Consider the following 51,684-nt stretch of genomic DNA (forward strand, 5'->3'; position numbering starts at 1 on the left):
GCAGAATGAGTTCGGCGAAAAAACCAAGGAAGAGCTGGAAGAGCTGGGCAAGAGCGCCTGTGTGGCCGGACGTATTCTCGCCAAGCGCGGGCCCTTTATGGTGATCCAGGACGTATCCGGGCGCATCCAGTTATATGCGGACAAGACTGCGCAGAAGGATATCAAGGAGCGCTTCGGCGCCTGGGATATCGGCGATATCGTCGGTGTACAGGGCGCACTCCACAAGTCCGGCAAAGGCGATCTCTACGTGACCTGCGAGGAGTTCACCCTGCTCACCAAGGCACTGCGCCCGCTGCCGGAGAAATTCCACGGCATCGCCGACCAGGAGCTTCGCTACCGCCAGCGCTATGTGGACCTGATCGCGACACCGGAGTCCCGCGAGGTTTTCCGCATCCGCTCGCGGGTGATCGAATATATCCGCCGCTTCCTGAACGGCCACGATTTTATGGAAGTGGAGACGCCGATGCTGCAGGTGATCCCCGGCGGCGCCACCGCGCGTCCGTTTATCACCCACCACAATGCGCTGGATATCGACATGTACCTGCGCGTGGCGCCGGAGCTATACCTGAAGCGTCTGGTGGTGGGCGGCTTCGAGCGGGTCTACGAGATCAACCGCAATTTCCGCAATGAGGGCCTGTCCACCCGACACAACCCCGAGTTCACCATGCTCGAGTTCTACCAGGCCTACGCGGACTACAACGACCTGATGGACCTGACCGAGGAGATGCTGCGCGGCATCTGTTCCGAAGTGTTGGGCTCGACGACGATCGAGTACCAGGGCAGCAGCTACGACTTTGCCAAGCCGTTTACGCGCCTGTCGGTGTTCGATTCCATCCTCCGCTACAACCCCGGCCTCAGCCACTCCGATATCGACAATCTGGAAAACGCCCGCGCGGTGGCGGAAAAACTGGAAATCCCGCTGAAAAACAGCTGGGGCCTGGGCAAGGTGCAGATAGAGATTTTCGAGAAGACCGTCGAGCACCGCCTGGACCAGCCGACCTTTATCACCGAGTATCCCACCGAGGTGTCGCCGTTGGCGCGGCGTAACGATGAAAACCCCTTCGTTACCGACCGCTTCGAGTTCTTCGTCGGAGGCCGCGAGATCGCCAACGGCTTCTCAGAGTTGAACGATGCCGAGGACCAGGCCGAACGCTTCCGCGCCCAGGTGGCGGAGAAGGACGCGGGCGACGACGAGGCTATGCACTACGACGCCGACTATATCCGCGCCCTGGAATACGGTATGCCGCCCACCGCCGGAGAGGGCATCGGTATCGACCGCTTGGTGATGCTGCTGACCAACTCGCCGTCCATCCGCGATGTGTTGCTGTTTCCGCATATGCGCCCGGAAACCACTGCGGAATAATTGTATCGTCTATTACCAGGCCCCAGTAATTGGGGCCGACCCGAATGGCACTAAGTGCTGTCGATTACACTCCGCAACAGCGTCGAAGCGGAATAAGCATCTCTTATTCTGGGTATCAGAATTTCACTCTGACCCGAATTTATTTTTTTCGTATGGGTGGGCGATTTAGGTATTATTGGACGCAAATCATTGGGGTTGTTATCGGCATTTGTGGGAGCTTTTATTTTCCGCCTGCTATATCCGATCAGTTTCCAAAACCAATATTCCGCTGCCGGAAAAATTTTTGTAACAATGAGAAGAGGGATGTTCCATGTTTGTCAACAGCGAGGAATTCAATGAGCCGACCAGCCGCCAGTGGGCCATGGGGGCGGATACGCGCCCTAAAAACGCACTGGTGGACGGGCGCGGCAGAGTTTTGGCCTATTCCCAGACCGGTGGCATGATTTCCCCCGCCCGGCACGAGCTGCACAGGGGCACAATTCTGTACCGTTTTGCCAGTGGCAGTGCCGAGCTTTCCAAGGCGGTGACCGGGGGCTGGTGGGTGGCCAAAGCTGAATTCGAGCAGCTCACCCGCTTTGCCCAGGCTCACGGCGTACACGTGGCCATGGCTGCGCGACACCTGTGCTGTGTGCCGCCGGAGTGGAGCGATATGGGCTTGCTGATGCGCGTCCAGGTACAGGATCCCCTGCTTGCATATCGTGGCCTGGGCAACCGGGTCGTAGTGCCGAAAGATGATGGCTATGGCGCTGTGCGCATGGAGCCGCACAACAATCTCGCTTCGCGGCGGCTGCACCAATTGTTTATTCCCGGTTTGCAGGAGCGCGCCGATAGGACGCCGGAGCGGGTATTGCCGGGGGCGCTACTGGTGGAGCGCACCTGGAAACTGGATTCGGCGGATACCAATCGCGGTTGGATCTACGTACCGGGGCTCTTTGACAAACAGGACTAGTGGAGCTGGCGGCCGGTGGAGTTTATCGTATCGCCAGCGGCCTCCTACCCCTGAATCCCCAGCGGCCCGCTGGGCACATAGATGGTTTCAGTACTACTGCTTCCCTCGCGCTGTATTTCCACCGGTACCGTTTTTCCGGGGTCCACACGGTATATCTGTGAACGCAGATCACCGGAGTGGAAGACGCGCTCGCCGTTGTAGGAAACTATCTTGTCCCCCGGCTTCAGGCCGATATCCGCGGCCGGCGTGCCCGGTACGATATTGTCTACCTGTAGCTCCTGACGCCCGCCGTTGACCTCCAGGTAGAGCTCGAACTCCTGCGGGCTCAGCTCGTGTTCGAACATTTTGCGCGGGTTGCTGTAGGTCTCCAGCTTGTCGCGCAGGGCGTTTGCCTCCGCGGTGGACTTGTCGTCCAGGTGGCGGTATTTGTAGGTCAACTGCATGTGTTCGTACTGGAACCGCTCCTGCTTGTCGAGAATGAATTCAGCCCTGTCGGGGTTGAGGCCCGCGTCGATCAGGCGCTGGCGCTGCATCTCGCGATACTTGCGGTAGCGCTCCTGACGGGAATCCTGGGGAGTGTGGGGTGGTTCCTCATGTCCCACTGTGGCGGCGGTACGGGTCTCCATGCCTTCCGGTTCTCCCTGTTCCATCTGCCTTCTCAGGTCCTCCACCAGGTCGAACAGGCGGGACTGGATCTGAATGGAGTCCCGCAGGGAATCCTCCAGTTTTTTCACCCGGTCTTCCAGGTTGTTGTCGGAGCTGAACAGCTGTGACAGGCGACCGTTGCCGCCGTTGCTCTCTCCCCGATTCCAGCCAATGGAGTAGGCGCCGAAGGCCAGTAGGGTACCGAGGATGAACAACGTAACAGGTTTTCCCAGTTTCATAGCGCTAGTCCAGGATAATCAGGTGATTGGGCAGTTCGTTTTTGATCTCGCTGACCGGAGTGGTCTCCTGCAACAGCTCTCCGCACTTTTCCACGCAGTGCACAAAAGCCTCTCCGGTTTTGCCGCGCTTGATCTCGCGAATGAAGTTTTCCACGATTTCACTCCAGCTTTCATTGGTGATCCGCTCGGCCAGCCCGCGGTCGGCGAGAATCTCCACATAGTGCTCCGCCTCGGCGACGAAGATCAACAGCCCCAGGCGCCCGCGGGTGCTGTGCAGTTCCTGCTCCAGGAACTGGCGCCGCGCCAGGTTGGCGGCCCGCCAGTATTTCACTTTTTTCGGCACCAGGCGCATGGTCAGCGGGCGCCAGCGGAACAGCACCGCCAGGGCGATAAACAGTAGCCACTGCAGGGTGAAGGCCTCGCGGTAATCCAGCCACCAGGGCAGGAATTGCGCCAGCGGCGCCAGCAACAGTGAGAGGAAGGCGGCCCAGAGGGTGGAGATATACAGGTAGCTGTCCGCCTCCCGCGCGAGTACCGTGACCACTTCCGCGTCGGTGCGCGACTCCACTTCTTTGATCGCTTCAGCGACTTTGCGCCGCTGTTGGCCTTCCAGCATCACCATCCTCCCGAGGCCCCTCCGCCGCCGAAACCACCTCCACCGCCGCTGAAGCCGCCGCCTCCGCCAATGCCACCACCGCCAAATCCGCCGCCGCCATAGTAGCCGCCGTAGCGGCCCCGGCGATATCCCCGGCTGGCAGCGGATGCTCCCAGTACCGAGGTGGCGAACAGCTGCAGCATCACCAGCAGCAGGAAGAGACCCACCAACACCGCCAGGCGCCGGTGGCCGTCGGTCTCGGTGGGTTCGGGCACGTACTCATTCTGGATCGCAGAGATAATGGACTCCACGCCCGCGGTGACACCGCCGTCGAAATCGCCGCTTTTGAATTTCGGCAATATCTTGGTGTGAATGATATTCGCGGAGAGAGCGTCCGTCAGCGCCCCTTCCAACCCGTAGCCCACCTCTATACGCACTGCGCGCTCGTCGGGTGCGACGATCAGCAGAACCCCGTTGTCCCGGCCCTTCTCGCCGATCTTCCAGTGGCGCCCCAACTGGTAGCCGTACTCCTCGATAGTGAGCCCCTGGAGGTCGGGCACTGTGACCACCACCAGCTGGTTGCCGGTCTTCTTTTCGTGCAGCTGCATCAATTCGGTGAGCTGGAAGACGGTGTCCCGGCTGAGGATACCAGCCTTGTCTACCACCCGACCGGAGAGCAGTGGGAATTGGGTCTCCGCCAATGCCCCGACTGCACAGAGCAGCGCGAGCAGGATGAGGGCGACCTGGGTGCGGCGCTCGATCATCGCGCTACCGGAAGTCCACTTCCGGGACTTTTTCAGCGTCTTCGCTGGTGGTTCGGAAGGTCTCGCGCAGGGGCATGTCCCGGTAGAGGATCGCGTGCCAGATACGCCCGGGGAAGGTACGTATCTCCCGGTTGTAGCGCTCCACGGCGGCGATATAATCCCGCCGGGCCACACTGATGCGGTTTTCCGTGCCTTCGAGCTGGGATTGCAGGGCCAGGAAATTCTGGTCCGCCTTGAGGTTGGGGTAGCGTTCCACCACCACCATCAGCCGGGCCAGGGCGCTGGACAGCTGCGCCTGGGCTGCCTCGAACTGTTGCAGTTTGGCCGGGTCGTCGAGCATATTCGGGTCCAGCTGTATGGAACTGACCTTGGCCCGGGCCTCGGTCACCGCCTGCAGCGTCTCGCGCTCGTGGGCGGCGTAGGCCTTGACGGTTTTCACCAGGTTGGGAATCAGGTCGGCGCGGCGCTGGTACTGGTTCTCCACCTGGGCCCAGGTGGCTTTGACCTGCTCGTCGTAGGTGGGGATATTGTTGATGCCACAGCCGCTAAGCCCCAGGGCCAGGAGGCCGAACAGGGCGCCCAGCAAGGCCCGGCGGCCGGCGGTGAACACTGAACGCATACCGGATACCCGTATTTTGTCCCGAGACCCCAAGAATAGCTGGCTCCTGGATACAGCGGCGCCAGCCTATAGGAAGCTGTAATGGCATTAAAAGCGACTATCTTCAAAGCCCGGCTGCAGGTTGCCGATATGGATCGGGACTACTACGGCGAACATCAGCTGACCCTGGCACGCCACCCCTCGGAGACCGACGAGCGGATGATGGTGCGCCTGCTGGCCTTCGCCCACAACGCCGCGGACGGCCTGGAATTCACCCGCGGCTTGTCCTCCGACGACGAGGCGGACCTGTGGCTGAAGAACCTCAGCGGTGAAATCGACCTGTGGATCGAGGTGGGTCTGCCGGCGGAAGAGCGCCTGCGCAAGGCCAGTGGCCGCGCCGCGGAGGTGTTGGTGTACAGTTACGGGCGACGCACCGCACCGATTTGGTGGCAAAAACAGCGGGATGCGCTGGCGCGTTTCGACAATTTGCGTGTCTACCACCTGCCTGCGGATGCCTGCGAGCAGATGGCGGCGATGGCGGCGCGCAATATGGAACTGAATGTGACTATCCAGGATGGCCAGCTCTGGCTCAGCTCTGATACACAGAGCGTGGAAGTTACCCCGGAAATTTGGAAATAGGAAACGGAGAAACATATGCCTTCCTTCGACATAGTGTCCGAAGTGGACAAGCACCAGCTCACCAACGCCGTGGATCAGGTGAACCGCACCGTGACCAACCGCTTCGACTTCAAGGGGGTGGACGCCGAGGTGGAGATGAACGATTTTTCCCTGGTGGTGCGCGCCGAGGCGGATATCCAGGTGGACCAGATGGTGGACATGCTGCGCGGAGCACTGATCAAGTGTGATATCGATCCACTGGCCATGGAGGTGGGCGAGAAGGAGCAATCCGGCAAACAGGTGAAGGTGCCGGTCACCTTGAAAAACGGTCTGGACAAGGAACTGTCAAAAAAGATCATTAAAATGATTAAGGACGAAAAACTCAAGGTGCAGGCGGCGATCCAGGGCGACCAGGTGCGTGTCACCGGCAAGAAGCGCGACGATCTGCAGCAGGTGATCGCCATGCTGCGGGGCAAGGAACTGGATCAGCCCCTGCAATTCGATAACTTCCGCGACTGATCACTGGAATCCTTTTGCTTAGAAATCTTCTGCTGGGCGGCCTGCTGACATTGCTGCCGCCCTTCGTATCGGCGACCCCCGTACACCCTGCGCAATTACTGGCAAGCTATTGGCTGAATGACAGCGCCGGCCTGGATATTTCCGGGCTGAGCTTCTGCAGCGGCGAACTGCTGGCGGTATCCGACAAGAACTCCGCGGAAATCTATGCCCTGGACCTGGCAGGGCAGGGCGCTGTGCTGGCTTCCCGCATCGGCCTGCAAGGCCTGAATGTGCCGGACGGAGAATCGGCAGGCCCGATGGCGGCGCTACTGGATCTGGTCCGCGACGGCCAGGCGATGGATTTCGAGGGTATCAGCTGCGACGGCGATACCGCCTACCTGCTGAGCGAGCGTTACAACCGCCTGGCCAGGCTGGAGGCTAATGGGTCGGTTGCCTGGCTGCCGTACCGCTGGGCCGCGGATGCGCGCGAGCGCGGTTACCTGCGGAAGGTCAACGCCGCCAGCGAGGGAGTGGTAAAGGCTGGCGATGATTTCTGGATCGCCATGGAGCGGGAACCCCGGGGCTTGTTGCGGCTGCGCGCCGACACCGAGCCGGAAATATTTTCCATTCCCCCGGTGGCCGGCCTGGATTTCCGGAGTCGCTCTGAAGACGTCACCGGCCTCGCCTACCACGACGGTGCGCTCTTCACCCTGGAGCGTAACGCCTTCGCCGTATGCCGGCGCTCCCCGGAAACCCTGCGCGCGCAGTGGTGCATCGACTACCGGGCGATCGAAGAGGCCCCGCAATTCGTCTACCGGGAAACCCGCTATGGCAAGGGCGAGGGACTGGCGGTGGACGCCAGCGGCATCCACGTGGTATTGGATAACAACAACGTTGCCCGCGCCGCCGATCCGGACGACCGCCGCGCGCTCCTGCTGCACTTGGCATTCCCTCCCGGGACCGCGGAGCTGTTTTGGGTGCGCTGAAGGCTCCAGCTCCGCAAGCGGGCCGAAGGCCCGCCTTTATGAGGTAAAACTTTGGCTAGCCGACGACTGATCACCCTCCTCGAAGAAGTCCGCAACTGCCGCCTCTGCGAAGACCAGCTCCCCCTCGGCCCAAACCCGGTAGTGCGCGCCGCAAAATCCGCGCGCCTGCTGATCATCGGCCAGGCCCCGGGCACCCGCGTGCACGCCACCGGCACCCCCTGGAACGACCCCTCCGGCGATCGCCTGCGGAAATGGCTGGCGATGGACCGGGACACCTTCTACGACGAATCCCACATAGCCATTATTCCCATGGGCTTCTGCTACCCCGGCCGCGGCAAGGGCGGCGACCTGCCGCCGCGCCCGGAATGCGCGCCCGCCTGGCACCGGAAACTGCTGGAACAGCTGCCGAATTTGCAACTCACTTTGCTGATAGGGCAGTATGCACAGCGTTACTATCTGCCCCACTGGTATGGGAGCATTACGGAAAACGTGCGCCACTTCCGCGACGCCCTGCCCGAGAGTTATTTTCCGCTGCCGCACCCCAGCCCCAGAAATACCCTATGGCTGCGCCAGCGCCCCTGGTTCGAGGAGGAAGTGGTGCCCGAATTGCGCAGGAAGGTAAAAAAGGTACTGGGTTAACTCCCCTCTCCCGCTTGCGGGAGAGGGGTTGGGGGAGAGGGCCCTGCGAGCTCCCCCTCTCCCTAACCCTCTCCCCAAAGGGGAGAGGGGACAGATCGAGCATTAAGGAATCCCCATGCAAGTCCCCAACAATATAAAAATCCATCCCTCCTGGTACGCCGTCCTGCAAGACGAATTCGAAAAGCCCTATATGGAGCAGCTGCGCCAGTTCCTGCGAAAGGAAAAGGCCGCGGGCAAGGTCATCTATCCGCCGGGCCCACAGGTTTTCAACGCCTTCAACTCCACCCCATTCGAAGAGGTCAAAGTGGTGATACTGGGCCAGGACCCCTACCACGGCCCAGGCCAGGCCCACGGCCTCTGTTTCTCGGTAAAACCCGGCGTACCCGTACCGCCCTCGCTGCAAAATATCTTCAAGGAATTGCAATCCGACCTGGGGATTGATCCCCCAAACCACGGCTGCCTGCAACCCTGGGCGGAGCAGGGCGTGCTGCTGCTGAACGCAACACTCACGGTGGAGCGGGGCAGGGCGGGTTCACACCAGGGGCGCGGCTGGGAGCAATTCACCGATGCAGCCATTCACAAACTGGCTGAGAAACGAGAGGACCTGGTGTTTATCCTCTGGGGCAGTTACGCGCAGAAGAAGGGCGCTTTTATCGATAGCAACAAACACCGGGTGATGCGCGCTCCTCACCCGTCGCCGCTGTCCGCCCACCGCGGTTTCTTCGGCACCCGACCTTTCTCTCAGGCCAATGACTATCTGCTGAGCAATAGCAGGGAGCCCATCGACTGGGCGCTGCCGGTGGCGGCGGAGTTGGATCATGTGGCGGTGGAGGTATAGGGGAAGGGGGAAAAGGCCGTCCGAAGACACTGTGCCATTGTAGGAGCCGTCCGGCCGGGAGCGGCCCATGGCAATGGCCGCGATTGAAAGTTGGAGGCGGCTGGTGGTTTGATCGCGGCCAACGGCCGCTCCCGGCCGGACCGCTCCTACAAGGTTTTGATCGAATCAGGTAGGAGCGGCCGTTGGCCGCGATCAGACTACCGATAACCTTCAGCCGTCCAGCAAGCTGCGCACGTAGTCTTGCAACGCCTGATCCTGCGCGTACTCAAAAAAACAGGCCTGGAAGCGCTCGCCGGTAACGGCGGTTTTGACCAGCTCCTGATCCAGCGCCTTGAGGCCTTCCATGTAGTCCTTGCACATGGCGGCCTTGACGCCGTTCAGGATGCCGGCGTTCTGCACCTGGCTCTCTTTGCGCTCCGGCGGGTAGCCCTGGCCCTTCTCGCCGGTGAAGGCTTTTTCGAAGATGTAGCGGCAGTTCAGTTCAGCGCCCCAGCCGAAACCCTTGGCGAAGGCCAGTGACAGGGCATTGCCGTTGTTGATCTGGGCGAACAGGTAGGCGTCGGAGGGGTCGATGCAGTAGCCGCAGACGACTCCCGGGTGGGCGTTCAGGGACATGAGCGCGCCCTGGCCGGTGCCGCAGCCGCTGATGACAAAATCCACGGCCTTGGAGTTGAGTAGCAGGCCCGCCATGATGCCCAGGTGGATGTAAGTGAGGCGGTGGTCGTTGTCGCCGTCCATACCCACATTGAAAACCTGGTGGCCCTGTTCCGCGGCCACATCGTTCAGTTGTTCCAGCACAATCGGGTTCTTCGCCGCCTGGCTGAACTCGTTCATCAGTGCGATTTTCATAATTCTCCTCATTCCCCAAAAAAAGAAATTGGCTTGGCTCAAGTGTGAGGACGAGAAGGTATCAGGAGTGAGGTGGTCAGTCCAATAGTGATGGCATAGGAGTCAGCCGTCGTTCTACGCCAACGGGTCTGCCTCGGCATCATAAGGCAATTCCAGGATCTCCAGCGCGCGCCCATCCGCGAGTCGCAATTTCTCGCCGGTGGCGACCTTGCCGATGGTGAGTACCGCCAGCAGCTCGGTGCCGTGTTCGCCGCGGCAGGCCACTACCAGGTTGCCGATGCTCTGTTCGCCTTCGCCGTAGATTTCCAGTCCCGGGGCGGGGATTTCCCCGGAGGTGCAGCGGGCGCGATAGAGGCGTCGCTTGGCGGCGCCGCGGTATTGCATTCGCGCTACCACTTCCTGGCCGGTGTAGCAGCCCTTCTTGAAGCTTACGCCGCCGAGCAGGTGCAGGTTGGTCATCTGCGGGATAAACATTTCGCTGGTTTCGGCGTGCAGTTGGGGAATACCCGTGGCTATCTGCTGTTGCAGCCAGTGGCAGTAGCCCGCCGGATCGGCCGACGCCGTCAGGCGTTGCCAGAGATTTTTGGATTCCTGTGCCGGTACCAGCAGGGCGACCTGTTGATCGCTTACCACCTGGGCGACGGCGCGCTCACCGCCGCAGTCGAATACCCGCAGTTCGCCCTCCGCCAGGTCGTCCAGGCCCAGCAGCTCCGACGCGCGGGCGGGCGCATTCCGCCCCTGCAGTCCCAGCCAGCGGACCCGGTCGCCGATATCCTGCAGTTCGGTTTTGAAGAAGACGGCGTATTTGCCCAGGGTGTCGCGGGCGATAGGCGCCAGATCCCGGGGCAGGCGGAGGAAAAATTCGCTGTGGGACAGTTTCAGTGCGCTGAAGGCGCTGATCATGCGGCCCTTGGGGTTGCAGTGGGCGCCGAGAGTGCTGTGGTTGTCCGGCAGGGTGACCAGATCGCAGGTGAGCTGGCCCTGGAGAAATTTCTGGCTGTCCGGGCCTTCGACGGAGACGGTGCCGAGGGGGCTCAGATCCACCAGGTGGAGGTCGGCCTCGGTGGCCGGGAAGTGGGCAGCGGGGCTGGGGGTATCTACGTCCTCCCAGATGGCGCCTTCCGAGCTGAGAAAATCCTGCCACTGACGTTGATCCATAGTTGCCACCTGCCATCGGGGGTTGTCTGAGGGTGGATTAATTTTGGGGTGGTGGGCGCTTTTTCAAGCCGCTTTTTCAGGTTCTTGGGGCCAGCAGGTATACTGCGCGGCATTCACTGTTGGTTGGAAGAGAAGTATGGATCGCAACCGCCTGTTTTGGGCTAGCCGTCGCGGTATGCTGGAGTTGGATCTGGTGCTGCTGCCGTTTCTGGAAAATGTCTACGATACCCTGGACGAGACCGACCAGCGGCGCTATCAGCAGTTGCTGGAGTGCGAGGACCAGGACCTGTTCTCCTGGTTCCTGCGCCGCGAGGACCCGGATGATCCGGAGCTGCAGCGCATCGTACAGGTGATCCGTGACAACACCGGATTACAGCAGTAGTTATCCCGCTTATTTCGAAAGAAGCGCCCGGCTCACCTGCGCCGTGGCGCCCTCCCGCTTCCTTTTTGCCCTCCTGCTGCTGATTGCCGCACAGGCGTTGCTGCTGTTGTGGTGGTGTCGCTTGCCCTGGTTTCTGCTGCTGCCGGCGACTCTGCTGGTGCTGGTCTATTCCGCGTATGAGTGGCGGCGACTGCGGCGTGTGCGAGGGCTGCTGAGCACACGCGAGCGGCGCTGGTTCTGGCGGCAGGAAGACGATGTCGAGCGGGAATTCGAATTTTCCGGCGAGCTGGTGCTCTGGTCCTGGCTGATCGTGATCAACGGATGCGACCCGCGCGGGCGGCGGCTGCGGCTGGTGCTGGCGTGGGACTCTCTGGATACCGACGACTGGAGGCGGTTGCTGGTGGCGCTGCGCTATTCGCGGTGAGAGGAGACTAACTATATGGGATATGGGCAAAGCCCGTGCAGCGGGCGTGCCCATCAATCTCAGCCCCCGGTCAGACAAACTGCCGCTGGTCGGCAAAATTCTCCGGCACAAGGATGGTGTCCATCGCCAGCTCGCGCAGCTGCGGGTAGTCGAGGGAGTAGTGCAGTCCGCGGCTTTCGCGGCGCTCCAGCGCCGAGCGGATGATCAGCTCGGAGACCAGGGCCAGGTTGCGCAGTTCGATCAGGTCGCTGGTGATCCGGTAGTTGGCATAGAACTCGCGGATCTCCTGCTGCAGCAGCCTCACCCGGTGCTCGGCGCGCAGCAGGCGCTTGCGGGTGCGCACAATACCCACGTAGTCCCACATAAAGCGGCGCAGTTCGTCCCAGTTGTGGGAGATCACCACATCCTCATCCGAGTCGGTGACCCGCGAGGCGTCCCAGGCCGGCGCCGAGCGGGGCGGCTGTACAGAGTCGAGTACGCCGTCGATATGCAGCGCCGCGGAGCGGGCGTACACCAGGCATTCCAGCAGTGAGTTGCTGGCCAGGCGGTTGGCGCCGTGCAGGCCGGTGAATGTGGTCTCGCCGATGGCGTAGAGCTGGTCCAGGTCGGTGCGCCCGAACTGGTCGACCATCACCCCGCCGCAGGTGTAGTGGGCGGCGGGTACCACCGGAATCGGCTCCCGGGTGATGTCGATGCCATACTGCAGACAGTTGTTGTACACCGTGGGGAAGTGTTCGCGCACGAAGCTCCCGTCCTTGTGCGAGATATCCAGGTAGAGGCAGTCGGCCCCCAGGCGCTTCATCTCATGGTCGATGGCGCGCGCGACGATATCCCGCGGCGCCAGCTCGCCGCGGGGATCGAAGTGGTGCATAAAGCGGTTGCCATCGGGCAGCTTGAGCTGTGCACCCTCGCCGCGGAGGGCTTCGGTCACCAGCATCGCCTTGGCTTTGGGGTGGTAGAGGCAGGTGGGGTGGAACTGGTTGAACTCCATGTTCGACACCCGGCAGCCGGCGCGCCAGGCCATGGCGATGCCGTCGCCGCTGGCGCCGTCCGGATTGCTGGTATAGAGGTAGGCCTTGCTGGCACCGCCGGTGGCCAGCACCACGGCTCGGCCCTGTAACAGTTCCACCTCTTCGCTCTGCTTGTTGTACACGTAGCAACCGGCGCAGCGGAAGCGGCCCTTCTGCGGGTCCGGCTGGCGGATCAGGTCGAGGGCGATATGGTGTTCGAAGCAGTCGATATTCTCCGCTGCGCGCACTCTTTCGATCAGGGTGCTGTGTACCGCGCGGCCGGTGGCGTCGGCGCTGTGGATGATGCGCCGGTGGCTGTGCCCGCCCTCCTTGGTGAGGTGGTAGTCGCCGCGCTCGCGGGTGAAGTCGACTCCCTGGTCGATCAGCCACTGGATCGCCGCCGCGCTGTTTTCCACCGTGAGACGCACTGCGTCCGGGTGGCAGAGTCCGGCGCCTGCGTCTAAGGTGTCAGCGATATGTGATTCCACCGAGTCCATCTCGTCCAGTACTGCGGCGATGCCACCCTGGGCGAACCAGGTGGAGCCGTCCCGCAGACGCTGTTTGGACAGCAGGGCCACGCGGTGGCGCGCCGCCAGGTGCAGAGCCAGGGTGAGACCCGCGGCGCCGCTGCCAATCACCAGTACGTCGTAGTTTGCTTGTGCGCTCATAGAGTTTTATTAGTACTTGAGGGTCGCGTAGTATAGCGCCAATGTTACATTCGTCGATTTGGCCCGGAACTTATGCCCTATCACCAGTGTCTTGAACTGCACAGAATAAATGCTTGCGCCGTGGCGGCCGGTGGGTGCCGCAGCGTTTTGGCCGGGAGTAGGGGATGACAGCGCAACAGGCGTCGCCGAGTGACCGCCAGTTGGTGGAGCGGGTACAGAAAGGGGATAAGCGCGCCTTCGACCTGCTGGTGCTGAAATATCAGCACAAGATACTCGCGGTAGTGAGCCGCTTTATCAAGGATCACAGCGAAGTGCAGGACGTAACCCAGGAGGCCTTTATCAAGGCCTACCGCGCCCTGGCCAATTTCCGTGGCGAGAGTGCCTTCTACACCTGGATGTACCGCATCGCCATCAATACCGCGAAGAACCACCTGGTGTCCCGCAGCCGCCGTCCCCCGTCCTCCGATGTGGACCTGGAAGACGCCGAATACTACTCCGGCGCCGACCTGCTGCGGGACAACGACACCCCGGAGAGCCAGCTGTTTCGCGACGAGCTGGAAGCCGCGGTGCACGGGGCCATCCGCGCGCTGCCGGAGGACCTGCGCTCGGCGGTGACCCTGCGCGAGATGGAGGGGCTCAGTTACGAGGAGATCGCGGAGGTGATGAACTGCCCGGTGGGCACCGTGCGCTCGCGTATTTTCCGCGCCCGGGAGGCCATAGACCGCACGGTACAGGCGGTGCTGGCGGGGGAGCCGGAGACCCTGGGCGACCGCGGATGAACACCTTGTTGGGGGTTTGTAAGAGGGTGGGATCTGTCGGCGGATTTTCCAGCCTCACGGAACGAAATATTTTCCGGATATAGAGAAACAATCGGCCGGGTATCCGGTCATAACTAACAACGGGTCCCGGCGCTCCCTGCACCGGATTGTAAAAAGAGGCTCAACCCCTATGTCCCACGGGAATCATCAGGATCGTCTGAACGAATCGCTATCGGCACTGATGGATGGCGAGGCCGGTGAACTGGAGCTGCAGCGTCTGCTGAAAGCCAGTGCGGCATCCAAAGAGGTGGGCGAACGCTGGTCCCGCTACCAGTTGGCCGCCAATGTGCTGCGCGGCGAGCGGGTGGCGTCGGTCGACCGCAGTTTGGCGGCGAATATCTCCGCGGCCATCGCACAGGAGGAGCCCCTCTCCCAATCGCACGGTGAGGGGAGCGCGGCGAATGCCCACGCGGCGCGGGGCCGCTGGCGGCGCTCCCTGTCCCGCGGCGCAGTAGCCGCAACCGTGGCCTTTGCCGCTATCCTCGGCGTGCAACAGCTTTCCCAACCCCAGCCCGGCGGTGACCTGGTTGCCAGCGGGGCCGAACGCCCCGAACAGCAGCCGGTGCAGTCCCTGCCGCAGCCCAGTGGCTTCTATGTTCCGACACCCAATACCCGTACGGTGAGCACCGCGGCTCCGCGCCTGGTGCCCGACAACCCGGTCGCCGGCCAGGCCCAGTTCCACCAGGCACCCCCTCCCGAGCTGATGCGCCACCTGAACCGGGTAATGATCCAACACTCCGAGCAGGCCGCGCACATCGGCAGCCAGGGCATGGTGCCTTTTGCCCGTGCCACCTACGGCGAACAGAGCGGACAGTAGCGGCGATGCATTCTGTGGGATACATGCGAAAAGCCAACAGCGTGCTGTTGGCTTTGTTGTTACTGGTACCGGTCGCCCGCGCCAGCGAGGAACAGAGGCAACCGGAGGAATCGGAGCAACTGGAGCACTGGCTGGGCAAACTCTCGCGAGCAGTGACCGAATTGGAGTACCGCGGCCTGGTGACTTTCGAACACGCGGGAATGCTGGAGACCCTGCAGGTTGTGCACGCGGTGCGTAACGGCGAACAGATTGAGCGGGTGCGCTACCTGAGCGGCGAACCGCGCGAACTGGTCAGCCGCGGCTTCAGTGCAAACTGCCGGCGCGGGGACAATCCGATGGCGCGGGCCGCACTCTGGAGCAAAGCCGGGCAGGCAGATGTTCAAAACGCCTATCAATTCTTTTTGCACGGTGAAGAGCGTATTGCCGACCGCGACGCAGTAGTGATTGAAGCGCGGCCCCGCGACAAACACCGCCTTGGTATGGTGGTCAGTCTGGACCGGGAGACGGGCCTGCCGCTGAAGTCCATGCTGGTAGGCGAGCGGGGCCGGGTGCTGGAGCGCTACCAGTTTGTACGGCTGGATCTCTCCCCCCTTCCTGACAGCGCGCTGAAACCTCAGTCCGCCAGCGCTCGCCGGATCGACAACAGCGGCGCTTGCGCCACGGCGCAGAGCCGCTGGCAACTGCGATGGATACCCGATGGCTTCAAGTCCGTGGCCATCCACACGCTGCCGGACGGCGACATGCTGGTGTTCAGCGATGGTCTCAGCGTCTTTAGCGTCTTCGTGCAGCAGTTGGGCCGGGAGCTGGAGTTCAAGGGGCGCGCTATCCGCGGTGCTACCGTAGCCTATATGGATCGCTTCGAAGTGGACGACACCCAGTATACCGTGACCGTGGTGGGCGAGATTCCCGACGACACCGCGCGATTGCTGGCGCGCGCGGTGTCGTCCAAATGATCGAAGAGCGCGGTCGCATCGTGGCCGTTGAGGCTGACGCTGTGTGGGTGGAAACCATTCAGCGCAGCGGCTGCCACGGCTGTGCCGCGAAGCCTGGGTGTGGCACCGGCCTGCTGGAGGACTACTGGGCCAGGGCGTCGCGTATTCGCGTGGCGCTCGACGGCCGCGATCCCGGGCGCATCTCCCTCGATGATTCCGCCGTGATCGGCATTGCCGAAAAGACGCTGGCTGGCGGTGCGTTGCTGGTGTATCTCCTGCCTTTGATTTCGTTATTGCTGGCTGCACTGGCCGGAGAGAGGCTGGCCGGAGAAACCGGTGCCATTGCCGGTGCCGTGCTGGGTTTGATCGCCAGCGCTGTGCTGGTGCGCCTGTACAGTCGCCGCCACGCCGCCAATCCCGCCTTTGCCCCGCAGCTGCTGCATATCGAACCCGCCTCTCGCCACTGACTTCTCTCCTGTTCACCGCATGGTGGATGCCGTTGTCGCTCCATGTGTGGACGCTCTGCTGATTCCTGCTATTTGAGGAACTCAGCGCCAAAATAACTGACACCATGCTTTTTTCGGGGCAACTTGCTTGACGGGCGTAACATATCGGTTCAATTTAAATGATAGCGCTACCAACTCGTTGCGTCAGATTTATCCCCTGTTGTTTTCCACGCTATTCCTATGCTTTTTGTACACAAAGTTCGGAGAATCGGTTGGTGGTAGCGTTACCATATTAACTGACTAATAATATAAATAGGCAAGGTGGCCCAATGAAAATCCTATTCAGATTCATACTGCTGCTGTCCGGTATTCTATCGGCTGCGCAGGCGTTTGCTTCGTTTAGTTGTAGCGTGGTCCCGAATGTCTGGGGCAGTGGTTACCAGTTGGATGTGACGGTGACCAACGACGGCCCGGATACCATCGACGGCTGGACCGTGCAGCTCGACTTCGGCGAGCCGGCCAATGTCACCAGCAGTTGGAACGTCATCAAAAACGGGGGCGACACGGCGACGCCGTCGTTCAGCAACTGCTGTGCCTGGAACGGCAACCTGGCGGCGGGGGAGAGTACCACTTTCGGTTTCCAGGGCATCCACGACGGCAGCTTCGAACTGCCCAGCTGTGCCGGCGATGGCGATCCAGGCGGCAGTTCGTCTTCCAGCTCTTCGAGCAGTTCCAGCAGCTCTTCAAGTTCGAGCAGTTCGTCCGGTTCCGGCGGCAATATGATTGTGGTGCGGGCGCGCGGAACCACTGGCACGGAGTCCATCACCCTGGCGGTGGGCGGCAGTCCGGTGCAAACCTGGACGCTTTCCACTGCTATGGAGGACTATTCGGCGGCCACGGCTCTGGACGGTGACATCACAGTGGAATTCACCAACGACGACGGCGCCGATCGGGATGTGCAGCTGGATTTCATCCAGGTCAACGGCGATATCCGCCAAGCCGAGAACCAGAGTGTAAATACCGGTGTCTGGGGCAACAACCAGTGCGGCGGCGGTTCGAACAGCGAGTGGCTGCACTGCAACGGCCTCATCAATTTTGGTCTGGTTTCCGGATCGGGTTCATCGTCATCATCGAGCAGCAGCTCAGGTGGTGGCTTGCCCGACTTCTTCGTGGGCAACATCACCACCTTTGGGCAGGTCCGGTCCGACTTTGTCCAGTTCTGGGACCAGATTACGCCTGAAAATGAAGGCAAGTGGGGTTCAGTGGAGGGAACCAGAGATGTCTACAACTGGAGCGGCCTGGACGCGGTATATAACTATGCCCAGGAACACAACATACCGTTCAAGCAACACACGATGGTGTGGGGAAGCCAAGCCCCGGGCTGGATCAATAATCTGAGCCCCGCGGAGCAGCGGCAGGAAATCGAGGAGTGGATTCGCGATTTCTGTGCGCGCTACCCGGATACGGCCATGATTGACGTGGTGAACGAGTCCACGCCGGGGCATGCGCCGGCCGCGTATGCGCAAAGTGCCTTCGGCAACGACTGGATTATCGAGTCGTTCCGGTTGGCCCGGCGGTACTGCCCGAACGCCACGCTGATCCTTAACGATTACAATGTTCTGAGCTGGAACACCACAGAGTTTATCGAGATGGCGAGGCCCGCTGTCAACGCCGGCGTGGTGGACGCTATCGGTGTGCAGGCGCACGGTCTCGAGGGCTGGTCCTTATCGGATCTGGAGAACAACCTGAACCGGGTGGCGGCGCTGGGATTGCCGATTTACGTCTCCGAGTACGACGTCGCGGAAACCAACGATCAAACACAGCTCCAGATCATGCAGACACAGTTCCCTATGTTCTACAACCATCCGTCGGTGGCGGGGATCACTCTGTGGGGTTACGTGGTCAACGGAACCTGGGTCACCGGCAGTGGCCTTATTCATGAAAATGGGACTCCGCGTCCGGCCATGACCTGGCTGATGGATTTCCTGAATAGATAAGTTTTTATCGGAACGCAGGTGGTACTCTACCGATAGATAAAATCGCCTCTCAAAAAAGAAGCAGCGCCCTTATTACAAAGGGCGCTGCTTTTGCCGCGCAGTGGATTCTCAATAAGAAGGGGGGCTGCGCCGCCCACCACGAACTCCGTGCCAGACTACGGATTTCCTCCCGCCACTGACTCCCTCTCCTAAACTGTTATTTCCAGGGAATTTGGAGGTGAGTCTATGCGCGCCCGCTGCTACGCGGAGAGTTGGCCCCTGCGCACGGCATTCGTGATTTCCCGCGGCGCGCGCACCGAGGCCCGGGTGGTCGTGGTGGAAGTGACCGGGGAAGGAGTGACCGGCGTCGGCGAGTGCACCCCTTACGCGCGCTACGGTGAGAGCGCCGACTCGGTGATTGCCCAATTAGAGAAAGTGCTGCCGGAAGTATCCCGCGGGCTGGGCCGCCGTCAATTGCAACCTCGCATGCCTGCCGGAGCCGCACGCAATGCGCTGGACTGTGCGCTGGCGGACTGGGAGGCGAAGCGCAACGGTGCCGCACACCCAGGGCCCGATTCCCTACCCACGGTGCAGACCCTGACGATCGACACCCCCGCGGCCATGGCCGCGGCGGCGGGGATTGCCGTGGGGCAGGGCGCCGGTGCTTTGAAACTGAAACTGGACGACCGCCAAGTGCTGGAGCGGGTCGCAGCGGTGCGCGGCGCCGCGCCGCGCGCGCAATTAGTGATCGACGCCAATGAGGCCTGGCGTACGGAAACCCTGGAGGAGCGCTGCCAGCAGCTACTGGGTTTGGGAGTGACCATGCTGGAACAGCCCCTGCCCGCGGACGACGACGCCTTTCTTGCCAGTTTCTCCCACCCGCTGCCGATCTGTGCCGACGAGAGCTGTCACACCCGCGCCGACCTGCCGCGCCTGCGCGGCCGCTACGAAATGGTCAACATCAAATTGGACAAGACCGGCGGTATCACCGAGGCGCTGGCCCTGGCGGAAGAGGCCGGGCATCAGGGCTTCCAACTGATGCTCGGATGCATGCTGTGCACCTCGCGGGCTATCCGCGCGGCCTGGCCGCTGGGGGAGAAAGTGCGCTTTCTCGACCTGGACGGTCCCACCTGGCTGGCAAAGGATGTACAACCGTCATTGCGCTTTGCCGGTGGCCGGGTTTACTGGGTTTGACTCTCCGTCGACATCCGTTGAGGAGCGGATGTCATGCTCGTGGATGACACTGGTGATCAATCAGTTCTCCTGAAAAATTCCCCATTTCCGAAAAGATGGCGCGCTAATAAACCTGTGTAAGGTGGGTTTGATTGCGAGTTTAATCAAATGATTATATGTTCGCTTAATCATTTGATTAAGAGATTGAACGATGAGTGACTGCAGAGCGCGTTACAGCCACTTCCCACCTGCATGGCCGGGGGTTTTTGCACTGGCGAGTATCATATTTCTGTTGGTGGCCTGCTCCCGCTCCGCCGAGGAAACCGCGGTCGCGCCGCCGCTGCGGGTGGTGGACACGGCGCTGGTACAGAATGTCGGCGCGGAGCGGGTGGTGACCCTGTCCGGACGCGTGCGGGCGGCCGAACAATCGGCGCTGAGCTTCGAGGTAAATGGCGAGATCGAGAACCTGTCGGTGGATGTGGGGGATCCGGTCGAGGTCGGCCAAGTTCTGGCGCAGTTGGACGACACGCGTTATCAGCTGGCCCATGCGCTGACGGTTTCCAATGAGGCCGAGGCCCTCGCTACTTTCCACGAGCGCAAGCTGGATTATGAGCGCCAGCGCAAGCTGATCGATCGTGGAGTGGTGAGCCAGGCGAGGCTGGACAGCGCCAAGGCCGCGATGGACACGGCCCGCTCCCGGTACGAATCGGCCAGGGTGTCCCGCAGGATGGCGGAGCGCGATCTCCGGCTGACCAAATTGAAGTCCCCGTTTGCCGGCTCGATCAGCCGGCGGTATGTGGAGCCCTCTGAGCGGGTCAATTCCAACCAGGTCATCCTGGAGGTGATCTCCGATCGCCAGGGATTTGAGATAGAGACCAGTGTGCCGGAGAACCTGATTGGCGAGCTGGATGTGCAAGTGCTCCAGTCCATTGCTCTCCCGGCAGTCGGGGTCGCCAATATCCCCGCCCGTGTCCGGCATATCGGCACCCAACCGGAGTCCTCCAACAATTACCCGGTGGTGCTGCTGGTGGAACAGTCGGTGGGGGGGATCAGGTCCGGTATGACTGCGGAAGTCCGCCTCACGTTTGCCGACCGATCCGCTGCGAACGCCGTCAGGGCAGGGCAGCTGGCGGTTCCATTGACGGCCCTGGTTTACGGTGCCGGCGAGAGTGCCCACGTGTTGCGGGTATCAAAGGAGGGGCAGTTGGAGCGCATAGAGGTGCGGGTCGTTTCACTGGGGGAACAGAGTGCAACAGTTAGCGGAGAGCTTTCCGCCGGCGACCGTGTGGTTGCCCGGGGAGTGGAGTTTGTCTCCGCCGGAGATCTGGTGGCGGTGCTGGGGCAGGGCCCCGAGCGGTTTAATTGAGGGCGACCCATGAATCTGTCCCAGTTGGCTTTTCGCTACCGCCCGGTTGTTCTTCTGGCCACGGTATTGATGGTGGTCTACGGCGCATTCAATTACTTTTCCCTGCCTGCGCGGGAAGATCCAAAGATCACTATTCGGGAGGCGGTGATCAGCACCATGCACCCGGGGCTTCCGGCGGAGCAGGTGGAAGAATATATAACCAAACCACTGGAAGAGCGGGTGCGGGCCCTGGGAGAGGTGAAAAGAGTCCGTTCCACCTCCATGCATGGCCGTTCACTGATTCATGTCGAGATTCACTACAACTATTTCGATCTCGACCAGATCTGGGAGAAGGTGCGCAAGCAGATAGGCTTCGCCGAAGCGGAGTTGCCGGAGGGGACCCAAACCCCGGTGCTGAACGATGAGTTTGGTGATGTGGCGGTGGTGACTGCTGCTCTGACCGCTGAGGATTTTTCCCAGGCAGAGCAGTTGGAGATGGCCGAGCATATCCGTACCCGGCTATACGCCATCGAAGGCACCAAACGGGTGGAGCTATTGGGAGTCCAACCTCAACGAATTTATATCGATCTGCCGAAGGCCCGATTCGCGGAATTGGGCCTGTCGCCCACCGAACTCGCTTCCCAATTGCAGGCACGCAACGTACTGCCGCCGGCCGGTACTATCGAGACTGGTGAACAGCGCTTTGTTTTGCAGGTATCCGGCGAATACCGCAGCCTGAGTGAGCTGGAGCGGGCCGAGATCGAACTCTCCGGTGGCCGTGGAACCGTTCGCCTGGGAGATATAGGGGCTGTGAAACGGGGTTACATGGAGCCGGTGGAGCAATCGGCTTATTTCAATGGGCGACGGGCTATCGTATTTGCGGTCTCGATGCTCGACGATTACAGCGTACTGGATTATGGGCAGCTAGTAGCGGAGACACTGGAAGGTATCCGCACCACCCTGCCTGCGGGCTACAGGCTGGAGATCATGACTTTCCAGGCCGATCAGGTGGCAAGTGCCGTTTACGGCGTCAGTGCCAGTGTCATCCAGACTCTGGTGATTGTACTTGGGGTCGTGGTGTTATTCCTCGGTGTGCGCACTGGGCTCATTGTCGGCTCCATTATTCCTGTAGTTATGTTGATCACCCTGGCGGTCATGGGCTTTATGGACCTGACCCTGGAACGTATGAGTCTGGCTACCTTGGTTATTTCCCTCGGTTTGCTGGTGGACAATGCCATAGTAATCGCTGAGGATTTCAAAACCCGCGTTGCGGGTGGCTGTTCCAGAGATGAGGCTCTCCGGCAGACCGGTGGAGAATTAGCGGTTCCCCTGCTTTCATCTTCCCTCACCACTATTCTGGTGTTTCTTCCGTTGATGCTGGCGAAGCACGAAGCCGGTGAATATGCGCGTTCGATTTCCATCGTCATCGCAATCACTCTGCTGGCCTCCTGGTTGTTGTCACTGACGGTGACACCGGTGCTTTGTCACCGTTTTCTGAAAATATCCGATAACAAGATAGATGGGCAAAAATCAGCGGAAAGTATTTCCGATCGCCTGTTCCGCGCGATGTCGAGCCGCTACGAACGAAGACTCAGATGGGTGATGCGCCACCGTCCAGCGTTTCTGCTATTCATGCTGTTGATGCTGATCTGCGGTGTCAGCCTGATGATGCTGGTTCCCAAGAAATTCTTCCCCGATTCCGACCGGAGTCAAGTTCTGGTCTATATAGATTTCCCATCGGCGATCTCGGCAACAGAAGCGGATCGCAAGGTCCAGGCTATCAGCGCCAGATTGCGCGACGATCCCGAGCTGGTTCCGAAAATCACCGGAATTGCGGCCTACGCCGGCTTTGGTGGCCCGAGGTTTGTGCTGTCCCTGACACCGATAGATCCTGCAACTAACAAAGGTTTTATGGTACTCAATGTGCGGGAACGTCAGCAGGTGGACGAAGTTATCTGGTCTGTACGCAGTATTTTGCAGCAGGAATTTCCGGGAATTGCATCGCAAGTCACCAAGATGTTTCTCGGTCCTTCGGACAGCACTGTATTGGAAGTGCAGGTCAAGGGACCCGATCGGGAAGTACTTTTCTCCACTGCAAAGAGTGTCGAGACTATTTTTAATGCTGTACCCGGAGCATTGGACGTAAAGCAGAGCTGGGAAGCGCGTATTCCTTCACTGAAGGTGGAGGTGGATCAGGCGCAGGCCCGAAATGCCGGCCTGACTTCCAGCGATATAGCACGTTCCCTGCGCGGTGCCATTAACGGTTATCAGCTCAGTCAATACCGTGAAGGCGAACGCATTATTCCCATTGTGTTGCGATACGAGGATGAGGAGCGTGCAAGCCTGCAGCGGCTCAGATCTCTTATCGTCTATCCTCTGGAGCGGCCGGGGGAAGGCGTCCCTCTTAATCAGGTGGCCAATGTAAAACTAGGAAACAGTTACTCTCGTATCGACAGGGATAATCTTGTACGCAGTATCACTATTCAAGGGCGAAATGGCCGCATGACGGCGGAAGACGTGGTGCCGGAAGTCCAACCAAAACTGGACGCGCTGCAGGCAGAGCTACCGCCGGGACACTGGATTGAATTCGAAGGTGTTGTGGCTGAGTCTGCCGAGGGAAAAGCCGCTATGTCCGCAAACATGCCTGTCTGCTTGGGTTTGATCTTTATTCTGTTGGTGGCCCAGTTCAACTCCTTTAGGCGGCCGTTGTTGATCCTGTCCACCATTCCATTGATTGTCATCGGGGTAGCTCTGGGCCTGCTTTGCATGCGTGCGAATTTCGGCTTTATGGTGCTGTTGGGAATTTACAGTTTGGCCGGAATAATCATCAACAACGCTATAGTGCTGATTGATCGTATCGATATCGATCGGCAGGATACGGCACTCACAATGTTCGAAGCAGTGATTCGAGCATCGGTACGCCGCTTGCGTCCCATCGTAATGTCAACAGTCACTACCATCTTGGGTTTTCTTCCCCTGATCATAGGTCGGGATCCTTTATTTTACGGTATGGCCAGTGCCATGGCATTCGGATTGGCTATCGGAACACTGATGAGCTTGGCGGTTGTACCAGTGTTATACAGTTATTTCGTCGGGGTGGAAAATGCTGGACAAAGAAACCCGGGTGATTCCTTTGACAACCAAATAGAAGAATATGGGTGATAGTCTTATGATTCAAAAAAGACAGTTCGAAGATGAGACCGCAGGAAAATTGATTGCAGCCGGCATGCAACTGTTTGGTGAATTTGGGTTTAAGGGAACCACTACACGTATGATCGCCAGTGAGGCACACTCAAATATTGGGTCGATTGCCTATTACTTCGGGAACAAGCGAAATCTATATCTGGCGATTATAAGGCATATAGCAGATCGTATGAGGGAGCAGTTTGACTTGGATATGATGAAAAAAGGACAGCTGCCTGAGGGGTTAACACAAGAGGAGGCTCGCCTGGCGTTAAGAAGGATTGTAAAGGATATGATACGGACTTTTATAGCAGATGATGAGGCAAGTTGCTGGTTGTTGTTGGTAATGCGGGAGCAGGCCCATCCGACAGAGGCGTTCGATATCCTCTACGAGGAGGTTTTCGATATGGTGTATAAGTTTTTAGGAAGCCTGATAGCCATCCTGATAGATATAGATGAAAGAGATACCCGGGTCACGTTGGAGGCCCATACCCTGGTAGGTCAAATAGTTTTCTTTTTGGTGGGTCGTATTCCTCTGCTCAGACGGCTGGAAAACAAGAATGGATACGATGCGGAGCTTATAGATCTGGTGGAAAAAACGATACTTTCTCATATTGATTTCTATGTCAATAACAGTTTTCAGAGTGATACGAAAGTTGAGTAGTGGTGATGATGGATTCCTAAAGAATAGGAATTTTTTATGAAAAAGGAGTGCATAATGTAAACATGAAGCAAGGGGCTGTTAATTTAAAGGAGTCATATTGGTATATTTTGGAAATTCATGACTGCCAGCAGAGTGATGAGATGTGTATTGTACCTCTGTCGCCAAATTAATAATATAAGGAAAATTGGTTGCTTAGGTATTAATAAATTAGGGATTTCTAGTTGTTGTTACTTTGGAGAAAAAAATGGACGTAGGCTACATTCAGGATTGCAAACAACATAGAAAACATTTGCCGGGAAAGATACTATCTCCTTATGTCAATTGTTACCAGATAATATCTGGTACCTTTGAACGGACAAAACTTATTGATCTTTATCCGGATGGTGGGGTTGGTGTCATAATAAATCTCGGGGGGGCGATTACACTTAATGACAAGATATTTGGAAAGGGGGTTTATTTTGATGGGGCAAACTCTAGAAATGTGCTTCTGAGAGTTAGTGGGGACGTTAATCTTATAAGGGTGCGTTTTAATCCAGGTATGTTTTGTCTTTTCTTCAATGCTGACTTGGAGAACTACCATAATGCTTTTAATAATCTCTACTCTATAAATTGTATATTGCCAAAAAATTTCTTTAGATTCCTGGAATTATGCTCGTTTGATGAACAGAAGGTAACCTCGATTGAAGCATGGCTTACTTATAATCTATCAGACCCGGATGGTAATATGTCTTTGGTTCTGTCAACTCTTGAGTATATTTCATCCAGTCACTACGATGTAAGACTGCAGGCTCTGGCAGAAGAAATGGGTATAGAGATAAGAAAACTTCAACGTCTTTTTAAGAAAAGAGTGGGGATGAGTCCGAAAAAATTGATCAAACTGCTGCGTGCAGATTTTGCCAGGAAAATGTTGGACACATGTGGATCGTTGAGTTGTCTGGATATTACTTACCGCTGCGGTTACTACGATCAAGCGCACTTTAATCGCGAGTTTAAGGATATTTATGAAATCACACCAAATGAATACAGAAAACGCTTGTTTTCTGAGAAGAGTGAGTGTATAGCATAGATGGTATGAATAGTTAGCTATCAGGGTGGTTAACTTAAAACAAGGGTATCCCCTCTTTCAGTGTGTTAATAGCAGCGGCCTCTGCTTTGCAGTGGCCGCTGTTTTTCTATTTGGTTACAAGGACCAATATTTGCAATATCGTAAGGCTGGCAGTAGTTGCCAGGCCAATATGGTGCAGTGCCGCAAGTTCTCCCAGGCCAATGCGTATTTTATGGATATCGTCTGTATCTGAGCGTGTATCTGCAACAGCACGGATACGCTTCTCAAGGTGTGAAATTATATAGACTATACATAAGATAAAGACTGCGAGAACCAGATTCGATGGCCAATCAAATCCACGCTGCCATCCCTGGATAGTTAGGAATATGGCGCCTCCACCCATGGTTGCTTTCATAGTGGGAGGGAGCAGATGGATAAGTCGATTGAGTTGAGCATGGACCAAACGAACAATATTATCATCTGCATTTTTGCTGGATGGATTATGTATCAACGACCATACAGGCTTCTCAATCAGAGATAGAACGGTAAATATGCCAGTTGCAAAGGCAAAGCAGATGGTGGCAAGTGTGGTTGAAATTTCTGTCATGCTTTAGTCTCCTTATAAAAATATAACAAACAGATTTACTCTTGGATAAATTTCTGACTGATCTCCAGGTTATTTTCTCTTGCTTATGGGTGGAACGTAGAAAGTTCTTCCATTTTTCTCTAGTTGTGTACTTCTGTCCTAAATTGTTGCGCTGATAGGTGCACCAATATTGGGATAAAGTAACAAGATTTTATGGTGAATAAGCGTAAATTGTACCTAACATGTGCATCTTCATAAATCTGAAATAATACTCATAAATTGTTGCACAGTCTTTGTGCGTTCTCATTAAATCTTAACAATTTGTGCTCTATATGGGCTCAAAAATTTGACTCTATTAAAGCGTAATAATGTAGTAAAAATAAATAGGCAACTTTCAATATTTGCTGCTTGAGTTGTCGTAATTTTACTATTCTGATCCGTTGTACTTCTCCTAATCTTAAATCTCAAACAGGAAATCCAGTTGAAAGGTAAGTTTTAAGTTCCAGTAAATAACCAGCATTGAATGAGGCTCAGAAATGTCAGTTTCACTGAAGGCTAGAAATGGTGCTAATGTGTTCCGAGAAGACAGAATAGTCAGTCCTGCACAGCTCCGAGCCATATACCCGGCAGGTCGAGAGGCCGGGGAATTTCTTGCAAGGTCACGGGATACTGTCAGGCGTATCATTCAGAGAAAGGATCCCAGGCTTCTGGTTATATCTGGGCCTTGTTCTATTCATGACATGAAATCTGCGCAGGAGTACGCCTGCAGACTTAAAGAATTGCATGAAAAACACAAGGACAGTCTATTTATCTTGATGCGTACCTATTTTGAAAAACCTAGAACGACGGTTGGTTGGAAAGGGTTCATTAACGATCCAGGACTTGATAACTCATTTGAAATTGAAAAAGGATTGTGTAGGGCCCGGGAGCTGCTGTTATTTTTCGCAGAACTGGAGCTTCCTTGTGCGACCGAGGCTCTGGACCCGATAGTTTCACAGTACCTGGGTGATTTAATCAGTTGGGTTGCAGTTGGTGCACGAACTACTGAGTCGCAGATTCATCGGGAAATGGCCAGTGGCCTCTCTGTACCGGTGGGCTTCAAAAACGGAACGGATGGCAATATCCAAATAGCCGCCAATGCAATGAAGTCTGCTTCAAGTCCTCATAAATTCCTGAGAGCTGATGAAAATGGACACATATCCGTTACCAGCAGCCGGGGTAATGTCGATGCCCATCTGATACTGCGAGGTGGGAGACAACCTAATTATACAGATCACTATATTCGAGAGGCTGAGAGAATACTTGCAGTTTCCGGGGTGAATCGAAGTATCGTCGTAGATTGTAGCCACGGCAATGCCGGGGGCAATTACAAATGTCAGTTGGATGTTGCTGAAAATATTGGGAAACAGGTTAGGGAAGGGGGCAGGTCCTTGGCAGGAATTATGCTTGAAAGTCACTTGTCCGAGGGTCGACAGTCAATAGATGGATTAAAAAATGGAGGACTAAGGTACGGCGTATCCATCACGGATGCCTGTATAAGTTGGGAGGATACCCAGTTGGCTATCCACAGTTTCAGCGAGGACGTATCAGCCGTTCTTGAGTCCCAATACGCACCTGCGGAACTGGCCGAAGTGGTCTGACATATAGAAGTACTAAATATACTTTTTAACTATGTTTCATATAGGAAGGAGACGGTTTTGGGAAAGTTATTTCACAAAGGGGTGTCAAAGGTATTGTGTTGCACCATGGTTATTGTAATAGGATGCTTCACAAAAAGTTTTGCATCAGAAAGCGAGACCAGTTATGACTTTAAAAATGGTAATGCGGTAATAGAAGTTGCGGTTCCGGCATTACTGCCGGTGATTCTGAGCGATGTTTCATCGACTGCGGGTGATGCAACCCTGATCCTCAGGATGTCGACATTGATGTCAAATGCCTGGTTCGATGCCAGTGCACCGTATCATCCGACGGCGGTTGGTGTTTATAGCCGTTTGGGCAGGCGCCCCCTATCAGAATCTGAAACCAATACCAATATCAATATTGCGATTTTGTATGCCTCCTATCGGGTATTGAGTAGCCTGTTGCCTCAGCGGACTCCGGTCTGGCGCAAAATGCTTACCGATATAGGTTTGGATCCGGATGATGACAGCGTTGACCTGGCGACCCCGGTGGGGATTGGCAATGCCGCGGGCTTAGGTGTTGTCCGGGGGCGTGCACGCGATGGTATGAACCAGCTGGGAGACGAGAGTGAGCGGGCATTCAATCCGATGCCATACATGGATTATACCAACTATAGGCCGATCAATAGCGCCTACAGGCTGTTCGACCCCTCGCGCTGGCAACCTGATCTGCAGCGCAAGGGAATGGGGTTGTACAAAATACAGCAGTTTGTGACACCACAGTATGCCCTTACTGAGCCCTATTCTTACCAGGCCCCCCAGCGATTCAATATGCCACCGCCGTATGCGAGCAATCACTGGAATTATCCAGCCTATAAGCAGCAGGCTGATGAAGTATTGGCTGCATCTGCTGACCTAAACGACGAGAGAAAGCTAAAAGCGGAGCTTTTTGACAATAAAATTGAATCTTTAGGGTTCTCGGCACTATCCACTGCCATATCACGGGGTTTATCCCTCCAGGAAACGATAGAGCTGGATTTTCTCATCAGTATGGCGGCCCACGACGCAGGTATCGTTATATGGCAGGAAAAGCGGCGCTATGACGCTGTGCGTCCATTCAGTGCAATTCGTTACCTCTATGGCGATGAATGGGTTAGCGCATGGGGCGGACCGGGAAGAGGCACTATTCGGTTGCCGGCAAACCAGTGGAAGTCCTATTTGGAGGAAGCGGATCATCCGGAGTATCCATCGGCATCCACTTGCTTCTGTGCTGCACATGCCCAGGCGGCTCGCCGTTACTTGGGAACAGATGTACTTAATTGGGAATTTTCAAAAGCAGCGGGATCTTCTCATGTTGAGCCGGGTATCACTCCTGCCGAAGACACTATCTTACGTTTTGACACCTGGACGGATTTTGTGTCCGATTGCGGTCAGAGCCGGGTTTGGGCTGGTGTGCATTTTCAGGCAGCTGTAGACGTGAGCACACAAATGTGTGACGTTTTTGGTGATATGGCTCACGAATACCTTTCATCCCTGATTGATGGGTCTGCGCCTGTCCGACGTCCTGCCAAGGGTAAAAGGTACAAATAATAATACGATAGGAATGAGTGATTATATACGGTTGTGATTTTTATGGTCTGACATTTGATTCTTCAGGTAGGCTGGTCCTGTCGTAATTGTACAATCATCGTGTCTGCAAGTTGCATTAGTATTTTGGTGTATGAATTTTTAGTGAACAGGTTTATATCGAGATCACCAAGTTTGCTAGGCAGTAGTATATTTAATGTGATCGCTTTCTGTTCAAAGGATATTTAATTTTAGGAGATATGCCATGAAAAAGCATGTGGCTGTTATAGGTGCAGGGCTGTCTGGGATTGCAGCCATTAAGCAGCTGACGGATGAAGGACATAAAGTGATTTGCTTTGAGCGCCTGGATAACCTCGGAGGAGTATTTTCAAGGAATGAGATCTATGATGATCTGCACCTTACCATATCAAATTATTTTATGGCTTATTCAGATGATGTTCCGAGTAACGAACGCCTGAAATTCTGGTCAAAGGCGGAGTATCGAAAATACCTGATGTCCTATGTGGAGAAGTTCAATCTTGAGGAGAAAATAAAATATAGTACAGAGGTAGTTTCGGTTAATAAATCGCCAGATGCTAATTCCTGGGAGGTTGAGGTATCTTGTGGCGGAGATATGGAAAGACTCAAGTTCGATGCTGTAGTCGTATGTTCCGGGCATTTTCAAAGTCCAAAAATACCGGAAATTGAAGGTCTGGATGATTTCAAGGGCACTGTTGTCCATTCCAAGTACTATCGCGATAAGAACCTTTATGAAGGGAAGCGGGTTCTTTGCGTGGGAATGGGCGAAAGTTCTGCAGATATCACTTCGGAAATATCCAGTGTTGCAAAAAAATGTATTCTTTCTTTGCGACGGTATCACGCTGTGGCACCACGATATATGGCCTTTCAGGAAGACACCTATTTCACGATAGATACTTCCTGGCTGACTTCAAGGATTGTGAACCGGCTTCCGCACAGGTTTCATGCTGGCATCACCAAAGGAATTTTCAAGCGTTATGTTAACAGTCGAAACCCGGATCTAAGGATTCGTGGCCAGTGGTTGATGAAGTCAGGCCCTTCTTTTCATCAAGCCGTGACTAAAAACGAAAGGCTTTTCAAGCCTATTGCCGATGGCAAGGTGATTCCCAATATCGGTGGAATCAAGAGGTTCGACGAAGGTGGTGTAATCTTCAAGGATGGAACCAGAGAGGAAATCGATGCGGTGGTATTTTGCTCTGGATATAAACTTGAATTTCCTTTTCTGAACAAACAGATCTCGGACATGCGAGATCTTTTCAAGCAGATGTTTATCCCTGAAATTGGGGAATCCCTGGCATTTATTGGCTTTGTCCGTCCCCAGCAAGGTGGAATTCCAGCGATTGCGGAAATGCAATCCCGCTATCTGGCTCAGTTGTATAGTAATAGAACTAATCTGCCATCTTTACAGGAGCAGAGACAGGTTATTCGACAAGATGCCGAACATTGGCGCTCCGAGTACAGTATTACTCCAAAAGTCGCCTCATTGGTCAACTATTGTCACTATATGGATTCGATAGCTGAGCTAGTTGGCTGTATGCCAGAGATACCTTCTCTAATGGAAGATCCAAAGCTGAGAATCAAGCTTCTCCATGGCCCACAGTTTGCTGCCCAATACCGGCTTACCGGAGCCCATAGCATGCCAGAGAAGGCCAGGGAATTTCTTTTGGATTTCCCAAATATAAGTTCTTGGAGACGTATAGCCTATCTGGAGACCAGTGCACTCCTCTGCAGGATATTGCCTCGCATTCCGAGCTTTAAGGTCAGAGTTATGTCGAGCAGTAGCGTGGAGCCGGCAATATAGCTATAAGTCGGGAGTTTCCTTTTTGTATTATTTATCCGCCGTAGTGAGGTCGCCATGATCATACTGTCTGACAATGCTTTCCGTGGGAGAAGCGATCGCGCCGGTAACGAGAGCAGTCTGAGTGCTTTTCAACGTATTCTGCTTGGCTCCGACGGCACTATGACAAATCTCCTCGAAGGAATTCTTGGCGAGGATTTATGTGTAAACAAAATTTTCGAGGAAGTCAACAGGGCATCTTTCGATATTCCGGAACTGGAGCTTTGCTCAGGTCAGCGTCTTTGGCGGCGCACGGTAACCTTGCAAGGAAAAGCCTCCGGTATCAATTGTCTCTATGCGGATTCTCTCATCGCCTTAGATAACTTAGACGAGAAGTTTTCTGAAACTCTTCTAAATACCGAGGCTCCGATAGGAAAAATTTGGGATTTATTTCGAGTTGAAACCTATAAGAGTCTAATGGAGTGGGGTGAAGATATAGCCGGAGATTCAGCAAGGTACTTTGATATTAGTGAGGACGAAACGCTTTTGTACCGTACTTACAGGGTTTTTTCCCAGGGGAATCCGGTTATGAGAATAACGGAAAAGTTTCCCAGTAATTGGTTTGTAGACAGCGAGTTTTCACCGAGAATGATTTCTGGTGACGGGCTATCCATGGTCAACTAGACTGAAATCCCATAGGGAGCACTGTAAATGTACAATAAACTCAGAGAAGAGATCGCATTCGATGGGGTTTTGGGTGGCGGAACAGCTGGTTCCATAAAGGCTCCTCCTCCGGGGCCGCCTAGAATATCCTGGAAGAATTTGTCACCCTTCATGAATGAGAGCATGCATCTTGAGCTCAGTGAATTGGCGGATAGATATGGTGACGTTTTTCGACTGAGGATCAAGGGCGGGGATCTGGTTGTACTTAGTGGTCTGAAAACCGTCTGGGGGGCTCTGGTTGCCCAAGAAGGGGTTTTTGATGATCGAGCGGATTTTGAGATCCTAAAGCAAGCTCCTCAGTGTCATTTTGTGGAGTTGAAAAGCGGAAGTTTCTGGAAAAAGCACAGAGAGATCTTTGTAGAGGTTATGCATACCTACTTTTCCGGACGATGGAGTGAGGTGGAGGGCTGGTTGCAGGACGAGGCGGCTAGCCTTGTTCAGTCGATAACCCAAAAGAATGGAAATCCATTCGATCCCAACCGTTGCCTTGCTCTAGCCAACTTGAGCTTTATCCAGAGAACAATTTTTGGTCGTAGATGTAGCGAGGAAGATAAACAGGCATTCCATGAAAATGGTGTGACTCTGATCCCCAGTGGATTCATGAACGCAACCAGCCTGGGGCGTTTATCCAGGATGTGGAGGTTGATATTTTACTTTTTTCGCAAGAGCTCTCTGGAAGGCTTCAAGAATGGAATCAATGGCCTTAGTGGCTATATTGCCAAGAACGTCGATGAGCATCGCGAATCTTATACTCCCAATGTTATGCGGGATATGTGCGATCATTTGTTGCACGCGGGATCTGAGCTTTCCGCTGAGGAACGTGCGACTTTCCAGTTGTATGATCAGGATATCGTCAATGGATCCCTGACGCAGGTTGCAGGGGCGGGAACAGGAGTGCCCACTTTTGCTTTGCGCTGGGTACTGCTCTACTTGGTCAAGCATCCCGATATACAGGCCGAATTGCATCGGGAGGTGGACGCGGTGCTCTGTACTGCACCGATGATGTCTGATCGGAGCAAGATGCCCTATATGCAGGCTTTTCTGAACGAAGTGCTGCGACATGCTCCGATCACCCCATTGCCAGCGGTTTACTACCGAACCACGAGAGATACCAATGTCAATGGTTACTTTATCGAAAAAAATACTCCGGTGATGGTTAATTACTACAGTATTGCCAGAGATCCCTCAGTATGGGAAAACCCTCATGCCTTCGACCCCGGAAGATTTCTTGATGCCGAAGGCAAGTTGCGGAAAGACCTGCAAAACAAGTTTTTTCCTTTTGGCCTGGGTGCGCGACGTTGTATCGGTGAGCATCTGGGGCGTATGCAAATGTTCCTGCTGTGCGCTCACTTGGTATACCACTTCAAATTTTCCTCCCCTCCAGAGGGAAGTGGCCATACAAAGGCGATACACGGTGTATTTATGGTTCCGGAAAGTTATCGGGTTGTGGCGACACCGCGAAACTGAATATGGATAGTAAATGATGAAAGCTACGGATTTTCATGTAAATTTTTCGCGTCCGCCTGGTGACGATCGAACTCCCCTGCGCAGGTCCTCTCGAGTCCCGACAAGGGGAATCCTGCTATGGATGGTCTGGCTGGCAGCCTTCTACGCAGTCTGGGCATTCCTGGTATTTGGCCTCGACAACTGGCAGATGACAAAGGAGCACTGGCCGATGGCGCTGGCCATGGCGCTGGGCAGTTACGCCGCGGGGTCTACGCCTATGGGTGGCGGCACGGTGGGCTTCCCGGTGCTGGTGCTCCTGTTCGACACCCCGGCGAGCCTGGGGCGGGATTTCAGCTTTGCGGTGCAGGCGATCGGTATGGTGAGCGCGAGTTTTTTCCTGCTTGCCAGGCGCCAGCCATTGGCCGGCAATATGCTCAAAGGCGCCATGCTCGGATCCCTGCTGGGCACTCCCCTGGGGATTCAGTTGATCGCCCCGCTAGTACCGGAGCTGTGGATCAAGCTGGTCTTTGCGGTGGTCTGGGGTAGCTTTGGTATTTTGCACCTGTATCGCCTTCGCGAGATCACCGCCCACTCCGGCAGCGGTGGTTTGCAGCCGCGACGGGACTTCCGGATCGGCTTTGCCCTGGGGGCTGTGGCGGGAGCCACGGCGGTGTCGGTGACCGGGGTGGGGATCGATATGGTGATTTACGCCGCGCTGGTTCTGCTATGCCGAGTGGACCTGAAGATCGCTATTCCCACCTCGGTGGTGATTATGGCCTTTAACTCCGTTGTCGGCGTGGTAGTAAAGAGTGTTGGCGGTGGTTGGCACCCGGAGGTCTACGGTAACTGGCTGGCCGCCGCCCCGGTGGTGATACTGGGGGCGCCGCTGGGAGTGTTTATTGTGGCGTTGATCGACCGCAAGCTGACCCTGCTGATCGTGGCGCTGCTCTGTGTGGGCCAGTTGGTATGGACCTTTCACGCCGAGAGGGCGGCGTTGGGGTCACTGGGATTGCTGGCCTCCCTGAGCGCAGTGGCGCTTTGCCTGCTGGTTTTCGAGTGGTTGCGCAAGCTGGGAAGCCGGCTCGCGGGCGCCAGTGCGTCCCGGACCGCCGAACAGCATCAATCTCCCGACGAGGTGCTGGACGGCGGGCTACCGCTGGCCAGTTGAATGACACAGGCGAGCCTTTTACCGCCCTCACGGCGGCTTCCCCTCCTGGGGCCGCCGCGCCGAAGCTGCTCCGGCGTGACCGGCCTCGCCCTTCCCCGGAATCTGATCTACTCCTTCCTACTCAGCAGTTGAACGAGGACGTCGAGATAGTCCTCGCTGGCCGCATCGGCGGAAACCGGGGGGAATTCCAGGGTGATGCAGGGCAGTTTGCGTTCGTCGCACCAGTTGCTGAAGGAGCCGGGAGTCGGGTAGCCCACATTCTCCACCAGGGGCAGCTGCATCCGACTCGCCAGCCACTGCCCCAGGGCACTGCCCTCCGGATCCTCCACGCAGGCCAGCGGCTCGTGGATAGTCACTATCCAGGCCGGCTGCAACTGGTCGATCAACTGACACAGCGCCTGGGTCTCCGCTTCCGAACCCGCCTCGCTGCCGGTACTCAGGCGCACATCGCGCTCTTCCGCGACGCTGTTCCAGCGATAGACACTCTCCATTCCCTGCCAATTGCCGGTGGCAAAGTTGCGGTTCAGGTCCACCCCGCGGGCGTTGGCGCGAAGCCCCAGCTGGCAGCCGTCCGGGTTCACCGCCAATATCACGTGGTGGCGCAGTTGTCCCGATGGCAAGGCGCGGAGGGCGCAGGACAGAGCGACTACTGCCGCCACTTCGTCTCCGTGGGTGCCGGCCATTACCATGCCGTGGGGATTGCCGCTCTGGGCGGGAAAGTAGAGCAGTGGGGCGCCCAGTTCGGAGCGCCCGTACTGCAGTCGGGGGTGGCAGAAGTGGCCGCGTTCGGTGCGGGGGCGCAGTGGGGCCATGGCTTCCCTTAACATTGTTTTACACTGGGCAGAGAACTTTTGCGGCGAAATCGCCACTAACTGTTTGTTGAACGCCGCCCCATTGCCCATATAACTTCTGGGCGCAATCCTCGCGGGGCGGTATCCTGAACACACTCATTGCATATTAGAAGGGATAATTAGGGGTAACAAACTTATGGTTACACGCTGTACGCAGTTTTTGTTGACTCTCTGCCTCTTGATATCGGCGTCCGCCTGTGCCCGGGAGCTGCCGGAACTGACCAGTCTGATCGAACAGAACTCCCCGGCGGTGGTGAAGATAAACACCATGGAACGCAGCCGTGTGAATGGCGGCGGCCTGCCGCCCCAGTACCAGCAGGAGATTCCGGATATCTTCCGGCACCTGCTCGAACCTCGCCGCCGCGAGCAGCGCCCGGTGGCGAGCATGGGTTCCGGTTTCATTATCTCCAAAGACGGCTATGTGGTGACCAACAACCACGTCGTGGACGGCGCGGACGAAGTGGTCGTGACCCTGACTGACCGCCGGGAGTACGAAGCCAAAGTCATCGGTACTGACCAGCGCTCCGACCTGGCACTGCTGAAGATCGACGCCGAAGACCTGCCAACGGTCGGCTGGGGGGATTCGGACGACCTGAAAGTGGGTGAGTGGGTGGTTGCCATCGGCTCTCCCTTCGGTCTCGACTACTCCGCCAGTGCCGGTATTATCAGCGCCATGGGCCGCAGCATCCCCAATGAGAGCCGCGAGAACTACGTGCCCTTCATCCAGACCGACGTGGCCATCAACCCCGGCAATTCCGGTGGGCCGCTGTTTAACATGGACGGTCAGGTGGTGGGCATCAACTCCCAGATCTACACTCGCAGCGGCGGCTCCATCGGCCTGTCGTTTGCCATCCCCTCCAGCCTGGCTCGCGACGTAGTGGCGCAGCTCAGGGAGAAGGGCCGGGTGGACCGCGGCCGGCTGGGCGTGGGTATCCAGGATGTGGACCGCAACCTAGCCACGGCCATGGGGCTCGGCAAGCCGAGGGGCGCCCTGGTGGCGCAGGTGGAGGCCGGTTCGCCGGCGGCGGAGGCAGGCATTCGTGTGGGCGATATCATCACCCGCTTCGACGGCCAGAAGATCGTTGTGTTTGGCGACCTGCCCCACATCGTGGGACAGACTCCCCCCGGCAGAGAAGTGTCGGTGGAACTGATGCGCGAAGGCGAGCGCAAGAAAGTACGGGTCAAGGTGGGTGCGCTGGAAGGGGCCGAGGAAGTCCAGCAGACCTCCTCAGCCCCCTCCCCCGATGTGGGCGGTCGCCTCGGCCTTGTGACCAGCGAGATTCCCGATACTCTCAAGCAGCGCTGGGGCGTGGACACCGGCGTCCTGGTCAAGCAGGTGGTGCCGGGCAAGCCCGGCGCCAAGGCGGGGCTGCGCAGCGGCGACATTGTGGCCCAGTTGGGATTCGATGAGGTGGAGAACATGGAAGACTACGACAAGGTGGTCAAGGAGCTGCCCGGGGGCGAACTGCTGCCAATACGCTTCTTCCGCGCAGGTCAGCCGACCTTCCGCACCATCCAGATTGATGAGTGATCATTGATGAGTGGCCAGTGAGTGGTGATGAGCAGATGGACCTGCGTTATTTCATCCACCACTGGCCACCAACCACTCACCACTAACTACTACTTCTGATAGACTTGCGCCACGCTGCCGGCTCCGATGCTGGCTAACAAATTGATTTTGCAAGGATTTCTACTTTCCTGTGGCCTCAGATCTCTCCCGTATCCGCAATTTCTCCATCATTGCCCATATCGACCACGGCAAATCCACCCTGGCGGACCGCTTTATCCAGGTCTGCGGCGGCCTCACCGACCGCGAGATGGCCGAACAGGTCCTGGATTCCATGGATCTGGAGCGGGAGCGGGGCATCACGATCAAAGCCCAGAGCGTGACCCTGGACTACACCGCGCGGGACGGCAAAACCTACCAGCTGAACTTTATCGACACCCCGGGGCATGTGGACTTCTCCTACGAAGTGTCCCGCTCCCTGGCGGCCTGCGAGGGCGCACTGCTGGTGGTGGACGCCGCCCAGGGGGTGGAGGCGCAATCAGTAGCCAACTGCTACACCGCCATCGAGCAAGGCCTGGAGGTGATCCCAGTGCTGAACAAGACGGACCTGCCCCAGGCGGATCCGGACCGGGTGGCGGAGGAGATCGAGGACATCATTGGCCTCGACGCCACCGAGGCCACCCGCTGCAGCGCCAAGTCCGGCCTGGGAGTGGAGGACGTGCTGGAGGATCTGGTGCGCCTGGTGCCGCCGCCGCAGGGGGATGTGGACGCGCCACTGCAGGCGCTGATCATCGATTCCTGGTTCGACAGCTACCTGGGTGTGGTATCCCTGGTGCGGGTGATGCAGGGCACACTGCGCAGCAAGGATAAAATTGTCACCAAGTCCATCGGTCGCGCCCATGTGGTGGACAGCGTGGGCGTGTTTACCCCCAAACGCAAAGAGACCGGCGTGCTGCGCGCCGGCGAGGTGGGCTTTGTGGTGGCCGGGATCAAGGATATTCACGGCGCGCCGGTGGGCGATACCCTGACCCACGCCAAGGGTGCCGAGGAAGTATCCATGCTGCCGGGCTTCCAGAAGGTCAAGCCGCAGGTTTACGCGGGCCTCTTCCCGGTCAGCTCCGACGACTACGAGGCGTTCCGCGATGCGCTGGACAAGCTGTCCCTGAACGACGCCTCGCTGTTCTACGAACCGGAGACTTCCGATGCCCTGGGCTTCGGTTTCCGTTGTGGTTTCCTCGGCATGCTGCACATGGAAATCATCCAGGAGCGCCTGGAGCGGGAATACGACCTGGACCTGATTACAACCGCGCCCACGGTGGTGTACGAGGTGGAAATGACCGACGGTGAGGTCATCTCGGTGGACAACCCCTCGCGACTGCCGGACCCGGGCAATATCGCCGAGATGCGCGAGCCCATCGTCGAGGCCAATATCCTGGTGCCCCAGGAGCATCTGGGCAACGTGATCACCCTGTGTGTGGAGAAGCGCGGGCTGCAGAAGGACATGCAGTATGCGGGCAGCCAGGTGTCGCTGCGCTACGAGCTGCCCATGAGCGAGGTGGTAATGGACTTTTTCGACCGCCTCAAATCCGTGAGCCGTGGCTTCGCGTCGCTGGATTACAATTTTGTGCGCTTCGACCCGGCAAAACTGGTGCGACTGGATATCCTGATCAACGGCGACCGGGTGGATGCCCTGGCGCTGATCGTGCACCGGGAGCACGCCCAGCAGAAGGGCCGCGCCATGGCGGAGAAGATGAAAGAGCTGATCCCGCGACAGATGTTCGACGTGGCCATCCAGGCGGCGATCGGCGGCCAGGTGGTCGCCCGCACCACGGTCAAGGCGCTGCGCAAGAACGTCACCGCCAAGTGTTATGGCGGCGACGTCACGCGCAAGAAAAAGCTGCTGGAAAAGCAGAAAGCGGGCAAGCGGCGCATGAAGCAATTGGGTCGCGTGGAGGTGCCGCAGGAGGCGTTCCTGGCGGTGCTGAAGGTGGATCAATGACCAGTAAACAATTAATCAATGATCAATTTTCTGGTCATGGATTCCTGTTTACTGTTAATTGATCGTTGTTAATTGATTATTTGAGACCGATATGGATATTAATTTTCCACTTATCCTGCTCTGGCTGGTGGTCATCACTGGTGCTATCTGGCTGTTTGACAGCCTGTTTCTGGCCCGTCGCCGCAAGCAGAAGCGGGGCGAGGGCAAGGGCCAGGCCGCCGCGGAACCGGTAGTGGTGGAGTATGCCAAGTCCTTCTTCCCGGTGCTGGCGATCGTCTTTGTGCTGCGCTCCTTCCTGGTGGAGCCCTTCCAGATCCCCTCGGCGTCCATGTGGCCCACCCTGGAGATCGGGGATTTTATCCTGGTGAACAAATACGCCTACGGCCTGCGCCTGCCGGTATCACGCACCAAGGTGGTGGATATCGGCGAGCCGGAGCGGGGCGATGTGATGGTATTCTTCCCGCCGCATATGAACGACACCTACTTTATCAAGCGGGTGATCGGGCTGCCGGGGGATAAAGTTCGTATCGAAAACAATGTGCTGTACATCAATGGCGAACGCGCACCCCAGGAATTGATTCAGGCGCTGCCACCGGGCGACCCGGAGCTGGAAGTGCTGTGGGAGGAGATCTATGGCCGCCGCCACCTGATGGCCAAGCGCATTCCCGCCAGCCCCTACAGCAACTATCACGGCGTGGTGCCGGAAGGGCACTACCTCATGATAGGCGACAACCGCGACAACAGCCTGGACGGCCGCGCCTGGGGTTTCGTGCCGGAGCGCGACGTGGTGGGCAAGGCCTTTGCCATCTGGATGCACTGGGACAAACTGCTGAGCCTGCCCAGCTTTAACCGGGTGGGCAGCATCGAGTAAAAACCGACAATAAAAATCGAGGGCAAATCCATGGGTGGGTATGACTTTTCTTCCCTTCGCAACCAGCGCGGTATGAGTTACTGGGGCTGGCTGCTTGTGGTGGCGGTATTCGGCTTTATCCTGACCTGTGTATCGAAAATGGGGCCGGCCTATATCGACGCCTACTACGTTGACGAGGGGCTCCGGAAGCTGGCGGAAAACGCTGAGCTCAGGGACATGAGCCGGGGGGAAATCAAAAAAGAGCTGGATCGCTTTTTCCTGATCAACAACGTGCGCGGTGAACCCACCAAGGCCGTAAAGATTGTTCGCGGCGCCGACAGTATGCTGGTGAGTATCGACTACGAATTGCGCCAGCCGTTGATCTACAACATCGATGTAGTGATGAGATTCGACAAGCAGCTCAACACAGCCAAGCCGGAACTCTGCTGCAAGCCGCTGGTAGACCTGGAGCAATTCAGTAAACGTGACTGACCTTTCACTCGAGCGCCTGTGCAAGCGGCTCGGCCATACCTTTGAGCGCCGGGACCTGCTGGAACTGGCGCTGACCCACCGCTCCCACGGCAGCCGCAATAACGAGCGGCTGGAATTCCTCGGCGACTCCATTCTCGGCTTCACCATCGGTGCCGCCCTGTTTGAACAGTTCCCCAAGGGTCGCGAAGGCCAGCTCAGCCGCCTGCGCGCGCAGTTGGTGAGCGGGGAGACCCTGGCGCAACTGGCGCGGGAGATGGAGCTGGGCGATTGCCTGCGCCTCGGGGAGGGAGAGATGAAAAGCGGCGGCCACCGCCGCGCCTCGATACTCGCCGACGCCGTGGAGGCGCTGATCGGTGCCATCTACCTGGACGCCGGCCTGGAAGCCGCGCGCGAGCGGGTACTGGCCTGGTTCGCCCCGCGGCTGCAGAGCCTGTCCCTGGAGACCGCCAAGGACCCCAAGACACAGCTGCAGGAATGGCTGCAGGCGCGCGGGCGCCCGCTGCCGGAGTACACTGTGGCGGATATTGCCGGCGCAGAGCACGCCCAGCGCTTTGTCGTGGAGTGCAAGGTGAGCGGCCTGAACAAACCGGTGCGCGGCGAGGCCGGCAGCCGCCGCGCGGCGGAAAAAGTCGCGGCCACCGAAGCCTATAACCGCCTGACCGGGCGAAACTGATCCTACAATTTTGTCGGGACCCGGGTAGAGCCTAAGCCTTTGATGCGAAGCCCCCCGGTAGCAGGGCCCCCGCAGGTTTCTAGAATCAGAGACCCAGGCAAAACCTTTCGGAGAATTTTTTTTGAGCGAACAACCCTCCCGCTGCGGCTATGTCGCCATCGTCGGCCGCCCCAACGTGGGCAAGTCCACCCTGCTGAACCACCTGCTGGGGCAGAAACTGGCGATCACCTCGCGCAAGCCGCAGACCACCCGGCACAATATGCTGGGGATCAAGACCGAGGGGCAGAACCAGATTATTTTTGTCGACACTCCGGGCCTGCACGCCGATGCGGACAAGGCCATCAACCGCTATATGAACCGCGCCGCGGCGAGCGCCGCGCGGGATGTGGACGTGGTGGTGTTCGTGGTGGAGCGCACCCGCTGGACCGAGGGGGACCAACTGGTGGCGGACAGGCTGCGGGGCCTCAAGACCCCGCTGGTGATCGCCGTCAACAAGGTGGACCAGTTGGAAGACAAGGGCGAACTGCTGCCGCAGCTGCTGGCCCTGGCGGAACAGCATCCGCGGGCGGAAATTGTGCCCATCTCCGCCCTGCGGGGCACCAACCTGGACGCGCTGGAGAAAGTGATCATGCAACACCTGCCGGAGGGCCGGCACTTCTTCCCCGAGGACCAGATCACCGACCGCAGTTCGCGCTTTCTCGCCGCGGAAATCGTGCGCGAGAAGATCATGCGCCAGCTGGGCGCCGAGGTGCCCTACCAGGTCACCGTGGAAGTGGAGGAGTTCGCCCAGGAGGGCAGTACCCTGCATATCAGCGCCGCGATACTGGTGGAGCGCGCGGGGCAGAAACGCATTATTATCGGCAACAAGGGCGAGCGCATAAAACAGATCGGCAGCCAGGCGCGCCAGGATATGGAGCGGCTGTTCGACAGCAAAGTGATGCTTAATCTCTGGGTGAAAGTTAAATCCGGCTGGTCCGACGACGAGCGCGCCCTGCGCAGCCTGGGATATTCAGATGACAGGTGAGGGAAGACAGAGGACAGAAAAATGCTGACTTTATTTCCTCGCACTGGCTATTTTATTTTAGAGCCTGTTTGGAATCTTGCACAAAGCTCTCAGGGCCGCGTGAGGGGAGAGTCTGTGAAGATCTCAAACAGACCCTTAAGTCCTCAGTCCTCTGTCTTCTGAATGCAACCCGCCTATATCCTCCACTCCCGACCCTACCGGGATTCCAGCCTGATTCTGGAGCTGCTCACACCGGAATTCGGCCGCATCGGTTGTGTGGCCCGCGGCGCGCGGCGGGACAAACAGCGCCGGCGGCAGTCGCTGCAGCCTTTTGCTCCGCTGCTCGTCTCCCTGCTGGGCCGCGGCGAACTGAAAACCCTGGGCCCGGTGGAGAGCGCCGGCAGCGCGCTCTGGCTCCAGGGGCGGGCAGTGTACGCGGGGCTCTATGCCAACGAGCTGCTGGTGCGCCTGCTGGCGGTGGGGGAGGCCCAGTATGGGGTTTTCGCCTGCTATCAGACCCTGTTGCAGGGGCTGGCGGGAGTGGCTGGGGAAAGCGCTGAGCCGCTGGAATCGCCTTTGCGGCGTTTCGAACTGCAGCTGTTATACGAACTCGGCAGCTGCCCCCAGCTGGATTACTGTGCCCACAGCCAGGAACCGGTTACTGCCGACGGCAATTACCGGCTGGAAAATGAAACCGGCTTTGTGCCGGTTTTCCGGCAGGGCGGCCGGCAGGCTGTGAGTGAATTTTCCGGCGCGGATCTACAGGCCCTGGAGTGGGCCCGGCACAGTGGTGAATTCGACCGGGCGCTGCTGGCCCCGGCGAAGCGGTTGACCCGGCTGTTGCTGGCGCCGCTGCTCGGGGAGAAGCCGCTGCAGAGCCGCGAATTGTTCAAACAGGTCTACAAAAACGATGATCGTTAGTATCGGCACGGATATCTGCAGTCTGACCCGCATCGAGGCCGCCTGGCGCCGCTTTGGCGACCGTTTCGTGGAACGGGTGCTGTCTCCGGGAGAGCGGGAGGCCTTTGCCGCACTGGCGATCCCCAACCGCGCCGCCTACCTGTGCAAGCGCTTCGCCGCCAAGGAGGCGCTGGGCAAGGCGCTGGGCACCGGGATTGGCGCGGGCATTTCCTGGCAGCATATTGAAGTGCGCCGCCGCCGGGGTGAGGCGCCGCAGGTGATCCTGAGCGGGGAGGCGCAGGCGCGCGCGCAGCGGATGGGAGTGACCAGGATTCACCTGACCCTGTCCGACGAAAAGGATTTTGCCCTGGCGTTTGTGGTTTTCGAGAACGGCTAGCCTGGGAGCGCCGAGCCCAGCTCGGCAAGCGGGCCGCAGGCCCGCCCTGGAGAACTCTTCGCAAGATTCTAAACAGAGTCTTACGCCTACGCTTCCCTCGCCACCAGGCCGAACAACGTGTCCAGGTCCTGCTCCTGGCCCCAGTCGTGCAGTGCACGGATTTCCCGCGCTGTGGCCTCCAGGCTCCGTCCGTCGACCTCCGCCTCTTCCTCCTCCTGCAGCGGGCGCAGCTGTTCCTGCAATTTCGCGGTGGCCTCGCGCAGCCGCGGCACACCGCAATAACAGCAGGCGCCGTGTAGACGGTGTACCAGCTCGAACAACCCCTTGTGATCCCCCTCAGCCTGCAGGCAGTTCAATTCCTGCTCGTCGGCCATCAACCCATCGAGCAGCATCTGCAGCATGTCGCGGGCCAGTTTGGCGTTGTTGTTGCTGAGGCCCAGGCTCTCGCTGATGTCCACCGGCCGCGGGCTCCGCTCGCGTCCCGGGGCGGGCATCGCCGGTGCCAGGATTTTCATCCAGCGCTTGATCATATTGCTTAGCTGCGCCTCGCTGACCGGCTTGCTGAGGTAGTCGTCCATTCCCGCGGAGAGCAGTCGGGCTTTTTCCTCGGCGCCGGCGTGGGCGGTAAGCGCGATGATCGGAATGCGCTTGTCGCTCTTCCCCTGGCTTTTTTCCTCTTCGCGAATCCGCCGGGTGGCGGCGATGCCGTCCATATCCGGCATCTGGATATCCATAAAGATCAGATTGAATTCCCGCTGTCGCCAGAGTTGTAATGCCTCTTCGCCGCTCGCTGCCACGGTGGCGTCCACGCCCTGGGCGCGCAGCAGCTCCCCTACCAGCAGTCGGTTGGCTCTGTGGTCGTCCACCGCCAGCACCCGCGGCGCGGCGGGCCAGGGCAGGGTGGGTTGGCTGCCGGTAATACGCGGCGCCTGGCCCGATTGCGGCGCGGCGCGGCGCAGGGCGCGCAGCAGGTTGTCGCGGGTCACCGGCTTGCGCAGGAAGGTCAGCACCCGGGTGCGCAACTGTTCGTAGCAGCGGCGCAGCTCCACCGGCGAACCCTGTAAAATGACCCGGCACTGGTAGGTATCCACCAGTTGCTGCACCGTGCCCACGAACCGTTCGAAATCGCCACCGGCGATGGCGGTGTCGATGATCACCGCATCCGGCTGCGAGTCGTGGCGCCACATCTGCTCCACTGCCGGCTGCAGGGTTTTGGTCTCCGCCAGTTCCACCGCTTCCACCTGCCAGTGCCTGAGCAGCTGCGCCACCTGCATGCGGGTCATATTGTTGGGGTCTGCGACCAGCAGGCGGGCGCCCGGAAACTGCTCGCGCATCGGCGCGGCGCGGTTGCGCTCCAACAGCAGGGGCAGGTGTACCCAGAAGGTCGAGCCCCTGCCGGCGACTTCGTCGATACCGATACTGCCGCGCATACGCTGGATCAGGCTGCGCGCGATCGCCAGGCCCAGGCCGCTGCTGCTGATCTGCTGGCTGTGCCGCTGGGTGTTGTGCTCCACCAGTTGGCGCAGTTCCCGGCGACCCTGCTCGTCGATGCGGTTGCCGAGGTCGGTGACGCTGATGCGCACCATCAGTTCCGATTCCCTGGCGCTCTGCACACTGATGCGCACCGGGATATCGCCGTTCTCGGAACTGCGCACCGCGCTGCCCACCAGGTTGGTGAGTATCTGCTTGATGCGCAGCGGGTCGCCGATCAGCGTAGTGGGCAGTTGGTTGTCGATCAGTGGTACCAGTTCCAACTGGTGTTCATAGGCGAAGGGCGCGAGTATCTGCAGGGTTTCCTCCAGCAGTTGCCCGAGGTCCATGGGGATATGGTCGAGTACCAGCTTGCCAGACTCGATGCGCGAGAAGTCCAGGATATCGTTGATCGTGGTGAGCAGGCTTTCCGACGAGCGCAGGATAGTCTGCAGGTAGTCCTGCTGCAATTCGTCCACATCGGTTTTCAAAAGCAGATTGGTAAATCCGATGATGCCGTTCAGCGGCGTGCGGATTTCGTGGCTGGTATTGGCGAGAAAAGCTGATTTTACCCGGCTGGCCTCCAGCGCTTTCTTGCGCGCCAGGTCCAGCTCGATGTTCTGTTCTTCCATGCTGTCCAGGGATTGCCGGAGGTCTTCCATGGACTGGTGCAGGCTGGATTTGTAATCCCGCTGGTGGTTGGCGAGGTTCGCCGCCATCTCGTTGACCTGCTCCGCCAGTTGGTGCAGCTCGCGGCTGTAGCTCTCGCCCGCGCGGGCGGCGAAACGGCCGTCACCGATGGCCGAGAGTGTTTCCCGCAACCGTGCCAGGGAGCGGGCGAAGCGTTCGGACAGGAACACCGACCACATCAGCGCCGCCAGGGTGCAAACGATCAGTCCCAGCAGCAGTACCACCACTACCTGGTAGGTGCCGACGATAAAGTAGGGGCGGTGCAATTCGATGCTCAGCCAGCAACTGAGCGGATCGCCCTCCAGGGGCTGCAGTACCTGAAGGCTGCCGGATTTCTCGTAGATAAAGGGCGCGCGGCCATGCAGCTCGGCGGCGCTGACGGTGGCGCGTGGTCGGGGGCCCACGCTGGCCAGCAGCCGCAGTCCGCTGTCGTCGTTCAGGGGGGCTCCCTTGACGGCATCGGTGGTGTAGATGTGCACCGAGCGCACCATGTCCTTTTCCAGCATCAGCGTCAGCAGGCTCTGGTGCAGCCATTCCTTACGCAGTTCCGACGGCTGGCTGCCGCTCAGCTGGATCAGCGATGCCAGTTGCTCCGCGCTGGCGCGGCCGTGGCTCAACAGCAACTGACGGCGCTCGTGAAGCTGCTGCAGGCTGAACAGTATGCCCAGTACCAAGGCCAGCAGCAGCGCCGGCGCCAGGGCAAAGCGGAACACGATCGCGCGCAGTGAGCGCAGGCGGGGGGGCGGATCCTGTACCATGTGGTCAGTTTCGGTTATTTGTTATCAGCCGCCATGATCAGTGATTGATCACCAATGATCAATGTCTCGCCCCTGTTCATTGATAACTGATCACCGATCACTGATCATTGTCTCCCGTTGAGGTTTGAATCTGGAACGCGCATCCCCATGGATTATCCCACAATCGCCGACTGCGTAGGCAACACGCCGCTGGTTCGGCTACAGCGCCTGCAGGGCGAAACCAGTAACACCATCCTGCTCAAATTGGAGGGGAACAATCCGGCCGGTTCGGTCAAGGATCGACCGGCCCTGTCGATGATCCAGCACGCCGAGGCCCGCGGCCGGATAAAGCCCGGGGACACATTGATTGAGGCCACCAGCGGCAACACCGGTATCGCCCTGGCCATGGCCGCGGCGATCAAGGGCTACCGCATGGTGCTGATCATGCCGGAGAGCGCCACCGACGAGCGCAAGGCGGCGATGGCCGCCTACGGGGCCGAACTGATCCTGGTGACCGCGGAGGAGGGCATGGAGGGCGCTCGCGACCTGGCACTGAAAATGCAGGCGGAAGGGCGCGGCCTGGTGCTGGATCAGTTCGCCAACCACGACAATCCGAGGGCGCATTTTGAGGGCACCGGTCCGGAGATCTGGCGCCAGACCAACGGTGATATCACCCACTTCGTCTCCTCCATGGGCACCACCGGCACTATCATGGGCTGTGGCCGCTATCTCAAGCAGCAGAATCCCGCTGTGCAGATTATCGGCCTGAGACCCACCGAAGGCTCCAGTATTCCCGGCATCCGCCGCTGGCCGACCGCTTACCTGCCCAGCATCTTCGCCGCCGAGGAGGTGGATCGGACCCTGGATATCAGCCAGCGGGAAGCGGAGGAAATGACCCGCAAACTGGCCCGGGTCGAGGGCATTTTCTGCGGTGTCTCCTCCGGCGGCGCCGTGGCCGGTGCCCTGCGGGTGTCTGCGGAAGTGGAGAACGCCACCATAGTGGCGATTATCTGTGACCGCGGGGACCGCTACCTGTCTTCCGGTTTGTTCGGCAACTGGTTCGGCAACTAGATGGTTCAAGTAAGAAAACACCACTCCCTGGGCGCTGACAGCGAGCTGGACCTGGAGTCCTGGCTGCGCCATGTGCAGACCCTGGCCAAGCTCGATGGCGGCGCGTTGGTCACCCTGCGCCGGGCCGCGGAATTGAGTGCCGAGGCCGAGAAGCGGGCGATCGCCGCGGAGAATATCTGGGCCGAAGGTGCCAGCAGCTTCCGCACCGGCCTGGAGATGGCCGAGATACTCGCCGACCTGCAGATTGACAGCGAAGCGCTGTGCGCCGCGGTGCTCTACCGCGCGGTGCGGGAAAAGCGCCTGCCTCTGAAAACCGTCGAGGAGGAGTTCGGCAAGACGGTGGCCAAGCTGATTCGCGGGGTCCTGCGCATGGCCGCAATTCGCAGCCGCAGCGCTGAAACCGGGGGCGAGGGCAAAAGCGCAGCGGTTGAGGAGCACTCGGAGAATATCCGCCGCATGCTGGTGGCGCTGGTAGACGATGTGCGCGTGGCGCTGATCAAACTGTCCGAACGCACCTGCGCGATTCGTGCGGCGAAGAATGCCGACCCGGTCAAGCGCCGGCGGGTCGCGAGGGAAGTGGCCGATGTCTACGCGCCGCTGGCCCACCGCCTGGGGATCGGCCATATCAAATGGGAGTTGGAAGATCTTTCGTTCCGCTACCTGGAACCGAGTGATTACAAGCAGATAGCGCGCCTGTTGGACGAAAAGCGCCTGGCGCGGCAGAAGTATATCGACCAGGTGTTGGAGCTCTTGCGCAACGAGCTGGCTCGGGCGGATATCCGCGGCGAGGTCTACGGCCGCGCAAAGCACATCTATAGTATCTGGCGCAAAATGCGCCGCAAGAATATTGGCTTCTCCCAGGTATACGATATCCGCGCGGTGCGTATCCTGGTGCCCACGGTGCGCGACTGCTACGCGGTGCTCGGCATAGCGCACAACCTGTGGCGCAACATCCCCAACGAGTTCGACGACTATATCGCCTCGCCCAAGGAAAACGGCTACCGCTCCCTGCACACCGCGGTGATCGGTCCGGATCGCAAGGTATTGGAAGTGCAGATCCGCACCTTCGCCATGCACGAGGAGGCGGAGTACGGCGTCTGTGCCCATTGGCGCTACAAGGGCACCGACAGGAAATCCGGCCAGTTGGAGGGACAGGACGGCTACGAGCAGAAAATCTCCTGGCTGCGCCAGGTCCTCGACTGGCACGAAGAGGTGGGCGGCAATCCGCTGCAGGACGACCTGCAGTCCAGCGAGATCGATACGCGCATCTACGTGTTCACGCCGGACGGCCACGTGGTGGACCTGCCCCGCGGCGCCACGCCGCTGGATTTTGCCTACAAAATCCACACCGAGATCGGCCACCGCTGCCGGGGCGCCAAGGTGGACGGGCGCATAGTGCCGCTCAACCACGAGCTGCAGACCGCCAACCAGGTGGAGATCCTCACCGGCAAGCGCGAGGCCCCCAGCCGCGACTGGCTTTCTTCCGGCATGGGCTACATCACGACTTCCCGCGCCCGCGCCAAGGTGATCCACTGGTTCAAGCAGCAGGCGCGGGACCAGAATATTGCCGATGGGCGCGGCATTCTCGACGGGGAATTCAAGCAGCTGGCATTGAACGATTTCGATTTCGACAAGCTCGCCGGCAAGCTCAATATGCACTCCCTGGACGACCTCTACGCCGCGGTGGGTGCGGGGGATATCGGTGTGGGCCAGGTGCTCAACACCGCCCAGCGCATGGTCAGGGTGGACCGGGTGGAGCAATTGCCCTCGCTCACCGCCTCGGTGGCCCGGGGCGAGGGCAAGGCGGATGTGTACATTGATGGCGTGGGCAACCTGATGACCCACATCGCGCGCTGCTGTAACCCGCTCCCCGGCGACGACATCATGGGCTACATCACCCAGGGCCGGGGCGTATCCATTCACCGCAAGGATTGCGCCAACATGCTGCGCATGCAGTCCGAGGAGTCCGAGCGGGTACTGCAGGTGGAATGGGCGGAAAAGCCGAAGGAAGTGTATTCGGTGGAAATCATGATCGAGGCCTATGATCGCCACGGCCTATTGCGGGATATCACCACCATGCTCGACAGCCAGCGTATCAATATCACCGCCATGCAGACGCGCTCCAATAAGCACAAGCACACGGTGGATATGGTGCTCACCGCGGAGATCCGCAACTTTGAGGAATTGAGCCGCGTGTTGCACCGCATCAACCAGTTGCCCAACGTGGCTTCTGCGCGGCGGCGGATACTGCACTAGTGATGAATGCGGAACGCGGAATGCGTTAGCGCTCCGGCTCCGAAAACTCCCCTCTCCCGCTTGCGGGAGAGGGGTTGGGGAGAGGGGATTCCGGCCGTTGGCCGCGATCGAAATTTATCGCAAGGGAAATATCGTGCAAGAAAAATACACCGTCGAAGACCTGCTGTATTTGATGAAACAACTGCGCAATCCCGAAGGCGGCTGCCCCTGGGACCTGAAGCAGGATTTTGCCAGCATAGTCCCCTCCACCATCGAGGAGGCCTACGAGGTGGCCGAGGCCATCGAGGCGCAGGATTTCGAACACCTGCACGAGGAGCTCGGCGACCTCCTGTTCCAGGTCATCTTCTACGCCCAGCTCGGCAGTGAAGCCGGTCATTTCGATTTTTTCCGTATCACTGACACCCTGGTGCGCAAACTGCTGCGTCGCCACCCGCATGTATTTCCCAGCGGGGAACTTTACAGCGATAACTGCGGCGTGGCGGTTGACGAGGCTCGGGTAAAGCAAAATTGGGAGGTTATCAAAGCGGAAGAGCGCCATGCCAAAGGAGAGGCGGGTGCGCTGGACGGAGTCGCCCTCGGCCTGCCGGCACTGACCCGTGCCGGCAAATTGCAAAAGCGCGCCGCGCGGGTGGGGTTCGACTGGCCGGATATCGACGGCGCGCTGGACAAGATCGAGGAGGAGATCGCTGAACTGCGCGAAGCGGTCCGCAGCGGTGACCGCGAGCACAGCCGGGAGGAGCTGGGGGATCTGTTGTTCTCCTGCGTCAATGCTGCGCGCCACCTGGAAGTTGATCCGGAAAGTGCGCTGCGCCACTGTAACCGCAAATTCGAGCGCCGCTTCGACGCCGTGGAAAGGGAACTGAAATCCCAAGGGCGCCGGCCGGCGGACGCATCCCTCGCTGAACTGGATCAACTCTGGAATCAGGCCAAGAACCGGGAGCGTTGAAGGGGATTTACCTGTAAGGTGGATAAGCACAGCGCATCCACCCTAAACAGGCCGTCACCACTAATTACTGTTCAAGGGGTGCAATCAGCTGATTTGAGCAACTGCCGGTCTCCTCGAATTCCGCCACATTGGCGAGGGTGGTTCTGGCGATATCAGTAATCGCCTCCCGGGTGAAATAACCCTGGTGGCCGGTGACCAACACGTTGTTGAAGGTGAGCAGCCGGGCGAATACGTCGTCGCTCAGCACTGTGTCCGAGTGATCCTCGAAGAACAGGCTCTCCTCCTCCTCGTACACATCCAGCCCCAGGTAGCCGATTTTTCCCGATTTCAGCCCGCCAATGACCGCAGGGGTATCGATCACTGCACCGCGGCAAGTATTGATCAGGCAAACGCCGCTTTTCATCATCGAGAGGGTGTGGTCATCGATCAGGTGACGGGTGTCCGGCAGCAGTGGGCAGTGCAGGGAGATGATATCCGAGTGGCGGCAGAGGGTTTCCAGTGACACATACTCCATGCCCAGGCCGAGGCATCTCTCGTTAACCACCGGATCGGTGCCCAGCAGCCCGCAGCCAAAGCCGCGCATTATGGTCGCGAATACACAGCCGATCCGGCCGGTGCCCACCACGCCTACGGTTTTGCCGTGCAGGTCGAATCCCATCAGGCCATTCAAAGAGAAATTACCTTCGTGCACCCGCGCGTGGGCCCGAAGCACCTTGCGAATCAAGCACAGGATCAGCGCTACCGCATGTTCCGCCACAGCGTATGGCGAGTAGCCGGGCACATTGGCCACCAGAATGCCCATTTCATTTGCGGCGCGGATATCCACATGGTTGAAGCCGGAACTGCGCAGCGCAATCATCCTGACGCCCTGGTCGCGCATTTGCTCCAGTAGCGGCCTTTGAATCTGGTCGTTGACAAACACGCAGATCACCGGGCTGGGATTGCACAGGGCCAGGGTTGTGGCATCGAGATGGGTGTCGACATAGAGAAGTTCGTGCCCGAGAGTGCGGTTGTAGCGGTCGAAATACTTTTTTTCGTAGGGCTGGGCGTTATAGATGGCAATCTTCATTGATCGGTGATCCCCTGGTCATCTCTTGTTCGGAGGTATCAGGGAAAGCATAGTTTGGCATTTGGGTATCCGTTCGTCGCCGGTCATCCCAGGGGACGGGTACAGGGCCGCATATCGGCTGGTACCCGCCACCTTGGCGGGTCGCAAGGTCGGGCACCGGGCAGTGCCCGGTAAACGCGCGCTGTCCGGTCGGCCGTTGCGGGTATTTGGATTTGTGCACGCCATCC

At 58.3% G+C, this 51,684-nt stretch carries 47 protein-coding genes (1 of these 47 cut by a window edge); 36 read left to right on the plus strand and 11 right to left on the minus strand.

Translation table 11 applies throughout. The annotated features are described in order from the left end of the window. Together lysS and FHS09_RS05280 are read left to right on the plus strand one after the other, a co-directional pair. Positions 1 to 1,363, plus strand: partial view of a lysine--tRNA ligase gene (lysS, locus tag FHS09_RS05275; RefSeq protein ID WP_183457474.1) — the 3' portion only. The gene continues 125 nt to the left of window position 1, outside the view; the window shows 1,363 of its 1,488 coding nt (coding positions 126–1,488); the start codon falls outside the window, past its left edge; its stop codon occupies positions 1,361 to 1,363. Positions 1,364 to 1,673: 310 nt separating this feature from the next. Beyond that, positions 1,674 to 2,312 carry a hypothetical protein gene (locus FHS09_RS05280; protein WP_183457476.1) on the plus strand — a complete coding sequence of 213 codons (639 nt, stop codon included), beginning with the start codon at positions 1,674 to 1,676 and terminating at the stop codon, positions 2,310 to 2,312. 44 nt (positions 2,313 to 2,356) lie between these two features. Here FHS09_RS05280 and FHS09_RS05285 read toward each other — a convergent pair whose 3' ends face one another. The 4 genes from FHS09_RS05285 to FHS09_RS05300 are packed head-to-tail and all read right to left on the minus strand — an operon-like array spanning position 2,357 to position 5,174. Then, complete coding sequence (locus tag FHS09_RS05285) at positions 2,357 to 3,196, minus strand: PDZ domain-containing protein (RefSeq protein WP_183457478.1); 840 nt, start codon at positions 3,194 to 3,196, stop codon at positions 2,357 to 2,359. Positions 3,197 to 3,200: 4 nt separating this feature from the next. After that, positions 3,201 to 3,812 (minus strand): TPM domain-containing protein, encoded by a 612-nt coding sequence (locus tag FHS09_RS05290; RefSeq protein WP_246394564.1) that lies wholly within the window; start codon positions 3,810 to 3,812, stop codon positions 3,201 to 3,203. Continuing rightward, positions 3,812 to 4,555, minus strand: coding sequence for a TPM domain-containing protein (locus tag FHS09_RS05295; protein ID WP_183457482.1), 744 nt, complete (start codon positions 4,553 to 4,555; stop codon positions 3,812 to 3,814). Before FHS09_RS05295 ends, FHS09_RS05290 begins: the two co-directional genes overlap by 1 nt. A gap of 4 nt (positions 4,556 to 4,559) precedes the next feature. Then, positions 4,560 to 5,174: a LemA family protein gene (locus tag FHS09_RS05300; RefSeq protein ID WP_183457484.1), complete on the minus strand. Its 615-nt coding sequence runs from the start codon at positions 5,172 to 5,174 to the stop codon at positions 4,560 to 4,562. 81 nt (positions 5,175 to 5,255) lie between these two features. On the opposite strand from FHS09_RS05300, the gene FHS09_RS05305 reads away from it, so the two are divergent. The 5 genes from FHS09_RS05305 (at position 5,256) to ung (ending at position 8,732) form a co-directional block, all read left to right on the plus strand. Continuing rightward, positions 5,256 to 5,792 (plus strand): YaeQ family protein, encoded by a 537-nt coding sequence (locus FHS09_RS05305; protein ID WP_183457486.1) that lies wholly within the window; start codon positions 5,256 to 5,258, stop codon positions 5,790 to 5,792. A 15-nt stretch (positions 5,793 to 5,807) separates the two neighbouring features. Then, positions 5,808 to 6,290 (plus strand): YajQ family cyclic di-GMP-binding protein, encoded by a 483-nt coding sequence (locus tag FHS09_RS05310; RefSeq protein ID WP_183457488.1) that lies wholly within the window; start codon positions 5,808 to 5,810, stop codon positions 6,288 to 6,290. A 14-nt stretch (positions 6,291 to 6,304) separates the two neighbouring features. After that, a complete protein-coding gene (locus tag FHS09_RS05315; RefSeq protein ID WP_246394567.1) occupies positions 6,305 to 7,255 on the plus strand; it encodes an esterase-like activity of phytase family protein in 951 nt (316 codons plus the stop codon). A 51-nt stretch (positions 7,256 to 7,306) separates the two neighbouring features. Further along, complete coding sequence (locus FHS09_RS05320) at positions 7,307 to 7,894, plus strand: uracil-DNA glycosylase family protein (protein WP_183457490.1); 588 nt, start codon at positions 7,307 to 7,309, stop codon at positions 7,892 to 7,894. A 115-nt stretch (positions 7,895 to 8,009) separates the two neighbouring features. Continuing rightward, positions 8,010 to 8,732 (plus strand): uracil-DNA glycosylase, encoded by a 723-nt coding sequence (gene ung / locus FHS09_RS05325; RefSeq protein WP_183457492.1) that lies wholly within the window; start codon positions 8,010 to 8,012, stop codon positions 8,730 to 8,732. 210 nt (positions 8,733 to 8,942) lie between these two features. On the opposite strand, the gene FHS09_RS05330 is transcribed toward ung, so the two are convergent. Further along, entirely contained in the window at positions 8,943 to 9,581 is a 639-nt protein-coding gene (locus FHS09_RS05330; protein ID WP_183457494.1) for an RpiB/LacA/LacB family sugar-phosphate isomerase, read from the minus strand. A 114-nt stretch (positions 9,582 to 9,695) separates the two neighbouring features. Continuing rightward, entirely contained in the window at positions 9,696 to 10,739 is a 1,044-nt protein-coding gene (gene ygfZ, locus FHS09_RS05335) for a CAF17-like 4Fe-4S cluster assembly/insertion protein YgfZ (RefSeq protein ID WP_183457496.1), read from the minus strand. A 136-nt stretch (positions 10,740 to 10,875) separates the two neighbouring features. Between ygfZ and FHS09_RS05340 the strand changes: the two genes are divergently transcribed. Then, entirely contained in the window at positions 10,876 to 11,121 is a 246-nt protein-coding gene (locus FHS09_RS05340; RefSeq protein ID WP_183457498.1) for an FAD assembly factor SdhE, read from the plus strand. Further along, on the plus strand, positions 11,096 to 11,545 hold the full coding sequence (locus FHS09_RS05345; RefSeq protein ID WP_183457500.1) for a protein YgfX: 450 nt from the start codon (positions 11,096 to 11,098) through the stop codon (positions 11,543 to 11,545). The genes FHS09_RS05340 and FHS09_RS05345 overlap by 26 nt, the downstream gene beginning before the upstream one ends. Positions 11,546 to 11,615: 70 nt before the next feature. Here FHS09_RS05345 and nadB read toward each other — a convergent pair whose 3' ends face one another. Then, positions 11,616 to 13,223 (minus strand): L-aspartate oxidase, encoded by a 1,608-nt coding sequence (nadB, locus tag FHS09_RS05350; protein ID WP_183457502.1) that lies wholly within the window; start codon positions 13,221 to 13,223, stop codon positions 11,616 to 11,618. Positions 13,224 to 13,387: 164 nt separating this feature from the next. Between nadB and rpoE the strand changes: the two genes are divergently transcribed. The 10 genes from rpoE to FHS09_RS05400 all read left to right on the plus strand — a co-directional run bounded on the left by rpoE (position 13,388) and on the right by FHS09_RS05400 (position 25,643). Beyond that, positions 13,388 to 14,002, plus strand: a complete 615-nt coding sequence (gene rpoE, locus FHS09_RS05355; protein ID WP_183457504.1) for an RNA polymerase sigma factor RpoE — start codon at positions 13,388 to 13,390, stop codon at positions 14,000 to 14,002. Positions 14,003 to 14,171: 169 nt separating this feature from the next. Continuing rightward, positions 14,172 to 14,858, plus strand: coding sequence for a sigma-E factor negative regulatory protein (locus FHS09_RS05360; protein ID WP_183457506.1), 687 nt, complete (start codon positions 14,172 to 14,174; stop codon positions 14,856 to 14,858). A 23-nt stretch (positions 14,859 to 14,881) separates the two neighbouring features. Continuing rightward, complete coding sequence (locus tag FHS09_RS05365; RefSeq protein WP_183457508.1) at positions 14,882 to 15,811, plus strand: MucB/RseB C-terminal domain-containing protein; 930 nt, start codon at positions 14,882 to 14,884, stop codon at positions 15,809 to 15,811. Beyond that, positions 15,808 to 16,257 (plus strand): SoxR reducing system RseC family protein, encoded by a 450-nt coding sequence (locus FHS09_RS05370; RefSeq protein WP_183457510.1) that lies wholly within the window; start codon positions 15,808 to 15,810, stop codon positions 16,255 to 16,257. Before FHS09_RS05365 ends, FHS09_RS05370 begins: the two co-directional genes overlap by 4 nt. 308 nt (positions 16,258 to 16,565) lie before the next feature. Continuing rightward, positions 16,566 to 18,233, plus strand: a complete 1,668-nt coding sequence (locus FHS09_RS05375) for an endo-1,4-beta-xylanase (RefSeq protein WP_183457512.1) — start codon at positions 16,566 to 16,568, stop codon at positions 18,231 to 18,233. A gap of 225 nt (positions 18,234 to 18,458) precedes the next feature. After that, the gene (gene ycjG / locus FHS09_RS05380; RefSeq protein WP_183457514.1) at positions 18,459 to 19,406 is read left to right on the plus strand and encodes an L-Ala-D/L-Glu epimerase; all 948 of its coding nucleotides are present in this window, start codon (positions 18,459 to 18,461) and stop codon (positions 19,404 to 19,406) included. Positions 19,407 to 19,596: 190 nt separating this feature from the next. Then, positions 19,597 to 20,751, plus strand: coding sequence for an efflux RND transporter periplasmic adaptor subunit (locus FHS09_RS05385; RefSeq protein ID WP_183457516.1), 1,155 nt, complete (start codon positions 19,597 to 19,599; stop codon positions 20,749 to 20,751). Positions 20,752 to 20,760: 9 nt separating this feature from the next. Continuing rightward, a complete protein-coding gene (locus tag FHS09_RS05390; RefSeq protein ID WP_183457518.1) occupies positions 20,761 to 23,892 on the plus strand; it encodes an efflux RND transporter permease subunit in 3,132 nt (1,043 codons plus the stop codon). Further along, a complete protein-coding gene (locus FHS09_RS05395; protein ID WP_221191809.1) occupies positions 23,885 to 24,577 on the plus strand; it encodes a CerR family C-terminal domain-containing protein in 693 nt (230 codons plus the stop codon). Before FHS09_RS05390 ends, FHS09_RS05395 begins: the two co-directional genes overlap by 8 nt. A gap of 244 nt (positions 24,578 to 24,821) precedes the next feature. Next, positions 24,822 to 25,643, plus strand: coding sequence for a helix-turn-helix domain-containing protein (locus FHS09_RS05400; protein WP_183457520.1), 822 nt, complete (start codon positions 24,822 to 24,824; stop codon positions 25,641 to 25,643). 106 nt (positions 25,644 to 25,749) lie between these two features. Here FHS09_RS05400 and FHS09_RS05405 read toward each other — a convergent pair whose 3' ends face one another. Beyond that, a complete protein-coding gene (locus tag FHS09_RS05405) occupies positions 25,750 to 26,229 on the minus strand; it encodes a hypothetical protein (protein ID WP_183457522.1) in 480 nt (159 codons plus the stop codon). Between the two features lie 515 nt (positions 26,230 to 26,744). Here FHS09_RS05405 and FHS09_RS05410 point away from each other — a divergent pair. From FHS09_RS05410 to FHS09_RS05435, 6 genes are all read left to right on the plus strand, one after another. Then, complete coding sequence (locus FHS09_RS05410; RefSeq protein WP_183457524.1) at positions 26,745 to 27,848, plus strand: 3-deoxy-7-phosphoheptulonate synthase; 1,104 nt, start codon at positions 26,745 to 26,747, stop codon at positions 27,846 to 27,848. Positions 27,849 to 27,905: 57 nt separating this feature from the next. Beyond that, complete coding sequence (locus FHS09_RS05415) at positions 27,906 to 29,417, plus strand: vanadium-dependent haloperoxidase (RefSeq protein ID WP_183457526.1); 1,512 nt, start codon at positions 27,906 to 27,908, stop codon at positions 29,415 to 29,417. Between the two features lie 241 nt (positions 29,418 to 29,658). Then, on the plus strand, positions 29,659 to 31,233 hold the full coding sequence (locus tag FHS09_RS05420; RefSeq protein ID WP_183457528.1) for an NAD(P)-binding domain-containing protein: 1,575 nt from the start codon (positions 29,659 to 29,661) through the stop codon (positions 31,231 to 31,233). A 54-nt stretch (positions 31,234 to 31,287) separates the two neighbouring features. Continuing rightward, the gene (locus tag FHS09_RS05425) at positions 31,288 to 31,893 is read left to right on the plus strand and encodes a chorismate--pyruvate lyase family protein (RefSeq protein WP_183457530.1); all 606 of its coding nucleotides are present in this window, start codon (positions 31,288 to 31,290) and stop codon (positions 31,891 to 31,893) included. A 27-nt stretch (positions 31,894 to 31,920) separates the two neighbouring features. Next, entirely contained in the window at positions 31,921 to 33,399 is a 1,479-nt protein-coding gene (locus FHS09_RS05430) for a cytochrome P450 (protein WP_183457532.1), read from the plus strand. A 121-nt stretch (positions 33,400 to 33,520) separates the two neighbouring features. Continuing rightward, on the plus strand, positions 33,521 to 34,546 hold the full coding sequence (locus FHS09_RS05435) for a sulfite exporter TauE/SafE family protein (RefSeq protein WP_246394569.1): 1,026 nt from the start codon (positions 33,521 to 33,523) through the stop codon (positions 34,544 to 34,546). A 107-nt stretch (positions 34,547 to 34,653) separates the two neighbouring features. On the opposite strand, the gene mpaA is transcribed toward FHS09_RS05435, so the two are convergent. Beyond that, on the minus strand, positions 34,654 to 35,358 hold the full coding sequence (gene mpaA, locus FHS09_RS05440) for a murein tripeptide amidase MpaA (protein WP_183457534.1): 705 nt from the start codon (positions 35,356 to 35,358) through the stop codon (positions 34,654 to 34,656). 175 nt (positions 35,359 to 35,533) lie between these two features. Here mpaA and FHS09_RS05445 point away from each other — a divergent pair, with 175 nt between their 5' ends. The 8 genes from FHS09_RS05445 to acpS all read left to right on the plus strand — a co-directional run bounded on the left by FHS09_RS05445 (position 35,534) and on the right by acpS (position 43,218). Further along, complete coding sequence (locus FHS09_RS05445) at positions 35,534 to 36,928, plus strand: DegQ family serine endoprotease (RefSeq protein ID WP_183457536.1); 1,395 nt, start codon at positions 35,534 to 35,536, stop codon at positions 36,926 to 36,928. Between the two features lie 169 nt (positions 36,929 to 37,097). After that, on the plus strand, positions 37,098 to 38,903 hold the full coding sequence (lepA, locus tag FHS09_RS05450) for a translation elongation factor 4 (RefSeq protein ID WP_183457537.1): 1,806 nt from the start codon (positions 37,098 to 37,100) through the stop codon (positions 38,901 to 38,903). A 91-nt stretch (positions 38,904 to 38,994) separates the two neighbouring features. Continuing rightward, a complete protein-coding gene (gene lepB, locus FHS09_RS05455; RefSeq protein ID WP_183457539.1) occupies positions 38,995 to 39,774 on the plus strand; it encodes a signal peptidase I in 780 nt (259 codons plus the stop codon). Between the two features lie 72 nt (positions 39,775 to 39,846). Next, positions 39,847 to 40,245: a DUF4845 domain-containing protein gene (locus tag FHS09_RS05460; RefSeq protein WP_246394570.1), complete on the plus strand. Its 399-nt coding sequence runs from the start codon at positions 39,847 to 39,849 to the stop codon at positions 40,243 to 40,245. Beyond that, positions 40,238 to 40,918: a ribonuclease III gene (gene rnc, locus FHS09_RS05465; protein ID WP_183457543.1), complete on the plus strand. Its 681-nt coding sequence runs from the start codon at positions 40,238 to 40,240 to the stop codon at positions 40,916 to 40,918. Before FHS09_RS05460 ends, rnc begins: the two co-directional genes overlap by 8 nt. Positions 40,919 to 41,039: 121 nt before the next feature. Continuing rightward, positions 41,040 to 41,942 (plus strand): GTPase Era, encoded by a 903-nt coding sequence (gene era, locus FHS09_RS05470; RefSeq protein ID WP_183457545.1) that lies wholly within the window; start codon positions 41,040 to 41,042, stop codon positions 41,940 to 41,942. A 162-nt stretch (positions 41,943 to 42,104) separates the two neighbouring features. Beyond that, entirely contained in the window at positions 42,105 to 42,842 is a 738-nt protein-coding gene (recO, locus tag FHS09_RS05475; RefSeq protein WP_183457547.1) for a DNA repair protein RecO, read from the plus strand. Next, positions 42,832 to 43,218 carry a holo-ACP synthase gene (gene acpS / locus FHS09_RS05480; RefSeq protein WP_183457549.1) on the plus strand — a complete coding sequence of 129 codons (387 nt, stop codon included), beginning with the start codon at positions 42,832 to 42,834 and terminating at the stop codon, positions 43,216 to 43,218. Before recO ends, acpS begins: the two co-directional genes overlap by 11 nt. An 86-nt stretch (positions 43,219 to 43,304) precedes the next feature. On the opposite strand, the gene FHS09_RS05485 is transcribed toward acpS, so the two are convergent. After that, the gene (locus tag FHS09_RS05485; RefSeq protein ID WP_183457551.1) at positions 43,305 to 46,136 is read right to left on the minus strand and encodes a response regulator; all 2,832 of its coding nucleotides are present in this window, start codon (positions 46,134 to 46,136) and stop codon (positions 43,305 to 43,307) included. A 147-nt stretch (positions 46,137 to 46,283) separates the two neighbouring features. Here FHS09_RS05485 and cysM point away from each other — a divergent pair, with 147 nt between their 5' ends. From cysM to mazG, 3 genes are all read left to right on the plus strand, one after another. After that, on the plus strand, positions 46,284 to 47,186 hold the full coding sequence (gene cysM / locus FHS09_RS05490) for a cysteine synthase CysM (protein ID WP_183457553.1): 903 nt from the start codon (positions 46,284 to 46,286) through the stop codon (positions 47,184 to 47,186). After that, complete coding sequence (relA, locus tag FHS09_RS05495; RefSeq protein WP_183457555.1) at positions 47,187 to 49,442, plus strand: GTP diphosphokinase; 2,256 nt, start codon at positions 47,187 to 47,189, stop codon at positions 49,440 to 49,442. A 133-nt stretch (positions 49,443 to 49,575) separates the two neighbouring features. Next, a complete protein-coding gene (gene mazG / locus FHS09_RS05500) occupies positions 49,576 to 50,388 on the plus strand; it encodes a nucleoside triphosphate pyrophosphohydrolase (RefSeq protein WP_183457557.1) in 813 nt (270 codons plus the stop codon). 64 nt (positions 50,389 to 50,452) lie between these two features. Here mazG and FHS09_RS05505 read toward each other — a convergent pair whose 3' ends face one another. After that, a complete protein-coding gene (locus FHS09_RS05505; protein WP_183457559.1) occupies positions 50,453 to 51,457 on the minus strand; it encodes a 2-hydroxyacid dehydrogenase in 1,005 nt (334 codons plus the stop codon). Positions 51,458 to 51,684: the final 227 nt, after the last annotated feature.

This window comes from Microbulbifer rhizosphaerae, from assembly GCF_014191725.1.
Classification (GTDB): domain Bacteria; phylum Pseudomonadota; class Gammaproteobacteria; order Pseudomonadales; family Cellvibrionaceae; genus Microbulbifer; species Microbulbifer rhizosphaerae.

What these genes read in the sequence shown, in the direction of transcription:
- FHS09_RS05280 (WP_183457476.1), top strand. Translation starts at nt 1,674, where the DNA reads ATGTTTGTCAACAGCGAGGAATTCAATGAGCCGACCAGCCGCCAGTGG.
- FHS09_RS05285 (WP_183457478.1), bottom strand. Translation starts at nt 3,196, where the DNA reads ATGAAACTGGGAAAACCTGTTACGTTGTTCATCCTCGGTACCCTACTG.
- FHS09_RS05290 (WP_246394564.1), bottom strand. Translation starts at nt 3,812, where the DNA reads ATGCTGGAAGGCCAACAGCGGCGCAAAGTCGCTGAAGCGATCAAAGAA.
- FHS09_RS05295 (WP_183457482.1), bottom strand. Translation starts at nt 4,555, where the DNA reads ATGATCGAGCGCCGCACCCAGGTCGCCCTCATCCTGCTCGCGCTGCTC.
- FHS09_RS05300 (WP_183457484.1), bottom strand. Translation starts at nt 5,174, where the DNA reads ATGCGTTCAGTGTTCACCGCCGGCCGCCGGGCCTTGCTGGGCGCCCTG.
- FHS09_RS05305 (WP_183457486.1), top strand. Translation starts at nt 5,256, where the DNA reads ATGGCATTAAAAGCGACTATCTTCAAAGCCCGGCTGCAGGTTGCCGAT.
- FHS09_RS05310 (WP_183457488.1), top strand. Translation starts at nt 5,808, where the DNA reads ATGCCTTCCTTCGACATAGTGTCCGAAGTGGACAAGCACCAGCTCACC.
- ung (WP_183457492.1), top strand. Translation starts at nt 8,010, where the DNA reads ATGCAAGTCCCCAACAATATAAAAATCCATCCCTCCTGGTACGCCGTC.
- FHS09_RS05330 (WP_183457494.1), bottom strand. Translation starts at nt 9,581, where the DNA reads ATGAAAATCGCACTGATGAACGAGTTCAGCCAGGCGGCGAAGAACCCG.
- ygfZ (WP_183457496.1), bottom strand. Translation starts at nt 10,739, where the DNA reads ATGGATCAACGTCAGTGGCAGGATTTTCTCAGCTCGGAAGGCGCCATC.
- FHS09_RS05340 (WP_183457498.1), top strand. Translation starts at nt 10,876, where the DNA reads ATGGATCGCAACCGCCTGTTTTGGGCTAGCCGTCGCGGTATGCTGGAG.
- nadB (WP_183457502.1), bottom strand. Translation starts at nt 13,223, where the DNA reads ATGAGCGCACAAGCAAACTACGACGTACTGGTGATTGGCAGCGGCGCC.
- rpoE (WP_183457504.1), top strand. Translation starts at nt 13,388, where the DNA reads ATGACAGCGCAACAGGCGTCGCCGAGTGACCGCCAGTTGGTGGAGCGG.
- FHS09_RS05360 (WP_183457506.1), top strand. Translation starts at nt 14,172, where the DNA reads ATGTCCCACGGGAATCATCAGGATCGTCTGAACGAATCGCTATCGGCA.
- FHS09_RS05365 (WP_183457508.1), top strand. Translation starts at nt 14,882, where the DNA reads ATGCGAAAAGCCAACAGCGTGCTGTTGGCTTTGTTGTTACTGGTACCG.
- FHS09_RS05370 (WP_183457510.1), top strand. Translation starts at nt 15,808, where the DNA reads ATGATCGAAGAGCGCGGTCGCATCGTGGCCGTTGAGGCTGACGCTGTG.
- FHS09_RS05375 (WP_183457512.1), top strand. Translation starts at nt 16,566, where the DNA reads ATGAAAATCCTATTCAGATTCATACTGCTGCTGTCCGGTATTCTATCG.
- ycjG (WP_183457514.1), top strand. Translation starts at nt 18,459, where the DNA reads ATGCGCGCCCGCTGCTACGCGGAGAGTTGGCCCCTGCGCACGGCATTC.
- FHS09_RS05385 (WP_183457516.1), top strand. Translation starts at nt 19,597, where the DNA reads ATGAGTGACTGCAGAGCGCGTTACAGCCACTTCCCACCTGCATGGCCG.
- FHS09_RS05390 (WP_183457518.1), top strand. Translation starts at nt 20,761, where the DNA reads ATGAATCTGTCCCAGTTGGCTTTTCGCTACCGCCCGGTTGTTCTTCTG.
- FHS09_RS05395 (WP_221191809.1), top strand. Translation starts at nt 23,885, where the DNA reads ATGGGTGATAGTCTTATGATTCAAAAAAGACAGTTCGAAGATGAGACC.
- FHS09_RS05400 (WP_183457520.1), top strand. Translation starts at nt 24,822, where the DNA reads ATGGACGTAGGCTACATTCAGGATTGCAAACAACATAGAAAACATTTG.
- FHS09_RS05405 (WP_183457522.1), bottom strand. Translation starts at nt 26,229, where the DNA reads ATGACAGAAATTTCAACCACACTTGCCACCATCTGCTTTGCCTTTGCA.
- FHS09_RS05410 (WP_183457524.1), top strand. Translation starts at nt 26,745, where the DNA reads ATGTCAGTTTCACTGAAGGCTAGAAATGGTGCTAATGTGTTCCGAGAA.
- FHS09_RS05420 (WP_183457528.1), top strand. Translation starts at nt 29,659, where the DNA reads ATGAAAAAGCATGTGGCTGTTATAGGTGCAGGGCTGTCTGGGATTGCA.
- FHS09_RS05425 (WP_183457530.1), top strand. Translation starts at nt 31,288, where the DNA reads ATGATCATACTGTCTGACAATGCTTTCCGTGGGAGAAGCGATCGCGCC.
- FHS09_RS05430 (WP_183457532.1), top strand. Translation starts at nt 31,921, where the DNA reads ATGTACAATAAACTCAGAGAAGAGATCGCATTCGATGGGGTTTTGGGT.
- FHS09_RS05435 (WP_246394569.1), top strand. Translation starts at nt 33,521, where the DNA reads ATGGTCTGGCTGGCAGCCTTCTACGCAGTCTGGGCATTCCTGGTATTT.
- mpaA (WP_183457534.1), bottom strand. Translation starts at nt 35,358, where the DNA reads ATGGCCCCACTGCGCCCCCGCACCGAACGCGGCCACTTCTGCCACCCC.
- FHS09_RS05445 (WP_183457536.1), top strand. Translation starts at nt 35,534, where the DNA reads ATGGTTACACGCTGTACGCAGTTTTTGTTGACTCTCTGCCTCTTGATA.
- lepB (WP_183457539.1), top strand. Translation starts at nt 38,995, where the DNA reads ATGGATATTAATTTTCCACTTATCCTGCTCTGGCTGGTGGTCATCACT.
- FHS09_RS05460 (WP_246394570.1), top strand. Translation starts at nt 39,847, where the DNA reads ATGAGTTACTGGGGCTGGCTGCTTGTGGTGGCGGTATTCGGCTTTATC.
- recO (WP_183457547.1), top strand. Translation starts at nt 42,105, where the DNA reads ATGCAACCCGCCTATATCCTCCACTCCCGACCCTACCGGGATTCCAGC.
- acpS (WP_183457549.1), top strand. Translation starts at nt 42,832, where the DNA reads ATGATCGTTAGTATCGGCACGGATATCTGCAGTCTGACCCGCATCGAG.
- FHS09_RS05485 (WP_183457551.1), bottom strand. Translation starts at nt 46,136, where the DNA reads ATGGTACAGGATCCGCCCCCCCGCCTGCGCTCACTGCGCGCGATCGTG.
- cysM (WP_183457553.1), top strand. Translation starts at nt 46,284, where the DNA reads ATGGATTATCCCACAATCGCCGACTGCGTAGGCAACACGCCGCTGGTT.
- relA (WP_183457555.1), top strand. Translation starts at nt 47,187, where the DNA reads ATGGTTCAAGTAAGAAAACACCACTCCCTGGGCGCTGACAGCGAGCTG.
- FHS09_RS05505 (WP_183457559.1), bottom strand. Translation starts at nt 51,457, where the DNA reads ATGAAGATTGCCATCTATAACGCCCAGCCCTACGAAAAAAAGTATTTC.